Here is a 45,618-nt window from a genome sequence, read left to right as displayed (position 1 = left end):
ACGGCACCGCAAATGCCCTCGCCTTCGACCGGCTTCACCCGAAGCTGACCACCCGCTCCGCGTGGATCGACCACACCGCCGAGCTCCCCGTCATCGAGGGCACGGTGATCCGCCTCCAAGTCGACCACCTGCCCGGCGGCGCCGACCCGCTGCCGCTATGGCTGTGGTCCTCCCGCACCGGGATGACCAGCCAGGACGTCGATCTGCGCTGGCAGGCGTTCCTGCGCAGATTCGACCTGGAGCACACCTTCCGCTTCGCGAAACAGACCCTCGGCTGGACCCGCCCCAAGCTCCGTACCCCCGAGGCGGCGGACCGGTGGACCTGGATCGTGATCGCCGCCCACACTCAGCTCCGCCTCACCCGCGCGGCGGCCGCCGACCTCCGCCGCCCCTGGGAGAAGCCGGCCGAACCCTCCCGACTCACTCCGGCCCGCGTCCGCCGCGGGTTCAGGAACATCCGCCCGCACCTGCACAATCCGGCCCGTGCTCCGAAACCCACAACACCCGGACCAGGCAGGCCGCTTGGATCGAAGAACCAGCGGCCCGCCACCCGCTACGACGTCGGCAAGACCACCAGACGCCCGGAGAGCGTTACTGAACGCAATCGCCGCAAAGCTCGCAAAGGTTAAATTTCAAGCTCAGAGGGTGTCTCACACCGCGTGAGACACCCTCTGAGTCGAGGACCGGGTGAATGGGGACGCCCGAGTCCCGGCGGGAGTTGGGTGCGCCGAAGCGCCGGACCGGCCGCCTCGGAGGGAGGGGGCCGGTCCGGCGCTTCGGCGCGTCACCGCTCAGTGCGTCTGCCAGCTGTGCGGGGGGTGGAAAGGGCGGGGCCGCCAGGAGGTGGTGCCGGGGGTGGACGCCTGCGCGTCGACGTCGGCCCGGGTGGCACGGCTGAGCAGCAGGGCCGCGAGGGCGGCCAGTTCCTCGTCCGTGGCTTGGCCCTTCTCGATGCGGATGGGGGGCGGGGGAGTGAGCATGGGACCTCCGTCACTGTGGGGCGGCCGTGCCGTCACTGAGGGGGGTTGCCGTGCTTGCGGGCGGGGCGGTCGGCGTGCTTGGTGCGCAGCATCGCCAGTGAGCGGATGAGGACCTCGCGGGTGTCGGCGGGGTCGATGACGTCGTCGACGAGGCCGCGCTCGGCCGCGTAGTAGGGATGCATCAGTTCCGCCTTGTACTCCTTGACCAGCTCGGCCCGCATGGCTTCGGGGTCCTCGGCCTCGGCGATCCGGCGGCGGAAGATGACGTTGGCCGCGCCCTCGGCGCCCATGACGGCGATCTCGTTGGTGGGCCAGGCGTAGGTGAGGTCGGCGCCGATGGACTGGCTGTCCATGACGATGTAGGCGCCGCCGTAGGCCTTGCGCAGGATCAGGGAGATCCGTGGCACCGTGGCGTTGCAGTACGCGTACAGCAGTTTGGCGCCGTGGCGGATGATGCCGCCGTGCTCCTGGTCGACACCGGGCAGGAACCCGGGGACGTCCAGGAGGGTGACGATCGGGATGCTGAAGGCGTCGCACATCTGCACGAAGCGGGCGGTCTTCTCGCTGGCCTCGATGTCCAGGACACCGGCGAGCACTCTGGGCTGGTTGGCGACGACGCCCACCACCTGTCCGCCGAGACGGGCCAGGGCGCAGATGATGTTGCGCGCCCAGCGCTCGTGGACCTCCAGGTACTCGCCGTCGTCGACGATCTCCTCGATGACCTCCGCCATGTCGTAGGGCCGGTTGCCGTCCGCCGGGACCAGGTCGGCGAGGGTGTCGCAGCGACGCTCGTGCGGGTCGTCGCACGGCACCGCGGGCGGGTTCTCCCGGTTGTTCTGCGGGAGCAGGGACAGGAGGTAGCGGACCTCCTGGATGCAGGTCTCCTCGTCGTCGTGGGCGAAGTGGCAGACGCCGCTGGTCTCGGCGTGCACGTCGGCGCCGCCGAGGCCGTTCTGGGTGATCTCCTCGCCGGTGACGGCCTTGACGACGTCCGGTCCGGTGATGAACATCTGCGACGTGTCGCGGACCATGAACACGAAGTCGGTGAGGGCGGGGGAGTAGGCGGCACCTCCGGCGCACGGGCCGAGCATCACCGAGATCTGCGGGATGACGCCGGACGCCCGGGTGTTGCGCTGGAAGATGCCGCCGTAGCCGGCGAGCGCGGTGACGCCCTCCTGGATGCGGGCGCCGGCGCCGTCGTTGAGGGAGACCAGCGGAGCACCGGCCGCGATGGCCATGTCCATGATCTTGTGGATCTTGGTGGCGTGGGCCTCGCCCAGCGCGCCGCCGAAGATCCGGAAGTCGTGGGCGTAGACGAAGACCGTGCGGCCCTCCACCGTGCCCCAGCCGGTGATCACACCGTCCGTGTACGGCTTCCTGGCCTCCAGGCCGAATCCGGTCGCCCGGTGCCGGCGCAGCTGCTCGACCTCGCGGAACGAGCCCTCGTCCAACAGCAGGCCGATGCGCTCGCGCGCGGTCAGCTTGCCCTTGGCGTGCTGCGCCCGCGTCGCCTTCTCACTAGGGCCGGCCAGCACCTGGCGACGTATCCCGGCCAGCTCCGCGACGTGGGACCTCATGTCTCCCCCTGATGGGACGGGATGTCAGTTGCCGAGCCGACGCAGACCGTTCATCTGGAGCACGGCGAAGGCCGCGACGACGGCCGCTTGGAGCGGGGTCCACACCGTGCCGACGGTGTTCGGGTCCAGCCAGCCGAAGACCACGGCGGCCACGCTCGCGACCGCCCACAGCAGGTTCGCCTCGATGACCACCTTGGTGGCCGCGGTGGACGGCACCGGACGGCTGGCCAGCACGGCGACCAGTGCGCCGTAGACGGTGAGGAACACGCCGATGCCGCGGAGGAAGCTGGTGTCGAGGCCGAGGAGGTCTCCCACCGGGCCGGCGGCGAACAGGTAGATGAGGCCGTTGCCGCCGGTCACGACGGCGTCGAGGCCGAGGAAGAGACGTAACGGACGCGCGGCCTCCGCGCGCCCCTGGGTCGTCACGGCGCGGGCTGGCGACTGGCTCGTGGTCATGCGGTTCTCCAAAGGTCGGGGGGCGGTTTCCACTTCCGATCCGGATCGTTACAGGCAGTGCTGACCAGCGGCTGACGTGCCGCTTACGTGCGGCGTCGGGACCGGTGGCGTCAGGCGAGCTGGAGCAGGGGAGCGCGCGCGTCACCGGACAGGGCCGGGTGGTGGGACAGGATGGCGCTCTCGACCTGCCGCAGCGCGGGGGAGGGCTCGATGCCGAGTTCGTCGGCGAGGTGGCGGCGCATACGGCGGAACACATCCAGGGCGTCGGCCTGGCGGCCCGCGCAGTACAGGGCGATCATCAGCTGCTCGCAGAAGCGTTCCCTGAGCGGGTGGCTCGTGTGGGTCTCGGCGAGTTCGGCCAGGACCGCGGCGTGCCGGCCGAGCCGCAGCTCGGCGTCGAAGCGGAGCTCCATGGCCCGCATGCGGTACTCCTCGTAGCGGGCGCCGGCGAGTTGGCACAGGGTCCCGCCGGTGAAGCCGCCGAAGACCGGCCCACGCCACATGGCCAGGGCCTGTCTCAGTAACCGGGCCGCCTCCTCCGGTGAGCCCGAGCCGAGGGTCTCGGCCTGGCGGACCGTCCTGACGAACTCGGCGGCGTCCAGCTCCCCCTCGTTGACGGTCAGGCGGTAGCCCGAGGGGTGGATGGTGACGCGCGAGGTGGTGCGGTCGGGCTCCAGGCCGCGCAGCTTACGGCGCAGCCGGCTGACATGGGCCTGCAGGGCGTTGGCCTGGTTGTCCGGGGCACCCTCGCCCCACATCTCCTCGACCAGCGCCTCGCCGGAGACCGACTGGCCCTCGCTGACCAGCAGCGTCTGGACCAGGGTCCGTTGCAGATCGCCGGAGATCTCGGCCGGCCCCGACGCAGTACGGATCTGCAGTGCCCCGAGGATCGAGAACCTCAGCATGTTTCCCCCTTGGCGATCAGTGCGGCAAAGAGTGGTCGGGGGGCCGGTCGCGGCGGTCCGTCTCTGCGACCGAGGCCGCGTGGCGGTCTCACGACCGGTGTCCGTCCCGGGGATTCCTCCCGACTCCATCCTGGCACAGAATAATTCCTTTGAGAAGGTATTTTTCTCTTGTGCGAGTCCGAGTTATGCCGGCAAGGGTGCTGACCTGTGCGGTTGCCGGACAGCGGAGGTCAAACGGGAGGGGGTGGTGGTGCATGCGGACGCGTCTGCGCCCCGGCGCACCGCCCAGTGGCGGGCGGTGCGCCGGGGCGCGTGTGTCCGTCGGCGCGGGGGTCGCCGACGGTGCGTGCGGCACCGGGGTCGCGCGGCCGGTGGGGCGGGGTCGCGCCGGAAGCCGGGTGCCGGGGCGTATACGACGAGCGGAGAGGGCAGGATTCGAACCTGCGTGGGCTTTGTGGGCCCGACCGTGAGATTGCTCTCTGGTCCCCGTTGAGCCGCTCCGGGCACCTCTCCTTGTGTGGCCGTTGGTGCGTGGCCGTTGTCGCGGAGAGGGCAGGATTCGAACCTGCGTGGGCTTTGTGGGCCCGACCGTGAGATTGCTCTCTGGTCCCCGTTGAGCCGCTCCGGGCACCTCTCCTTGTTCCCGGCTTCCGGTCTCCCGTGCCGTTCACGAGAACAACATTGGCAGGGGGATCTGACAAAGCGCTGACGTTTCTCTGACTCGACCTGGGAATTCCCGTCCGGCCTTTTCCCGCACCTGCCCTCGATGCTCTACTCGGGACGACGGAATACGCTCCCGAAAGGGGAAAACAATGACCGTGACCGCCATGGACAACCCGGTTCTCGAGGCGATACGCACCCATACGTCCAGCGAGAACCCCAGCGCGTTCCTGGCCCTCAACAGCGGAAACGACGTCTTCACACTGGCCGGTGCCGACGGCGTCGTCGTGTACCGCCGCACGGGTCGGTTCGCCGTCCAGTTCGGCGGCCCTTTCGCCGCCCCCGACGACTACGACCCTCTTCTGGAGGCCTTCCGCCGGCACGTCCGCGACGAGGGCCGCACCCTGGTCGCCATCCAGCTCCAGAGCGCCGACGCCGAGCACTATGCCCGCCGCGGCTTCACCGTCAACCAGGTCGGCGCCTCCTGGGCCGTCGGCCTGCCGGACTTCACACTGCGCGGCACCCGCTTCATGCAGCTGCGCAACAAGATCTCCCGGGCCCGCCGCAACGGCCTGGTCGTCCAGGAGGTCTCCGCCGACGACTGTCAGGACGCGATCGCCGCCATCGACCGGGCCTGGCTCGGCTCCAAGGGCGGCGCCCAGCAACTGGAGTTCCTGGTCGGCCAGATCGGCGGACCGGCCCAGGCCCACCGCCGGCTGTTCACCGGCACCATCGACGGCAGCCCCGTGGCGTACATCTCCTACTCGCCGGTGTACGGCGGCCGGGCCGGCTGGATGCACGACCTGAGCCGGCGCGTCCCGGACAGCTCCCCGGGACTGATGGAGGCCATCAACGCGACCGCCGCCGAGGTGTTCCGTTCGGAGGGTGTCGAGTGGCTGCACTTCGGCTTCACCCCGTTCACCGGCCTCGACGCCGGCCACGAGATCGACGGCCACAGCCCGGCGTTCCAGTGGCTGATGCACGCCCTGTGGGCCGAGGGGGCCGCGCTGTACCCGGCGCAGACCCAGCTGTCGTACAAGCAGAAGTGGGCTCCGGACGTGGTCATCCCGGAGTACGTCGCCTTCGACGGCCCGCACGCCTCGCTGGCGTCCTTCGCCCACGTCTTCCGCGCCTGCAAGGCGTTCTGAGGCCCCATCACCTGCCACGCCAGCAGCGGGCACTCCGGACCGACCGTGCCCGCAGCGAGGCGCGGCGTCGCGGCGCGCCGCGGGTCACCCTCCCCGCACCGCCCTCACGCACCACCCGTCTTCCAGAACAGGAGAACCAGCGATGAGCGACAACGGACCCGACACCAGCACCGAAGTCCTCCAGCACACCGTGGTCGAGCGGCTGATGGCCGTCATCGGCGCGCCCGACGACGAGGAAGTGGCGCGCGACGCGGACGCCGCCGTCCTGGTGCTCGACGAACGGCTGCGCGCCGAGTCCGCCGCCTGACGGCCGCCGCCGATCAGACCGGCATCAGTGGCACATCAGCGCGGCGCAGCACGCTGGACACGTGTTCGTCCGGCGGTCCCCCGGCGGAGTACCGCACTGTGCTCCGGCGTCCCCGGACCGCCGGGCGGGCACGCCCGCGCGTGCCCAACCGCCCGCGGGAGCACTGTCGACTCGCGGCGCCCGCAGGTCCGCGGGGCAGCGTCGCCGCCGCCCGAACCGGGCACTTCTCCCAAGGAGAGCAACGCATGCAGCGTCCGCACACACAAGAAGCCGGGGCACCAGCCGCCTCAGAAGCCGGGGCAGCAGCCGCCTCCGCGGCCGGCCCGCGCACCGGCGCCTCGGCGACGTTCGCCGAGCTCCTCAAACGCGTCAAGGCGGAAGGTCTCCTCGACCTCGACCCGCGCTACTACGTGGGCCGTCTCGCGCTCAACACCACCCTGCTGCTGATCGGATTCGCCGCGTTCTTCGCCCTGGGCGACTCCTGGTGGCAGCTGCTGACGGCCCTGTGGATGGGGCTGTGCGGCGGCCAGTCGGCGTTCATGTGGCACGACGCCGGACACAAGGCCATGTTCCGCAGCAAGAAGGCAGCCTCCGCCGTCGGCTACATCCACGCCAACCTCGTCAACGGGGTCAGCTACGGCTGGTGGGTCAACCACCACAACCGGCACCACAGCAACCCCAACCACCTGGACAAGGACCCGGACATCGGCCGGCGCACCGTCATCTTCGACGTCAAGCAGTACCCCAGCCGGCGGGGCACGCAGAAGTTCGTCGTGCGCCACCAGAGCGTGCTCTTCTTCGTGCTGCTCGTCCTGGAGGGCTTCAAGATGCTCCGGACGGCCGTGGTGTCCATCGCGCAGGGCAAGACCAGGCGGCCCGTGCTGGAGTCGTTCCTGGTCGTGCTGCGCGCCGCGGTCTACTGCGCCCTGGTCTTCACGGTTCTCTCGCCGGTCCTGGCCGTCGCGTTCATCCTCGTGCAGCACGCCGCCCTGGGCGTCTACTTCGGCATGATCTTCGCCCCGAACCACAAGGGCATGGACGTCCGCGACGGCGAGGAGGAGACCCTGGACTGGCTGGAGCGCCAGGTCCTCACCTCCCGCAACATCCGCCCGAACCCGGTGGTCGACTTCCTCTACGGCGGCCTCAACTACCAGGTCGAGCACCATCTGTTCCCGGCCATGCCGCAGAAGCACCTGCCGCGCGCCCGGGAACTGACCCGCGCCTACTGCGCCGAGCGCGGGGTGCCGTACCACGAGGTCGGCTTCTGGACGTCCTACCGGGAGGTCGCCTCCTACCTGCACGAGGTCAGTGAGCCGGTGCGGGCCGGGACCGTGGAGGAGGAGATCAGGCGCCGCGCGGCCCAGGCGGCCTGACCCGGCCCGCGCCCTCGGTCGCCGCCGGTCCGGGAGTCCCCACGCTCCGGTCCCGCACGGCCCCGCACCCCCACGCGTCCACAGCCCCGGCCCCTGGGCCGCACGCCCGGGCCAGCCGTCGGCCCGGGCGGTTCCCTCACCGGAGTCCCTGAGAATCAGGAGTCCAAGGAGAGCCTCCCCATGTCCCAGACCACCACGGTGGCGGTCGGTGTCACCGCTCCCGCCGCGATCGGGGTCCGCCTGGACCGCATGCCGATCACCCCGATGCACCGAAGACTCACCATGGTCATCGGCATCGGGCTGCTCTTCGACACCTTCGAGAACAACCTCTCGGGCACCATCGCCAAGGTGCTCCAGAGCGACTTCGCCTTCGGGTCGACCGAGCTCAAACTCGTCCTGGCATCGGTGTTCATCGGCCAGTTCATCGGCTCGCTGGTGCTCGGCCGGATCGCCGACCGGTTCGGCCGGCGCCGGGCCTTCCTGATCAACCTCGCCATCTACTCGGGCTTCTCCCTGCTGGGTGCCTTCTCGCCGAACGCCGCCTGGCTGATCGTCACCCGGTTCATGGCCGGCGTCGGCATCGGTGCCGAACAGGTGCTGTCCGACTGCTACCTGGCCGACGTGCTGCCCGCCAAGCGGCGCGGCCGGTACATCGCCTGGGCCTACACCTTGGCCTTCTGCGGGGTGCCCGCCGTCGGCTTCGCCGCACTGTGGCTGGTGCCCCTGTCCCCGCTGGGCATCGACGGCTGGCGCTGGCTGTTCGTGATCGGGTCGCTGGGCTCCGCCGTGGTGTGGGTGCTGCGCCGCCGGCTGATCGAGTCGCCGAGGTGGCTGGCCGCCCAGGGCCGCACCGAGGAGGCCGAGCTGCTGGTGGCCGAGATGGAGAAGCAGGCCTACCCGGACCGTCCCGCGACGGTTCGCCCGGTGGCCGCGGACACCGCCGGACCGGTGGAACCGGCCGCGGTGCGCCACCGGGTGCGCGACGTGTTCGGCCGCGGCATGCGGCGCCGCACGGTGGTGCTGTGGATCTTCTGCGTGCTGTCCGTGGTCGGCTACTACGGTTTCGGCACGCTGGCCCCCCAGATCGTCGCGGCCAAGGGCTATGGCATCGTCGCGGGCATCGGCTTCACCGCGCTGTCCTTCCTGGGCTACCCGGTCGGTTCCGCGCTGGCCCTGCCGATCGTCGACCGGTTCGAGCGCCGGACGCTGGTGGCGGCCTCCGCGGCGGCGATGATGGTGGCCGGCCTCGGCTTCGCCCATGCCGGATCCCCCGTGCTCATCGTGGCGCTCGGCTTCGTCTACACCCTGTGCAGCAACGTCTTCTCCAGCGTCTCGCACGTGTACCTCTCCGAGCAGTATCCGACCGCGATCCGCGCCACCGCGTCCGGAGCCGCCTACTCGCTGTCCAAACTCAGCGCTGCCGCACTGCCGTTCGTCCTGCTGCCGGTCCTGGACTCGCACGGCCCCGGTGCCCTGTTCGGGGTCATCGCCGCGGCGATGGCGGCCCTGGCGGCGACCGTCCTGCTGCTGGGCGAGCGCACCACCGGGACTCCGGTCGACGGCGTCCCCGGCCCCCCGACCACCCCCGCGACGAAGAGGAGCTGACGATGGCCTACGTCATCGCGCTGCCCTGCGTCGACGTCAAGGACCGCTCCTGCGTCGACGAGTGCCCCGTGGACTGCATCTACGAGGGCCGCCGGGCCCTGTACATCCACCCCGACGAGTGCGTCGACTGCGGCGCCTGCGAACCCGTCTGCCCCGTCGAGGCGATCCGCTTCGAGGACGACGTGCCCCCCGAGTGGGGCGACCACACCGCCTCCAACGCCGACTTCTTCGCCGCCGTGGGCGCGCCCGGCGGCGCCGCCGCACTCGGCGCCCTCGGCCACGACTCCCCGCTGGTGCGGGCCCTGCCCGAGGCGGTGACCCGGACATGAGCGGACTCCTCGCCGGCAAGCGGATCCTGGTGACCGGGGTCGTCACGGACGCGTCCATCGCCTTCCACACGGCCCGCATCGCCCAGGAGGAGGGTGCCGAGGTCGTCCTCACCGGCTTCGGGCGCCTCTCCCTGATCGAGCGCGTCGCCGGACGGCTGCCGAAGCCGGCCCCGGTGCTCGAACTCGACGTCACCGACCAGCGGCAACTGGACGGCCTCGGCGACCGGATCCGCGAGCACACCGACACCCTGGACGGACTGGTGCACTCCATCGCCTACGGGCCGCGGGGCGCCTTCTCCTTCCTGGACGGCGACTGGAACGACGTGTCGACCGCCGTGCACGTGTCGGCGTACTCCCTGAAGTCGCTGACCACGGCCTGCCTGCCGCTGATGGAGCGGCGCGGCGGCTCGGTGGTCGGGCTGACCTTCGACGCCGCGGTCGCCTGGCCGCGCTACGACTGGATGGGCGTCGCCAAGGCCGCCCTGGAGTCGACCAGCCGCTACCTCGCCCGGGACCTGGGCGGTCGCGGCGTCCGCTGCAACCTCGTCGCGGCGGGACCGCTGCGCTCCATGGCGGCCAAGTCCATCCCCGGGTTCGCCGACCTCGCCGGGGTCTGGGAGCACCGGGCCCCGGCGGGCTGGGACCCCACCGACCCGGACCCGGCGGCCCGCGGGGTCGTCGCCCTGCTGTCGGACTTCTTCCCGCGCACCACGGGAGAGATCGTGCACGTCGACGGAGGAGTGCACATGATGGGCGCCTGAGCCTCGGGCCGGGCGCGGCGAAAGGGGCGGGAGCGGGTCGCGGACCCGGCTCCCGCCCCTTTCGAGGTGGCGCCCGACGGCGCCTACGCGGTGTCCCCGCCCGGCAGGATCCGCCGGAAGCCGGTGTACGGGACGAGGACCTCGGGCAGCACCACCGAGCCGTCCTCCCGCGCGCCCTGCTCCAGCAGCGCGGCGACCGTGCGGCCGATCGGCAGCGCCGAGCCGTTCAGCGTGACCGCCGGCGTCCTGCTCCCGTCGGGCCGCTTGATGCGGATGTCCGCGCGACGCGCCTGGAAGGTGCCGCAGTCGGAGACCGAGGAGATCTCCCGGTAGGAGCCACTGCCCGGCAGCCACACCTCGACGTCGTAGGTCATCCGGGCGGAGAACCCGAGGTCGCCGGCCGGCAGCAGCACCACGCGGTGCGCCAGTTCCAGGCGCTTCAGGCACTCCTCGGCGTGGTTCACCATGAGCTCGAGCTGTGCCGGGGCGTCCTCGGGGGCGCAGACGCGCACCAGCTCCACCTTCTCGAACTGGTGCAGCCGCAGGATGCCGCGGGTGTCCCGGCCGTAGGCCCCGGCCTCCGCCCGGAAGCACGGCGTGCAGGCGGTGAAGGCCAGCGGCAGCGAGCGGGAGTCGAGGAGCCGGCCGGCCACCAGGTTGGTCAGCGGGACCTCGGCGGTGGGAATCAGGAACAGTTCCCGCTCACCGACCTGGGTGCGGAACAGGTCGTCCTCGAACTTGGGCAGCTGTCCGGTCCCGGTCATGGTGTCGCGGTCGACCAGGAACGGCACCGACTGCTCGGTGTAGCCGTGCTCGCGGGTGTGCAGGTCGAGGAGGAAGTCGCGCAGGGCCCGCTCCAGTCGTGCCCCGGCCCCGCGGGCGACGGAGAAACGGGCACCGGACAGCCGGGCCGCGGCCGGGCCGTCGAGGATGCCGAGGGACTCCCCGATGTCGGCGTGGTGGCGGGCACCGTCCGCCGGACGCGGAGCGGGACCGCCCCGGCGTATCTCCACGGTCTCCTTCTCCGAGTCGCCGTCCGGGACTGCGTCCAGGGGGATGTTGGGGACGGAGAGCAGCAGCTCGGTCAGGTGTGCCGCGGCCGTGCGGGCGGCGGCCTCGGCCCCCTGTACCTCGGTCCGCAGCGCCCGGGCGGACGCCTTCTCCTCCTCGGTCGGCGGGCCGGAGCGGCGGGCCCTGGCCGTGCGGTTCACCTCGGTCCGCAGCCGGGTCACCTCCGCCTGCGCGCCGTTGCGCTCGCGCAGGGCGTCGGCCAGCGCGGCCAGGTCGAGGTCGTGGCGGCGGCGGGCCAGCCGCCGTACGGCCTGCGGCCCGTCCTTCAGCAGTTCTTGGGGATCGTGCACGGTGGACTCCTGACGTGTGGCGGGATGGGGTGGCCCGCGGACCGGCGGGGCGGGTGCCGTGCGGCCGGGTGCCGCACGGGAACAGCCGCCCGGCGGAGGTGCTCCGCGGGCGGCTGCCGGTACGTGTCCGGGCCGTTCAGGCCGGGGCGATGGCCAGGGCCGTGTTCTGGCCGCCGAAGCCCAGGGAGTTGCTCAGGGCGAGGTCGATGGGCATGTAGGTGGCGGCCTGGGCGAGTTTGATGTCGATCCTGGAGTCGGGCATGACGAGGTTGGCGGTGGGGGGCACGAGTTCGTGCTCGACGCTCAGCACGGTGAAGGCGGCCTCGACTGCCCCGGCCGCGCCGAGCAGGTGTCCGGTGACTCCCTTCGTGGACGTTACCAGCGGGTCCCCGCGCAGCGTCCGGCCGATCATGCGGGCTTCCGCCAGGTCGTTCAGCGGTGTCGACGTGCCGTGGGCGTTGACGTGCTGGACGTCGTCCGGGTCCGCGCCCGCGTCGGCGAGCGCGGCGCGGACGGCGGCCTCGATGCCCGCGCCGTCGGGGTGCGGCGACGTCATGTGGTGGGCGTCGGCGGTGGCGCCGTAGCCGATGATCCGGCCGTGCACATGGGCGCCGCGGGCGCGGGCGTCCGCCACCCGTTCCATGACGAGGATGCCGGCGCCCTCACCGGCGACGAAGCCGTCCCGGTCGGCGTCGAACGGCCGGGACGCGGAGGCCGGGTCGTCGTGCCGCTTCGACAGCGCCCCCATCTGGGCGAAGCCGGCCATGACCAGTGGGGTGACCATGGCCTCGCTGCCGCCCGCGAGGACGATGTCGCAGCGGCCGAGGGCGAGCAGGTCCCGGGCCGTGCCGATGGCGGTCGCGCCCGAGGCGCAGGCGGTGGCCACCACCAGGTTGGGCCCGGTCGCCCCGAATTCGATGGCCGTCTGCCCGGCCAGCATGTTCGGCAGCTGCATGGGCAGCAGCAGCGGCGAGACCCGGTCGGCGCCCTGCTCGCGCAGCACGTGGTGCTGTTCCTCGACGGTGCCGGGGCCGCCGTCTGCGCAGCCCAGCACCACACCCACCCGCGCCCCGTCCCACGTCTGCGGATCGAGGCCCGCGTCGGCCACCGCCTCGTGCGCGGCGACCAGCGCGAACTGGACGAACCGGTCCAGGCGGTGGGCCCGCCGCGCGCTCAGCAGGCGCTCGGGGTCGAAGCCGGGCACCCGGCAGGAGATACGTACGGGGTTGTCCGTCAGCAGCGGATCGAGGGCGGCGGCCGGCCTGCCGTCGCAGACCGCCGCCCAGCTCGGCCCGACCCCGATACCACCCGGGGTGACCAGGCCGAGCCCGGTGACGGCGATGTCCATGCCGGCCATCAGACCTTCGCACTCCGCTCCTCCATCAGCCGGACCATGTCGGCCACGGTTTCCGCCTCCAGCAGGTCGTCGTCGCTGACGTCCAGGCCGAGCTCGGACTTCAGCAGCAGTGACAGCTCCACCACGGCCAGCGAGTCCAGCTCGATGTCCTCCCGGGTGGCCTCCGGGGTGATGGCCTCCGGCGACACCTTGAGCTTGTTGGACAGGATCTCCTTGAGCTGCTCCAGCATGTCGGTTCCTTTCGACAGTTCTCTCGAAGGCGCAAGCGCCCGTTCTCCGCTGTGTCGGACAACGCTTGTTGGCGGGGCCTGCCCGGGCCCCGCCCGTGACGGGACGTCAGATGGTCTGCACCTCGGGCCAGACCAGCGTGGTCGCGCCCCAGGACAGCCCGCCGCCGAACGCGGTCAGCAGCAGCCGGTGCCCGGCGGTGAGCCTTCCCTCCGCCGCGCTCTCGGCCAGCAGCAGCGGCAGTGAGGCGGCGCCGGTGTTGCCGACCCGTGCGATGTTGCTCAGCCGCCGTTCGCCGGAGATGCCGAGCCGCTCCGAGACCGCGTCCAGGATGCGGGCGTTGGCCTGGTGCGCGGCGAACCGGTCGACGTCGCACGGCCGCCAGTCGGCCCGCTCTGCCGCCTCGGTGGAGGCGACGGTCATCCGCTCCACCGCGTGCCGGTAGGTGTCGCGGCCCACCATCCGGAAGAAACGGTCCTCCGGCGCGGGCTCCCGGCCGGACGACCGCTGCCGCGACCCTCCGGCCGGCACCTCGATCAGATGGCTCAGCCCGCCGTCGCTGCCCAGCACGAGCGGGCCCACCGCGCCCGGCTCCCTGGGGGAGCCGGCCCGCAGCAGTACCGCGCCCGCGCCGTCCGCGAAGATCACCGCCGTGGTGCGGTCCTCGGGGTTGATGATCGTCGTGAACGCGTCCGCGGCAATCAGCAGCACCCGGTCCGTCACCCCGGCGGCGATCAGGCCCGCCGAACTGGCCAGGCCGTACAGGAAGCCGGAGCAGACGGCGGCCACGTCGAAGGCGGGCACCTCGCCGAGTCCGAGCCGCGCCGCGACCTGCGGCGCGGTGGCCGGGCACGGCTGGTCCGGGGTGGTGGTGGCCAGCACCACCGCGCCCGCCCGCCCGTCTCCCGCCGACTTCAGCGCCCGCAGGCCCGCCTCGACCGCCAGGTCGCTGGTCGCCGTGCCCGGGGCGACCACACAGCGCCGGGCGATCCCGGTGCGCGAGCGGATCCAGTCGTCCGAGGTGTCCAGGCTCCGGGCCAGATCCTCGTTGGTGACCACGTCGGGCGGGACGTACGACCCGATCCCGCAGACCACGGCGGCCCGTCGGGTGCTCACGCGCCCGGCCCCGGACTGCTGAGGACCTCCAGGGGCAGGCCCATGTAGGCCATCCGGGCCTCGGCCATCTCGTCGGTCCACCGCTCGGCCATGTCGTAGCGCTGCTCGGGAGTGGTGTCGAGCATCCGCACGCCGGGCCAGATCTCGTAGTCGCCGATCCGGTCGGCGTGCCGGAGCATGCCCTCCTGGAACAGCTCCTCGCGGTGGATCACGAACTCCCGGTCGGGGATCTCGTCCCACAGACGCACGCCGGCCCGCAGGATCTCCAGCAGGCGCGGACGGTACTCGGGGTGCGCGGCCGCGTGGTCGCGCAGGATGGTGCTGGCCACCGTCAGATGGCGGATCTCGTCGATCGCGGTGCCGCGGGAGATCTCGCCGGTGGCCGGGGACAGGGGAGTCCACTTGCGTTCGCTCAGCTCGGCGGCAGGCGCCAGCACGCCCTCGATGACGATGGCGAACACGGCGACACCGCCGGGGAAGTCGGCCTGGTCCCGGACGATGTCGAGGGTGAAGTCGACCACCGGGTCCAGCACCCGGGCGCGGTAGTCCCGGGCCATCTCGTCGATGCTCTTCAGGAGCGTGTCGGCCGGGATGCCCAGCTCCACCAGGTGGTTGCGGAACACCCGGGCGTGCCGTGCCTCGTCGAGCAACTGAGTGGCGTAGAACTCCATCTCGGGGATGCCGGGCGCGATCGACACGTAGTGGCCGAGCAGCCGGGTGGCCAGCTCCTCGGACAGCCCGCGCAGACCGAACTCCAGCACCAGCGCCTCGCGCAGCGGGCCCGGCTCCTTCAGGAAGTCCGGGACGATCGCGTCGTCGTGGTGGCCGGTCACGCCGCGGTCGCGCAGCGTGCCCTGGGCCACCGAGGTGATCCAGTAGGCGAGGTCGCACTCCTCGGGACCGAGGGTGAGTTCCTTCGCCCCGTCCAGCAGACCGGGCGCCTTGTCCCAGTCGGCCTCGGGGGCCACGAGTACCTTGGACTGCGTCATGACGCCGCGGCCTCCTTCGCCGGGTGCAGGGTGCCGGCGTGCAGGCGGCCGGCGTAACTCAGCAGGGGGTGCCCTTCGTCCGCCCTGGCGCGCACGACGTGGCCGAGCAGCAGCTCGCCGTCGCCCGCGGCGTGGGCGGAGTGGAAGCGGCAGGTGTAGTGGGCGAGCGCACCCGCGATGAGCGGGGCCTGCGCGTACGGGTCCGCCGTCCAGGCCAGGCCCGCGAACTGGGCGCTGCCGTCGGGACGCCCGCTGTCGGCGAACCGGCGGGCCACCTCCGCCTGCTCGCCGTCCAGCACGTTGATCGCGAACCGGCCCGTGGCGGCGGCCCGCCGCGCGAAGGACGACCCGGCCCGCAGCACGACGCCGACGAGCAGCGGCTCGCGCGAGACCAGGGTGACCGTGCTCGCGGTGGTGCCGTGCATCCGGCTCTGCGGGCCGGTGGTCAGCACCGACACCGGGGACGCCAGGTGGTAGAGCGCCCGGCGCCGTTCGGCCGGGTCCTGGCGGACGGGCCGGCGCGTGCGCGGGCCGGTCGCGGTGGCGGTGCTCATCGCAGCGCCTCCGCTTGCCTGGCCGCGGACTCTCCGGCCACGGCGGCCGGCGCCGGGGTCTCCTGCGCCGCGGCGGTGTCCTCCCGCGGCGCCGGCACCGGCTCGCGGACCGGGACGTGCCCGACTGGCACCGGGTCCGTCACATGCCCGACCGGATTGGGGTGCGGCAGGCCCAGGTCGTCCAGGAGCCGCAGGTAGCCGGGCTGGCGGACCGGCTCGAAGGGCAGCGCGAAGGACTTCATGAAGTTGCCGAACAGCCCGCGGTCGCCGAAGAGGTGGAAGGGCAGCACCAGCAGCGCCCACTCCGGCTTCACCAGCCAGCACCACAGCGCGGCCACGGCGGCCTGGGTGATGAGGCTGTGCATCACGTTGTACAGGACGTAGTACGCCTTGTGGATCGGCCGCCCGCCACTGCGCCGGAACGCGATCGCGCCCGGGATGTATCCGATCAGGTCGATGTAGAGGAAGAGGGCGATCGCCGGCAGCCAGCGGATCTCGTCGAAGTGGGCGATCATCAGGCCGGTGGTGACGGCGAAGCCCACCAAGTACTCGGCGCGGTGCAGCGAGTACGTGCGCGGTGTCTCGAACGGGTTTGCCTGGTCCATGGTCAGCAGCTCCCTGATGCGCTAGGCGCCGACTGCGGCGGACGGGGTGAGTTCGATGCCGCCGCTGATGCGCACGGCGGGGAACAGACCGGTCAGCGCCCAGGCCACGGTCTCCTTGATGACCCGCTCGGCGATCGGGTCGAGGATGCCCTCCAGACTCGGGATGCCGAAGTCGAAGTCGGCGTCGAAGCGGACCGCGACGTCGCCGCCGTCCTGCGTCACCGACCAGGTCCCCGAGAAGGAGTCGAAGTCCCCGTCGGACTGCTCGAAGCGGATCTCGCCCTGCTCCGGCAGCACGGTGTCGTCCTCGGTCCAGCGCAGCAGGCCGCTGCGGAAGTGCAGCTCCCAGCTGGAGGAGGCGGCGGGGTCGGGGTAGGCGGCGTGCACCGTGGTCGCGTTGACGTGGGGCGCCAGGTCAGGGAACCGCTCCCAGCGCCGTACGGCGTGCAGGACCGTCTCGGCCTGCTCCCCGGGTATCAGAGCATCGAGTTCGACGTGCCTCACGATCAGTTACCGCCTTCCGGCATCTTGGCCGCGCCCCGTACGAGGTCGCGGGTGGCCAGGTCGAAGGAGTTGAGGAGGAAGTCCACGTCGGTGTCGCCGAGCACGGCGGGCGGGGTGAACCGCACCACCGAGCTGCCGTTCATCGAATGGTTGGCGACCACGCCGTGGTTGAACAGTTCGATCAGCAACTCGCCGGCCAGCCCGGCCTCGACGAGCTCGACGCCGATCAGCAGGCCCCGGCCGCGCACGTCCACCACGAGGTCGGGGATGTTGCGGCGCGCGATCTCGGTGATCGCCGGCAGCAGCCGGGCGCCGAGGTCCATCGCCCTGGTGACCAGGCGCTCCTCCTTCACGGCCCGGATGGCGCCCTGGACCGCGGCCATCAGTACCGGCTGGCCGGAGAACGTGGCGGTGTGGACGTAGGGGTCCTTGTCGAAGGGACGGAAGGCCTTGCGGGTGGCGACGGCCGCCGAGACCGGCATCACCCCGCCGCCGAGCGCCTTGCCGGCGAGCAGGACGTCCGGGACGACGCCCTCGATGTCGGCGCCCCACCACTCGCCGAGCCGGCCGAAGCCGGACTGCACCTCGTCGAGGACCAGGAAGCCGTCGTACTCGCGCACCAGCTCCTCGACGCGCTTGAGGTAGCCCTTCGGCGGGATGATCACACCGCCCTCGCCCTGGACCGGTTCGAGGATGACGCACACCTCGCCCGGGTGGGCGGCGAGTTCGGCCTCCAGGGCGTCGGCGTCACCGAAGGGCAGGTGCAGGAAGTCGGGCACCAGCGGGCGGAACGGCCGCTGGTAGACCTCCTTGGCGGTGGCCGACAGCGCGCCGAGGGTCTTGCCGTGGTAGCCGCCGCGCATGGAGACCGTGCGCTTGAAACCGCCCGCGCGGGCCAGTTTCAGGCCGGTCTCCACCGCCTCCGCCCCCGACAGCGCGAAGTGCACCCGGTCCAGACCGGGCGGCAGCACCGAGACCAGCGCCTCGGCCGCGCGGGCCACGGTGGGCTCCAGCAGGATGCGGGTCGCGGTGGGGTGGGTGCGCAGCTGGCGCTCCACCTCCTCCATCACGATCGGGTGGCGGGCGCCCATCACGAACACGCCGTAGCCGCCGGCGTTGAGGAAGCGCTCACCGTCGCTGGTGGTGAGCCAGGCGCCCTCGGACGCCACCTCCATGTGGCTGCCGAACAGTTCGGCGAGCGTGGCCCGGCCCTTGCTCAGATGCGCGCGGTACAGGCCGAGAACTTCTGCCTCGGTGTCGGCGGACGAAGCCGCCGGGGCTTCTTGGATGACGGTCACGTGTGGCTCACTCCAAGGGGTCGTGGGGTCTTGCGGACAGGACCGGGACCGTGCCGCGGCCGGGGGCCTGTCCGGCCGCGGCAGCGGTGCCGTGACCGGGCTTTCACCGGCCGGCGAACCGTCCCGGCCGCGGCCCTAGGCGAGGACGAGCTCGCCACCGCCGAACCAGCGCAGCAGCGGCTCGGCGGCGGCGGCGCGCGACGGTGGGTGGAAGGCCAGGGCCCGCAGCGCGGCCGCGGCCTGTGCCGGACCGGAGCCGCGGATGAAGTCCAGGCCGCCCAGCAGTTCCAGGGCGCGGGAGGCGATGTCGGGCAGGGCGTTCTGCACGGCGTACCGGGCCACCAGTACGCGGGCCACCGACTCCTCGTCACCGGGCTCCGAGCCGGTCGCCCGCGCGACGCCCTCCAGCAGCGCGACCGCGGTCTCCATGTCCACGGCGAGGGAGGCCCGCTCCGCCACGCTGCCGCGCTCGCGCTCCAGCACCTGCTCCACGAGCTCCAGCGCACCGCCCGCGTACCCGGCGGAGATCAGCAGCTCGAACCAGACGAACCCGGCCGACTGGAGGTCGTCGAGGCGGTGCGGGTCGTCGGCGCCGGCCCGCACGACCATGCCGGCCGGTACGAACACGTCCTCCAGCCGCACCTCTTCGCTCTCCGCGCCCGCCAGCAGGTCGTTACCCCAGTACGGGTGCACGGTCAGGCCGGGCGCGTCGGCCGGCACCAGGGCGAGCGCCAGCTCCGGCTCGCCGTCGTCGGCGTGGATGGCGACGCTCGCCGTGAGCAGGCTCATCGAACGGGACAGGCTGCACGGCTTCTTGGCGCCGGTGAGCAGGAACCCGTCGCGCACCGGGCGGGCGGTCACGGCCGGCTTGAGGATGTTCTGCGCCGTCCGGCCCTCGGCCCAGCCGGACGCCATCACCCGCTGGTCGGGCACGATCCGGCGCAGCAGGGCCGTCTGCTCGTCGGTCAGCCGGCCCGCATTGACGGCCAGCGAGTACAGCATCGCGGTGGTGAAGTGGTGCATCGACACGGCCGCCACCAGCGACGGGGACACGGCGCCCAGGGCCAGCTGGACCCGCATCGCGTCCAGGGCGTCGGCGCCGTGGCCGCCGTACTCCTCGGGGATCAGCAGACCGACCCCGCCGTGGATGCGGAACAGGTCGATCACCGGGCTGCCGGGCCGCTCGCGATCGGTGTACGGGATCTTGTCCAGCTCCTTGAGCAGACCCGGGTGGAAGCGCTCGCAGACGGAGCGGGCGAGGTCGAGGGAACGCAACGGAAGCCTCCATCGAAAACGGCGGGGTACAGGGGCGGAGGGCGGTCAGGCGCCGAACACCGCGTCGTACGGGCTGACGCCGCGGGCGATGCTGACGCCCTGCACGTGGGAGGTCTTGAGCATCGGGTAGTTGGCCTCGCCGAAGGCGCCGCCGGTGCGGCCGGTGCCGCCGTGGCTGGGCAGGTAGGGCAGGAAGCCGATGTGGGAGTCGTTGACCTTCAGCAGGCCGCCGTTGACGACCCGCCGCACGAAGGTCTCGATGACGTGGTCGGAACGCGACCACAGGGAGTTGCGCAGCCCGTAGTCGTTGCTGTTGACGAAGCGCAGGAACGCCTCCAGGAGGGCGTCGTCGTCCTCCCGCTCGGCAACCACGATCGGCACCAGCGGGAAGAACGTCTCCTCGCGCACCACGTCGTAGGTGCGCGCCCGGTCCAGGCCGTCCACGCGCACCACCGTCGGCTGGAGGAAGACCCCCGTCTCCGAGGGCGTGCCGTCCAGTTCGGTGCGGTGGCCGCCGGTGACCAGCTCGGCGCCGTTGTCCAGCGCCTGCCGCAGCAGCCGGAAGAACCGCTCGCTGCGCCGCACCGGCGACAGCAGCACGTCCTCCTCCTCGGGCAGGCCCGGTCGGATGCCCTTGACCTGCTCCTTCACCTCGGCGATCAGGCTGTCCGCGATGTCCGGGTGCACCAGCACGTAGTTGGGCACCATGCAGATCTGGCCGGAGCCGTAGAAGGCCTCGGTGATGGCCTCGGCCGCCCACTTGACGTCCGCGTCCTTCCACACCACGATGCCGTCGTTGCCCGCCAGTTCGAGGATCGGCTTCTTGCCGTGCGCCACGCACTGCTGCTCGAAGCGCAGGCCCTCCTGGCTGCCGCCGATGTAGAAGATGTCGTTGATCAGCGGATCCGCTATCCAGCGGTCCATGGTCTGCTTGGGGTTGCTGCACACCGCGTTGAGCACCCCGGCCGGCGCGTCCATCTCCTCCAGCAGCGGCGCCACCACGTCCCGCAGCAGCCACATGGTGCTCAGCGCGATGCTGCGCGGCGCCCGCACCACCACCGCGTTGCCGGCCATCAGCGCCAGCACGCACAGGGCGGCGCTCGGCAGGGGTGCGTTCTGCGGCGGGTTGAAGGCCACCACACCGTCGGGCTGGCGGTGCAGCACCAGCGTGCGGCCGGCGTACTCCTTCTCCACCCGCATCTGCTTGGTGTACCAGCGCAGGGAGCCCGGGGAGTAGATCTGCAGCAGGCAGCTCAGCTCCCAGCGGGCCAGCTTGACCGGGTGGGATTCGGCGACCAGCATGCGCAGGAACTCGTCCTGGTGCTTGATGAGTTCCTCGCGGAACCGGGTGCCCAGCCGCATCCGCCGCTCCAGCGGCACGGCCGCCCAGTCGGGTGCGGCGGCGGCCGCGGCCTGCGTGGCCAGGTCGATGGACGCGTCGTCCGCGACCGCGCAGCGCCCGACGACGTACGGGTGCCTGGCCGCCTCCGACTCCGGGTCCTGCTCCAGGGCGCGCTTCAGGCTCACGCTGGTGAACACGTCTTCCAGCAGGGACCGGCCGCTGACGGTGTACACCCACCCGTCACCCGCGACGTCCTTGCCCGCGATGTAGAGGTCATAGCTCTTGATATCGGAAGGTGCCTCGGCACTCTCCTCCTGCGCGGCTTCGCGAAGCATCTTCAGCCTTTCACCTTTGGCGAGCGGATTTTTCGGAGCAGTGCGAGCGTGGCAGCGGAATCTGACCCGGCGCTGACAGGGGGCTGATTCAGCCAAGCCGGCCCCGCCGTCCGTCAGTGGGGCGTCAGCCTGCGCTGCTTGCATGACCGCATGCCACCCGTCGACAGCACTGTCCAGCGCCTGCGTGATTTGCCGCGCGCCGAACTCGCCGAAGAAATCGAATCGATCGTCCTGAAGAAATTCAGGTCGGTTCTCCTCATGGACGAATCCGAGGACCTCCCGCTCGACATCAGCTATTTCGATCTGGGCCTCACCTCACTGCGGCTGACCGAGATACGGCAGAGCCTGGAGCGGCTCCTTGATCTCTCCATCAACGTCAACGTGCTCTTCAACGAGCCGACGGTCGCCCATCTGGTGGACCACCTGACCCAGGCCGTCCAGGACAGTTCCTCTCAGGGAAGCTAAGGAGTCTCTCCATGCCGCGTGCGGAGTCCCAGCAGCCGCCCGAGCCGGTCGCGATCGTCGGAATCGGTCTGCGATTCCCCGGCGGCAGCACCTCGCCCGACGAGTTCGACACCTTCCTGCGGGAGGGACGCAGCGGGATCGGCCCGATCCCGCAGGACCGGTGGGACGTGGCCGCGTTCACCCCCGAGACCCCCGAGGACAAGGGGAAGATCCACACCACCGCGGGGGGCTTCCTCGACCGGGTGGACCTCTTCGACGCCGCCTTCTTCAACATCTCCCCGAAGGAGGCCCGGTACATGGACCCCCAGCAGCGCCTGCTGCTGGAGACCGCCTGGCAGGCCCTGGAGCACGCCAACATCGACCCGGCACCGCTGCGCCGCGGCAACGGCGGCGTCTACGTCGGCGCCAGCTCCATCGACTACGCGCTCGAGCTGGAGTCCCTGCCGTACGAGGAGATGGACGGCCACCTGGCCTCCGGCATCACGATGTTCCCGCTGTCGGGCCGGCTGTCATACTTCCTGGGGTGGCGCGGGCCCAGCATGAGCGTCGACACCGCCTGCTCGTCCTCCCTGGTCGCACTGCACCTGGCGGTGCAGGCCCTGCGCTCCGGCGAGACCGACATCGCGCTGTGCGGCGGCGTCAACGCCCTGCACCACCCGCGCATCCCGGTGATGTTCTCCAACGCACGGATGCTCGCCCCGGACGGGCAGTGCAAGACCTTCGACGAGTCGGCCGACGGCTACGCGCGCGCCGAGGGCTGCGGCGTCCTGGTCCTCAAGCTGCTCTCGGACGCCGAGCGTGACGGCGACCGGGTGCTTGCCCTGGTGCGCGGCACCGCCGTCGGCCAGGACGGCGACAGCGCCGGACTGACCGTGCCCAACGGCCCCGCTCAGGAGAAGGTGATCCGCGCCGCGCTGGCCACGGCCCGCCTCGACCCCGAGGACATCCAGTACGTGGAGGCGCACGGCACCGGCACCCCGCTCGGCGACCCGATCGAGTTCGGCGCCATCGGAGACGTGTTCGCCGAGTCGCACACCGCCGACAACCCCGTGCTCGCCGCGTCGGTGAAGACCAACCTGGGCCACATGGAGCCGGCCTCCGGCATCGTCGGCGTCATCAAGACGGTGCTGCAGCTGCGCTCCGGCACCATCTACCCGCACCTTAACCTCACCACCCCGTCCGGGCGCATCCCCTGGGACCTCTACCCGCTGCGCGTGCCGACCGCATGCGAGCCATGGCGGGCCGAGGTGCGCCGCGCGGTCGTGAACAGCTTCGGCTTCGCCGGCACCATCGGCGCGGTGGTCCTGGAGCAGGCACCGGCGGCGAGCCCCGCGCCGCAGTCCTTCGGCCCGCCCGCCGCCCCGCTGTTCACCCTCTCCGCCAAGAGCTCCGCCGCCCTGCGCGAGCAGGCCGCGAACCACCGGCGGCTGCTCGACGAGCGGCCCGGCCTCCCCCTCGACGCCCTCTGCCACACCGCCAACGTCGCCCGCACCCACCATCCCTACCGCGTCGCCGCCCCGGTCGCCGACCGCGCCGCCCTGGCCCGGCTCCTGGACCGGGCGGCCGGCCAGGACCACGAGGGCCCCAGCGGCATCCGCAAGACGGCCTTCATGTTCACCGGCCAGGGCTCCCAGTACGCCGGCATGGGCGCCGCCCTCTACGAGGCCCTCCCGGAGTTCCGCTCCCACGTCGACGCGTGCGACCGGCTGTTCGCGGAGCACCTGGACCGCTCCGTGCGCGACCTGCTGCTCGGCACCGCCGACGACCCCGGGGCGATCGACCGCACCGAGTACACCCAGCCCGCCCTGTTCGCCCTCGAGTACGCCCTCGCCCGGCAGTGGATGGCCTGGGGCGTGCGCCCCAACGTGCTCGTCGGGCACAGCATCGGCGAGGTCGTCGCCGCCGCGGTCGCCGGCCTGTTCAGCCTCCCCGACGCCGTGCGGCTGGTCGCCGCGCGGGCCCGGCTGATGCAGGCGGTGCGCGCCGAGGGCGGCATGGCCGCGGTCGCCGCCCCCGCCGAGGACGTCGAGCCGCTCCTGGAGAGCCGCCCCGACCTCGCCCTGGCCGCGGTCAACGCCCCCGACCAGTGCGTCGTCTCCGGCGCCCTCCCCGCCCTGGACGAGGTCTGCGCCATCCTCAAGGAGCGCGGCGTGCGCGTCGACCGGCTCGCGGTCTCCCACGCCTTCCACTCCCCGCAGATGGCCGAGGTCTACGACGACTTCCGCACCGCTCTCGACGGCATCGAGTTCCACGAGCCGGCCATCAGCCTGATCTCCAACGTGACCGGGCGGCTCGCCCGGTTCCGCGACATCGGCACCCCCGACTACTGGGTGCGGCACATCGGCGAACGCGTGCGCTTCCTGGACGGCATCCGCGCGGTGGCCCGGCGCGGCCGGCACGCCATGATCGAGATGGGCCCGCAGGCCGCGCTGACCGCGCTCGCCCGGCGCGGCGTCGCCGCCGAGGACCACCTGTGGCTGGCCAGCCTGCGCCGCCGGGACCGGACGGCCACCACCACCCTGACCGCACTCGCCGAGTACTACGCCGCCGGACTCACCGTCTCCTGGTCCGGCTACCATGCCGGGCACGCCGTGCCGGCCAAGGCGGATCTGCCCACCTACGCCTTCCAGCGAAAGCGCTACTGGCTGCCGGCCGCCGGACCCCGCCGCGCCGCCGCGGGCGGCACCGCCCGCCACCCGCTGCTCGGCACCGAGGAGCGCTTCGCCTCGGGGGTACGGGAGTTCACCGCGGAGTTCACCGCCGAGGACCTCGGCCCGCTCGCCGACCTGGCCGACGGTGGACGCACCACCCTGCCCGCCGGGGCCTACGTCGACCTGCTGTTCGCGGTCCAGGACGCGGTCCGGGGCCACGCCCGGTCCGCCGTGCGCGACCTCCGGCTGCTCGCGCCGCTCGACGTTCCCGCCGAGACCAGGATTGCCCTGACCACCCGCTGGCGGCCGCTGCCGGGCGGGGGCGCCGAGGTGGCGGTGTTCACGGTCGTCGGCGGCGAGGAGGACGTGCACGCCACCGCGGTGATCGCCGCCGATCCCGAACCGGTGGTCCCCGTCTCCGAACTGGCCGAACTGGACGCGGGCCTCGCCCCCGCCGGAACGCAGATCGACGACGAGGACATCTACACCGACCTCGCCTCCGTCGGCCGCCCGCACGGCTCCCGGATGCGGCTGCTGCTGCGCGCCGCCCGGCACGCCGACGGTCTGGTCACCGGGGAGCTGACCGGCCGGAACGCCTCCGCCGTCGAACACGTGCCGGCGGAACTCGTGGAGGCCGCCGTCCAGGCGTGCGTCGCCCTCGACCCCGAGGGCCCAGTGTTCGTGCCCCGCGGCGTCGCCTCGGTCCGCCACTTCCGCAAGCCCCGCGGCGAGGAGCTGCGCGTTCTCGCCCGGGTGCACGGAGACCAGGACCGCCGCACCGCCGACGTGCTGCTCCTGGAGAACGGCGACCCGGTCGCCGAACTGCTCGGCGTCCGCCTGGCCCGCCCCGAGGGCAGCACCGGCCGCCGCCGGTTCCTGCACCGCCCCGAGTGGGTCCGCCGCGCCCTGCCCGCACCGCAGACCACCGCCCCCGCCCGGCACGTCGTGCTGCTCGACCCGTCGCCCGCCCGCGCCGCCGACCTCGCCGGACGGCCCGGCCTGAAGGTCACCCGGGGCGCCGGCCTCACCGAACTAAAGGCGGCCCTGGAGGACCCCACCGTCACCGACGTCTGCCGCGTATGGCGGCAGTTCCCGCAGACCATGTCCGCCGACCGGCTGCGCGCCGAGTGCGAGGAGAACTACCGCGAACTGCTCGCCCTGATCACCGCGCTGGACGCCGCGGGCACCCCCCGGCCGCCCCGCCTGTGGCTGGTGACCGAGGGAGCCCAGTGGCTGCCCGGCGACCCGGCCGGCGACGGCGGGCACCTGGCCGCCGCCACGCTCTGGGGCTTCGGCCGGGTGCTGCTCACCGAGTACCCCCAGTACCGGGCCACCCTGGTCGACGTCGCCCCCGGCAGCGGCCTGACCCCGCTGCTGGAGGAGTGGCACGCCGAACCGCCCGGCGAGTACCAGGTCGCCCACCGTCCGAACCGCCGCTACGTCCGCCGGCTCCTCTCCGGCGACGCCCCGCTCACCTGGTCCGGCGGCTTCGAGCTGCGCGCCCCCTACTCGGGCGACCTGTCCGACCTCGCGTTGGTCGCCGCCACGGACGTGCCCCCGGCGGCCGACGAGGTCCAGATCCGCGTCCGGTCGGTCGGCCTGACCGCCGACGACGCCCGCACCGCCCTGGACACCGGCCGCGCGGAGCGCGAGGAACTGCTCGGCGCGCAGGAGGAGCCCCCGCCGCTGCTCGGCACCGCGGCCACCGGCACGGTCCTCGCCGCGGCCGAGGGCACCGGGTTCGCGCCGGGCGACGACGTCCTCGTACGCCGCGACGGCACGTTCCGCTCAACGCTCACCGTCCCCGCGGCGGCCGTGGTGCACGCCTCGCTCGCCGAAGAGGACGACGGCGCCCGGCACTTCCGCCTCGACGAGACCGGCGAAGCGCTGCGGTCCGCCCTGTCGGACCCGTCGGGACAGTCCTGGGTGACCCTCCCGGACGCCCCCGAGGCGGAGCCCGCCGCCCCCGCCGAGGAGGTCCCGGCCGCCCTGCGCCCGGACCGCACCTACCTCGTCACCGGCGGTCTGGGCGGCCTCGGCCTGGTCACCGCCCGCAAGCTGATCGCCCTCGGCGCCCGCCACCTGACGCTGGTCAGCCGCAGCGGACGGCCCACCGAGGAGGCCGCCCCCGTCCTCGCCGACCTCGCCGGGCACGCCGAACTCGACCTGGTACAGGCCGACATCGGCCGTGCCGAGGACGTGCGGCGGCTGGTGCGGCACCTCGCGGCCGGCCCGCACCCGGTGGGCGGGATCGTGCACGCCGCTGGCGCCTACGACAAGAAGCTCGTCGCCGAGCTGACCTGGGAGGCCATCGACGCCCAGCTGGAGGCCAAGGCGTACGGCGGCTGGCTGCTGCACGAGGCCGCCCAGTCCTCCTTCCCGGAACTGGACTTCTTCGTCACCTACTCCTCGATCGCCTCGGTCCTCGGCGGCGCCACCCAGGGCCACTACGCCGCGGCCAGCGCCGCCCTCGACGCCCTGGCCGAGTGGCGCGTCCGGCGGGGCGTGCCCGGCCTGTCGGTGAACTGGGGCGCCTGGGCACGGGTCGGCATGTCGGCCCGCCTGGAGGAGCACCTCAGCCAGGAGATCGAACGCAGCGGGGTGCGCTTCTTCTCCCCGACCCGCGCCCTGGACACCCTGGCCAGGCTCTGGGGACGCCCCCGCACCCAGCGGGTGGTCGGCGAGTTCGACTGGGACCGCTACGTCTCGGGCAGCGTCACCGGCGACCTGTTCTACGACCGGCTCGCCCGCAACGCCTCCGACGACGGCACCGGCCCCGACCTCGCCGCGCTCGCCGCCCTCCCGCCGGCCGAGCGGACCGCCGCCGTGACCGGGGTCGTCCGCGAGAAGGTCGCCGTCGTCCTGCACCTGGAGGAGGGCGACGAACTGAACCCGAACACCGAGTTCGTCTCGTTGGGCCTGGACTCGCTGATGGCCCAGCAGGTCAAGGCCGCCCTGGAGCAGGCGTTCCGGCTGCCCCTGCCGGCCTCGCTCACCCACGACCACCCGACCGTGCGGCAGCTGGCCCAGTTCCTCTGCGGGCAGCTCGAGCCGGTGCCGGCCGCCTGACGCACACAAGGACGGATCATGACTGACATATCCAGCGGCACACCGAGGGAGCGCTGGACGCTCGCCCACTCCTCACGGGCCCACGCCGGCAGCCGGCCGGACCACCCGGCGATCATCTGCGAGGGCCGCGTCACCACCTACGACAAGCTGCACCGCGACAGCAACCGTGCCGCGCACGCCCTGCGCGCCGGCGGCGTGCGGCGCGGCGACCGGGTCGCCTACCTGGGTCGCGAGTCGGAGAACTACTACGTGGTGATGCTCGCCTGCGCCAAGGCGGGCGCGGTCCTGGTGCCGGTCAACTGGCGGCTCACCCCGACCGAGGTGGACCACATCCTGCGCGACTCCGGCGCCGCCCTGATCTTCGTCGACGACGAGTTCTGGGACAGCGTCGCCGCGGTGCGCCACCAACTGCCCGGTCTGCGGCGGGTGATCCGCGTCGACGGCACCGACGCCGACGGCGAACCCGCCCGCGGCACGGGCCTGCCCGCCTGGACCGCCGACCAGCCCGACTCCGAGCCGGTGCCGGGCACCGGCCCCGACGACGCCGTGGTGCAGATCTACACCAGCGGCACCACCGGACTGCCCAAGGGCGCCGTCCTCGCCCACCGCAGCTTCTTCACCCTGCCGCACGCGATGCGCGAGCACGGCGTCGCCTGGATCGACTGGCTGCCCGACGACGTCAGCCTCATCTCGCTGCCGGGGTTCGGCGTCGCGGGCATCGGCTGGTTCCTGCACACCTTCAACGCGGGCGGCACCAACGTGATCATGCCGCAGTTCGACCCGCAGGCAGCGGTCCGGCTGATCCGCACCCACAAGGTCACCACCACCTTCGCGGCCCCCGCCATGCTCCAGATGATGGCCGTCGAACGCGGCGCGGGACCGGAGGCGTTCACCTCCCTGCGCAAGATCGCCTACGGCGCGGCGCCCATGTCCGAGACCCTGCTCAAGCAGTGCCTGGAGACCTACGGCTGCGAGTTCGCGCAGATCTACGCCAGTACCGAGACCGGCAGTGTGGCGGTGTGCCTGCCGCCCGAGGCGCACCACCCGGGCAGCCCGGTACTGGACTCGGTCGGCAGGCCGTGCCCCGGCAACGAGGTCAAGGTGATCGGCCCCGACGGCGACCCCCTCCCGCCCGGGGCGATCGGCCAGATCTGCGTGCGCGCCCCGTCCCGGATGCTCGGCTACTGGAACCTGCCCGAGGCCACCGCGCGCACCCTGGTGGGGGAGTGGCTGCACATGGGGGACGCCGGCTACCTCGACGAGGACGGCCACCTCCACCTGTGCGACCGCATCAACGACACCATCATCGTCGCCGGGCAGAACATCTACCCGGCCGAGGTCGAGAAGGCGCTCGCCGCGCACCCGGCCGTGGCGGACGCCGCCGTCGTCGGCCTGCCCGACGAGCACTGGGGCGAGAGCGTGCACGCGGTCGTCGTCCTGCGCCCCGGCGCCGAGGCGCACCCGCGCGAGCTGCTGCTCTCCCTGCGCGGCCGGCTCGCCGACTACAAGATCCCCACCGCCTACCACTTCACCGACTCCCTGCCCCGCAACCCCTCCGGCAAGATCCTGCGCCGCGCGGTGCGGGAGCGGCTGACGGCACCGGCCCCGGACCCGCTGGCCGGCACGGTCGCATGACACCGCGACAGCCACCGCGCACAGAAAGGTCGTCGCCCATGAACGGGCCCCTGCACGTCGGCATCCTGCTGCCCACCCGGGAACAGGCCATCAACGGCACCTACGCGGCGGCCCCGCTGCTGGGCTTCGCCCGGCAGGCCGAGGCCCTGGGATTCGACTCCCTCTGGGCGGGCGACTCACTCACCGCCCGCCCCCGCCTGGACCCGCTCGTCGTCCTGGCCGCCGCTGCCGCCGCCACCGAGCGGATCACCGTCGGCACCGCCGCCCTGACCCCGGCCCTGCGCCACCCGCTGATCGGCGCCAACATGGTCGCGAGCCTCAGCCACGTGGCCGCGGGCCGGCTGGTCCTCGGGCTCGGCTCCGGCTTCCCCATGCCCGAGACGGAGGAGGAGTTCGCCTCGGTCGGCGCCGGCTTCACCGGCCGCGTCGGACGCCTCGACGAGATCACCGCCCTGTGGCGCACGGCCTGGCGCGCCGGACAGGAGGGCGAACCGGCCGACTTCCAGGGCAGGTACTGGCAGGCCGACCGCCTCGACCGGCTGCCCTCCCCGGCCACCGCCGGCGGCCCGCCGCTGTGGCTGGCCGGCAGCGACACCCCCAAGGTGCTCGCCCGCGCCGCCACCCGCTACGACGGCTGGCTGCCGTTCCTGCCCGACCCCGACGCCTACGGCCGGGCCCGCCGCCGGATCGCCGAGCTCGCCGAGGAGGCGGGCCGCCCCGCCGGCGCCGTCACCCCCGCCCTGTACGCGACGATCACGGTGAACCGCGACGAGCGGGCGGCCGAGGCCGAACTGGAGCACTACATCAGCCACTACTACGGCCGTTCCCTCGGTCAGATGCGCACCATCCAGGCTTACGCCTGGGGCAGCGCCGAGCAGTGCGCCGAATGGCTCGGCGGCTACGTCCGGGCCGGCGCCCGCCACCTGGTCCTGAGGATCGGATCGCTCGACCCGGAACCGCAGTTGAAGGAGATCGCCGAGGTGCTGCTGCCCGCGGTACGCGCCCTCGACCCGTCCACCACCGTGGGGAGTACACAGTCGTGACCAGTACCACCAACGCAACGGCCACCGACGCCACCGGCGCCGCCGGCAGCCGGATGTCCCGCGCGGGCCAGTGGTTCCACCCGGTGGAGCCCTCGCCCGACGCCTCGATCCGGTTGTTCCTGCTCCCGCACGCGGGCAGCGGCGCCATCATCTACCGGGACTGGGAGAGCCTGCTGCCGCCCGACATCGCCCCGCAGGCGGTGACCCTGCCGGGCCGTCACAACCGCCGGGAGGAGCCGACGCACGAGGCGTTCTGGCCACTGCTCGAAGCGCTGCACGAGGCCGTGCTCGACGACCTGGACGACCGGCCGTTCGCGTTCTTCGGGCACTGCCTCGGCGCCCAGCTGGCGTTCCGGCTGGCCATCCGCATGGAGGAGGAGGGCGGCCCGGCACCCGTCATGGTCGGCATGTCCGGCTGGTCGCCCGAGGGCTTTTTCCAGCCCACCGAGGAGCAGAGCCGGATGCCCGAGTCCGAACTCGTCGAGTGGATCAAGAAGCTGGGTTCCTTCCCGGCCGAGATCTACGACAACCCCGAGATGCTCGCCCTCGTGGTCCCCGCGCTCCGCGCCGACCTCAGGGTCGCCGCCCAGTACGTCGACGACGGCGCCGGGGTCGCCTGCCCGCTCGCCTCCTACGGCGGGCGCTCCGACCCCCTGCAGGAGGAGCCGGACGCCATGACCCACTGGGCCGGACGCACCCCTGCCTACCTCGGCCACAACGAGTACTCCGGCGGCCACTTCTACATCGACACCCACGCCCAAGCCGTCACCGCCCACTTCGCGCACCGCCTGCAGCGGATCGCCGCCCACCACGCGCGCTAGCGCCGCCGCGACCGGAGAGGTCGACCTGCCGGCCTTCCCGGCCACAGCACCGGCGCGGCACCGGGAAGGCGCCCCGCTCCGGCGCCTTCCCGGTCTGCACCCCCCCGGGCACCGCCCCCCCCACACGAGTGCCGCGGGTTCCACAGCCCGACCGGCACCCGTGTCAGCGCCGTGTCAGCGGACTGCGCGACAGTGGCGCACGACCGTCGGCGGCTCTGGACGGGACATCACCCATGTCCCCTCCGCCCCGACGGCGTCAGCGCGTCCGAGTCCGACCACGGAAGAGAGCCGGTGCCCGGGATCCACCTGCCTGCCCCCTCACCCCAGGAGGCCAACATGTCGCTCGCGGACCACACCGATGTCCTGGACTGGCCCTTCGCCCGCACCGAGGACGGAGAGCCGTCGCCCATTCTGGCGGAACTGCGCAACGCGCCCCCCTGCGTGGTGCGCCTCCCGGCGGGAGCCGCCGAGTCCCGCCTGGCCTGGCTGGTGACCCGGTACGCCGACGTACGGCAGGCGCTGGGCGATCCCCGCCTCAGCGCCGACGAACGGCTGCCCGGCGCACCGGTGCGCATCCAGGTCCCGCCCGGTGGTAACCCGAGTTCCTTCCTGCGCCTGGACGACCCCGAGCACGCCCGGCTCCGCTCCATGATCCAGACCGAGTTCACCGCGCGCCGGGTGAAGCGGCTGCGCGAACCGGTCCAGCGGCTGGTGGACGAGCTGCTGGACGAACTGGAGGCACTGCCCCGGCCGGCCGACCTGCACGCGGTGTTCTCCCGCGCGCTGCCGACCCTCGTCATCGCGCGGCTGCTGGGCGTTCCGGAGCAGGACTCCGCGTTCTTCATCGAGAAGACCCGCGTCACCATCTCCCAGGAGGACCCGGCGGTCTCCCTGGCCGCCTACGAGGAGATGTCCGAGTACCTGGCGAAACTGGCGCTGCGCAAGCTGGAGAGCCCTGGCGACGACCTGATCAGCCGCCTCGTCGTCAACCACCACGCGAAGGGCGCCATCACCCTGGACGAGCTGGTCGGCATCGCCCGGCTGGTCCTGGTGGCCGGACACGAGACCACCACCAACCAGATCGCCCTGAACATCCTGGCGCTGCTGCGCGACGACGACCTGCGGGCGCGGGTGGCCGCCGACGACGGCGCGCTCATACCGAACTTCATCGAGGAGTCGATGCGCTACTGGTCGATCTCGCAGGACGCGATGGTCCGGCTGGCGGTGGAGGACCTCGAACTCGGCGGTGTGGCCGTCTCCAAGGGGGACGCCGTCGTCATCTCCGTGCCCGCCGGCAACCACGACGAGTCGGTCTTCGCCTGCCCGCACCGGATCGACCCGCACCGCGACACCAGCGGTCACCTGCAGTGGGGTTTCGGCCCGCACTACTGCCAGGGGGCCCCGCTGGCGCGGCTGGAGATGGAGCTGTCGCTGCGCTCCCTGCTGCGGCGCTTCCCGAACCTGCGGCTGGCGGCCGACCCGCGCACGGTCTTCCGCCGCGGCACCGTCTTCCACGGGGTGACACACCTTCCCGTGACCTGGTGACCGGCCACAGTACCGGCACCACCCACCCGAAATGATCGAGAAACGGAGTCGTCATGACTTCTGAGACAAGCACGGAAGCCGTCGTCGAGGGGCGTGCGCCGACGCGCCCCGGCGCACCGGCCGCCGCCCCCTCGGCCGGTGCCCTCCTGGTGGTGCTCGTGGGCACCTTCATCACGGTGCTGGACTTCTTCATCGCCAACGTGGCCGTCCCCGCCATCAAGGCCGACCTGGGCGCCAGCGCCGCCCAGGCCCAGATGTTCGTCGTGGGCTACGGCGTTGCCTTCACCGCGGGACTGATCACCTGCGGCAGGCTCGGCGACCTCTTCGGCCGCCGGCGGATGTTCACGCTCGGCATGGTGCTGTTCATGCTGGCTTCGGCCGCGTGCAGCCTGGCACCCACGGCGACCGTCCTGGTCGTCGCCCGCATCGCCCAGGGCGCCGCCGCCGCGCTGATGGTGCCGCAGGTGCTCGGCATCATCGGCACGGTGTACACCGGCGCCGCCCGCGACCGCGCCTTCAACGCCTACGGCCTGGTCATCGGACTCGCCGGCGTCTTCGGCCAGTTCATCGGCGGTGCCCTGATCACGGTCGACATCGCGGGACTGAGCTGGCGGACCATCTTCCTGATCAACGTCCCGCTGTGCCTGGTCTCCCTGGCCTTCGTCGGCCGCACGATCCCCGAGTCGCGCGGCGAGGGCGGCACCCGGCTGGACCTCGTGGGCGCCCTGCTGGTCACGGCGTCCCTGGGCATCGTCGTCTTCGCGCTGCTGGAGGGCCAGGAGAGCGGCTGGCCGCTGTGGGTGTGGGAGTCGCTGGCCGGTGCGGCCGTCCTGCTGGCGGTGACCGTCTGGCACCTGCGCCGGCGGGCGGCGGCCGACCGGGGCCCGCTGATCGAACCCGCCCTGTTCAAGGGCCGGCTGTTCTCGGTGGGGCTGACCGCGACGGTGGTCTACTTCCTCGCGATGGGCTCCTTCTTCTTCGTGCTGGCCCTCTACCTGCAACTGGGCCGGGGCCTGTCGCCCCTGGAGTCCGGGTCCGTCTTCCTGGCCCTGGGCGCGGGCTACTTCGGCGCCTCGGTGGTGTCGTCGCGCAAGGCCGCCTCGGTCACCGCCCGCAGGGTGGCCGTCGGCCCGCTGACCCTCGCGATCGGCTACGCGGCGGTCGCCCTGACCGCCGACCGCCTCGACACGACGGGACACGTGCTGTGGCTGCTGCCCGCCCTCCTCGTCGCCGGACTCGGCATGGGCCTGACGACCGGCCCGCTGACCAACCTGGTGCTGGGCGCGGCCGTGCCCGAGCACGCGGCCTCCGCGTCCGGACTGCTGAACACCGCCCAGGAGGGCGGCGCGGCCGTCGGCGTGGCGATCGCCGGCGCGGTCTTCTTCCCCGCCCTGGCCGACGCCGGCGGCTCGGCGGGCGCCTACCCGCACGCGTTCGCCGTCACGCTCGTCCCGCTCATCGTCCTGGGACTCCTGGCCTCCGCCCTGGTTTTGGCGGCGCCGGGCCGCACCGCACGGAGCTGAGGGCCCCCACCACCAAGGAAGGCAGGCGTCATGCCGTACGTCACCACTCGGGACGGGACCCGGCTCCACTGCACCGACTGGGGCGAAGGACGTCCCGTGGTGCTGCTCAGCGCCGCCATGGCGGACTCGCGGATGTGGGAGTTCCAGGCGCCGTTCCTGGCCGGTCAGGGGCTGCGCTGCGTCACCTACGACCGGCGCGGCACGGGGCGCTCGGACGTCCCCTGGAGCGGTTACGACTACGACACCCTCGCTTCGGACCTCGCCGACCTGCTCGACCACCTCGACCTGCGGGGCGTCCTGCTGGTCGGCTACGCGGCGGGCGGCGGCGAGGCCGTGCGCTACCTGTCCCGGTACGGCGCCGCGCGGGTGGGGAAGCTGGCGCTGGTCGCCTCGACCACGCCGTTCCTGATGCGCGCCCCGGACAACCCGGACGGCCTGGAGATGGCGCTGTTCGAGGAGATAGAGACGGCCATCCGGACCGACCGGGCCGCCTGGCTGAGATCACTGACCCGGCCGTTCTTCGCCGGCCCCGAGGCGGATCCGGCGAGCACGCCGCTCTCGCCCCGACTGGCCGAGTGGCTGACGGACCTGGCCATGGACACCTCGCCGCGGGCCGCCACGGAGATCTACCGCACGCTGTTCACCACCGACCAGCGAGCGGAGACGGCGGCCGTCCGGGTGCCCACCCTGGTCGTCCACGGCACCGCCGACCTCGGGGCGCCGTATCCGCTGTGCGGTCCCCGCACCGCGGAGCTCGTGCCCGGCAGCACCCTGCTGACCTACGAGGGCGCCGCCCACGGCCTGTTCGCCACCCACGCCGACCGTCTGAACGCGGACCTGCTGACCTTCGCCGAGCAGTGACCGCGAGGGCGGCGCCTCCCGTGTGGCCGCCGCCCGGCCCGCGCCCTGCCCTCCCTCGCTCCCACTCCCGAGCCACGTCGCACACGTGTCTCACACGCCCACGGACCGGGGCGCTGGGGAGCGGCTCCGGGCGCGGCTCCGGGAGCCGCGCCGGGGGCGCCCGCGGCGCCCGGCCCGGCGTACCGCGGGTGTCCGCGGCGGGCCGGGTGTGCCCTCGGCCCCGTGTTCCAGTGCCCGGCGTGTCCCCGTCCTGCCTCCCCCGTGCCCGTGCGCTTCGTCGGCGTCAGCCGCACGTCAGCGCCGTGACAGCGGTCGGCGGCAGAGTCGACGCCGTGGGGCCGGAGCCGCAGGCGCGGCCCCGGCCCCGGACCCGCCGGCACCGTCCGACGAAGGAGTACGCCCGCATGGCAGATGCAGCAGCCCCGGTCCCGACCCGGGCACTGGTCCTGGCCAACCCGGCCTCCGGCAGCCACAGCCCGGAACTGGTGGAACAGGTGCGCCAGTTGTGCGACTCGTACCTGGAACGCACCGAGGTGTACCCGACCGCCGGACCGGGTGACGCCACCGTGGCGGTGCGGAGGGCCCTCGAACGGCACACCGGCGCCCCCGACCTGGTCGTCGTCATCGGCGGCGACGGCACCGTCCGGGAGGCCGTCCAGGGCCTGGTGCCCGCCTCCGGGCGCACCACGCTCGCGGTGGTGCCCGGCGGCACCGGCAACTCCGGCTACAAGATGCTGTGGGGCGACCGCCCCTGGACGGAGTCCCTCAAGGCGATCCTCACCGACTCCGGCATCGGCGGCAGCGCCCGCCCTCGCCGCCTGGACCTGGCCCGTCTCGCCGAGACCCGTCAGTACGTCTACCTGGGTGCCTGCTCCGGTGTGATCGCCGACGCGCTGATCACCGCCCGCGACCTGCCGCTGACCGGCCGCGAGCGGTACGCTCGCGCCTTCGCCGACACCGCCGCGGGCTACGCGCCGTACCCGGGCCGGGTCACCGTCGACGGGCGGGTCGTGCACGAGGGCCCGACCGTCCTCGCGAACGTCGGCGGCGGCCCCTACCGCGGCGGCCGGTTCAACGTCCTGCCCGACTCGCTGCTCGACGACGGCCTGCTCGACGTCTGCGTCATCGGCGATGGGATCGCCGCGGCCGACGTGCCGCGGCTGACTCTGACCGCCGCCCACATCGGCCACCCCGCCACGTGGTACGCGCGCGGCCGGACCATCACCGTGGAGCGCACCGACGGCCGCCGGCTACCGCTGGAGCACGACGGCGAGTACCAGCACGGCATCGGCTCCACGGCCACCTTCGAGGTCCTCCCCGGCGCCCTCCCCGTGTGGGCTCCGGCCCCGGACCGCCCCGAGACCCCCTGAGACATCCAGAACCCCCGTCGTACCGCACGCCTGGCGACGGCACGTCGGGTCAGCCGCACCAACGGAAACGAGGAGAACACACATGAGCGACCTGACCACCACCGTCGACCGCTACCTGGCCATCTGGAACGAGGCGGACGCCGACAAGCGCGCGGCGGCCATCGCCGAGCTGTTCACCGCCGACGCCCCGTACATCGACCCGCTCGCCGCCGTCGAGGGCCACGAGGGCTTCGGCGCGGTGGTGGCGGGCGCCCGCGAGCAGTTCAAGGGCCTGACCTTCGAACTGCACGGCACGGTCGACGCCCACCACAACCAGGCCCGGTTCCAGTGGGGCCTGGTCACCGAGCCCGGCGCCGAGCCCATCGCGATCGGTTTCGACGTCCTGGTCGCCGACGAGGCGGGCCGCGTCAAGGCCGTCTACGGCTTCCTGGACAAGGTGCCGGCCGCCTGAGCCCCTCCCCGCGGCGGCGGGAGCACCGTCGGCCGGTGCTCCCGCCGCCGCTCCCACCCGCCCGGAGTGACCAGCCGCCGACCACGGCCGCCCCGGCCGGCGTACGGCGAGAGAGGTGCCTCGCGCCATGACGGCAGTACTCGGTGAGAGCGTGGCCAGGGCGCTGTGCGACGACTGGGGGAGCACGGCGCCCAGGCGCCCTCGCCGACCCACCGACACCCCGCTGCGTGAACTGTCCCAGTGGGCGGCGACGCTGCGCCCCGAGCACATCCCGTGCCGGGTGCTGAAGCTCGCCGCCGGTCAGGTGCTCTCGCAGGCCGCATCCATCAGGGCCGGGCTCCAGCACCCGCTGGGACGGCGGCTGGTGGCGGCCTTCGGCCACCCGATGCAGCGCGACCCGCGCACCGCCGCGGGCGTCTTCGCCGCCCTCGGGTCCTGGCTCAACCTCGACGACACCGCCTACGCCGGACACCTGTCGAACTCCACCGTCGCGGTACCGCTCGCCTTCGCCTACACCCGCCGGCTCGACGGGCTCTCCCTGCTGACCGCCGTCGTCGCGGCCAACGAGTGCGCTGCCCGCATCACCGCCTCGGCCACCCTCGGCCCGCTGCGCGGCCAGAGCGCCGTGCACACGCACCTGGCGGGCGCGGTGGCCGGCCGGCTGCACTGCGACCGGGCCCCGGCCGCGCTCTTCGAGAACGCCTTCGGACTGGCCTTCGCCATGCCCAACTGGCCCCTGATGCGCGCCTTCCTGGCCAGCGACGCCCGTCTGTTCAACACCTTCACCCCGGTGCGCACCGCCATGGACGCCTGCGACGCGGCGTACGCGGGGCTGCGCGGCGCTCCCGACATCGTCGAGCACGAGGACGGCTTCCTCGCCCGGTTCGCCACCGTGCCGCTGCCGCAGGCGGTGGCCAAGGGACTGGGCCGGCGCTGGCACACCGACACGCTTTCCTTCAAAATGCACCCAGGCGGGCCGGGCATCGACGCGGCTGTGGACTGCGCCGCCGAGATCCACCGGGAACTGGGCGGCCTGCGGCCCGAGGACGTGGCCGAGGTGGTCGTCGAGGCGTCCCTGTACACCCTCTTCGCCGGTGAGCGCGCAGCCCGCTACGTCAACGGTCCGGGATCCCCGCTCGGCGCCCTGGTCCTCGACGTGCCCTACCCCGTCGCGACCACCCTGCTCACCGGCGAGTTCACCGTGGACGACTTCTCCTCCCCGCACCTGGACGACCCGGCCCGCTGGGCGCTGGCCCGGCGGGTGCGCCTGGAGCACGACACCGAGATGACGCGCGAACTGTTCCTGTCCGACGCTCCGTTCGGCGAGGCGGTACGGGAGGCGGGGGAGCGTGCCGTGCCGTGGCTGCGCGGCTTCGGCGGGGACGAGCTGGTCGACCTGCTGGGCCCGCTGAGCGCCGACGACCGGGACTTCTCCCGCGCCGCGAAGGCCACCGGTGCCCGGGTCACCGTCCGGCTGACCGACGGCCGTACGGTGTCGCGGACCCGGCTGATTCCGGTCGGTGCGGCCGGCCCGGAGACCCGCGTCCGGCACGCGGACCTGGTGCGGGAGAAGTTCCTGTCGGTCGGCGGTCCGCACGAGGTGTCCGACAGCGTGGACCGGCTGCACCGCATGCGTCCGGGCGCCCTGCGTCGCTGGATAGAGGCCGCCTTCCTGGACTGAACCGTCCGGCCCGCCGCCGGACGGCGTGACGTTGTGGCGACCGGAGCGGTTCACCGGTTCGGGCCACACCTTCCCGGCCCACGGTCCTACCGCACCGGCACCGACAGCAGGGCGAAGGCGTCGAGGATCTCCTCGACCCGCTCTACGATGTCGGCCCGGTCGTTCTGCACCCAGGAGATGTGCTGGGCGCCGAACAGGGCGGAGACCAGGACCCTGGCCAGGGCCTCGGGCACCGCGCTGTCCGGCAGCCGGCCCGCGGCCCGGCACTCCTGGAGGAGTTCGACGATCAGTGACGTGAAACCGACGTACGGGACCGGCATCTCCGCCTTGATGTAGGGACGTTCGATCTGCAGGCGTGCCCCCGCCTTGACGTAGACGTCGTCGCGGAACCCGCCCGCGGTGCGCAGCAGCACGTCCACCACCGTCGAGGGCGAGGAGTGGTCGCCATCGAGCGCGGGTGAGACGATTTCGTTGAGCCTGCGGTAGAACTCCTCCGTCACGGCGACCGCGAGGGCCTCCTTGTTGGAGAAGTGGAAGTACACCGCGCCCTTGGTCATCTCCGCGCGGTCGGCGATGTCCTTGATGGTGACGTTCGGGTAGCCGTGCCGGGCGAAGACCTCCGCGGCCGCGTCGAGGATGGTGCGCCGGGTGCGGATGGCGCGCTCCTGCTTGAGGTGCGAGGTGTCGTCGACCGAGGTGCCGCCGGAGATGTGCGAGGTCTGTGCCGCGTCGCTGTGTTCGTTCATGACGTCCATTCGTGCCGTGCCGGGTGCTGCTTTCGGTGGCTGGTTCGTGGGGGGACTGGGCCGGGGCGTGTGCGGACGCTTCGCGGGTTTCGCCCCTCTGACCAGCAGGGATGACCGAGCATCCGCCGTGCTCCGCCTGAGGCTTGCAAAATACCTTCCCAAAGGTATATTAATTGCGTGCCGAAGGGCGCCGCACGTCTGTTCGTTCGCATGGTCCTGGTTCTCCAGTACGGGGGAGGCGAATCCCAGATGTCAGTCATGCCCGATCATCCCAGCATCCCTCAGGCGTCAGCAATGGCCCACGCCTGTGATTCGTTGAGCTTTGCACGTCCCGTGACGCGTGAGCTGGTGCACCGCAGCTCCGTCGCGGAGGTGTTCGTCACCGACGGCGCCCGTGTCGGTGACCGCGAGTTCGTCGTCGCCGCCCAGTGGCCGCGCGACCACGCGCTCTACCACCCGGACGAGAACGGTCTGAGCGATCCCCTGCTGTTCGCGGAGACCCTGCGTCAGGGGATGGTCTACGTCGCCCACCGGCACTGCGGTGTGCCGCTCGGCCGGCGCTTCGTCGGCCGTGACATCGACTTCGAGATCACCGATCCCGTCACCCTGCGGGTCGAGGGCGTACCGCTCTCGGTGTTCCTGGTGGGTGAGTGGACCTGGGACGGCGACGACGCGCGGGGCAGGAGCGGGGCCCGGATGGACTTCCGGCTCGTCGTCGGCGGCCGTGCGTGCGGCCGGGGCACCATCAGCATGCTGATGGTGGACGAACGGCGCTACCGCCTGCTGCGCCGGCTCGGCGGCGGTGCCGCGGACGCGTCGGCCACCGTACCGGCGCGGACGGCCGCTTCCGGGGCGCCGCGAACGCCCCCGCACCGGGTGGGGCGGCTGCGCTGGCGGGACTGCGTGCTGGAAGAGTCCGCGAGGCCCGACGAGTGGCGGTTGCGCGTGGACCGCCACCACGCGGTGCTCTTCGACCACCCCACCGACCACATCCCGATGATGGTGATGCTGGAAGGCTTCCGCCAGCTCGGCCACCTCAAGGTGCACGACGCGTGCGACGGCCCGTTCGCCGACCTCTCCTTCGCGCTGGCCCGGACCGCGGTGCAGTGCCTGGCCTTCGGCGAGTTCGACCGGCCCACCCGGCTGGTGGTCGAGGAGTGCGCGTCGGGCGCCCGTCCGCAGGAAACGTTTCAGCTGTCCGTCTCGGCGGTCCAGGGTGACACCGTACTGGCCCGCGCACGGACCGTCTGGGCCTGCGTGGGCACCCGCCCGGCGGCGGCCGTCCCTGCCTCCTGGTAGCGGCGACCCACCGGCCCGGGGCCGCACGGTCGGCGGAGCTCAGGCGGGTGCGCGTGTCCCCATGACGCGCGTCAGCACGCCCCACATCGCGGCGACGCTGGGCCCGGGCCGGTCCGGGCCCGCGCAGGCGCCGGTCCACAGCGCGGTGCAGAAGGCCGCGATGATGATATCGGCCAGGGCGTCGGCCGGCGGGGCCTCGTCACCGTGCCGTCCCCGCTGCACCTCGCCCACGAGTTCGAGCGCGATGCCATGGGTGTCGCTCAGGAGAGGAGCCACCATGCCGGCCGCCCGAGCCGCCTCCACCTCCAGCCGCAGGGCCGCCTGCGCCCTGTGGTCGGTCTCGAAGAGCTGGCCGAGCCCGAGCACCAGGGCCTCCAGCCGGCTCGTGGCCGGCTCGGGTGAGGTCCTGGCCCCGTCCAGCAGCGTCCGCACGCTCCGGGACAGATGTTCCGTCAGCGCGGCGGCCAGCTTCTCCTTGCTGGAGAAGTGCCCGTACAGGGCGCCCTTGGTCAACCCGATCCGGTCGGCGATGCGCTGCAGGTTCGCGTTCACGTAGCCGTAGCGTGCGAACTCGTGCGCAGCGGCGTCGAGGACGCGATCGTGCGTCCGAAGGGCACGCGCCTGCTTGACCACGCTGATCACCTCCTTCACCCCGGCCCGGTGGTGAAGGGCCGGCCAATAAAAATTCGTTCCCGAACGAATTCTAGTCACGGAGTAAAGGAGAGCGATAGGTGAACCAGCGCCAAATCTGCACAGGCCAGGGGGCACAGGGTGGCGCGCCGCGGGCGCGCGTACAGCTGGCGGGCGCCGTGGCCTCCGCCGCTGCACACGCGTCGGCGGTGGACGCCACCGGCCGGCTGTCCGCGGAGACCGTCGCGCTGCTGACCCGCGCCGGCTTTGCCCGTCACTTCGTGCCCGGGGTCTGGCACGGTACCGAGGGAACCTTCAGCGACCTCCTCGCCGAGGTGGCGGCCGTCGGCGAGGGGTGCGCGTCCGCCGCGTGGTGCGCCGCCCTGTGGGCGACCCACGGCAGATACGCCGCCCACCTGCCCCTCGAAGGGCAGTTCGACCTGTGGGGCCGATCGCCCGATGTGCGGATCGCCGCCGGACTGCGGCCCTCCGGCTCGGCCGCCCGCTGCTCCGGAGGCTGGCTGCTCAGTGGCGCCTGGGAGTGCGTCAGCGGGATCGCGGACGCAGACTGGCTGCTGCTGGCGGCCCCGGAACCGGACGAACCGCGGTTACCCGGTGCCCGGTGCCGGCTCTTCGCCGTCCACGCCGCCGAGATCCACGTACGGGAGACGTGGCGCAGCACCGGAATGCGCGGCACCGGCAGCCACACCGCGGTCCTCGACGGCCCGGTGATGGTCCCCGACCACCGCACCTGCTCGCTGTCGGACGTGCTGGCGGGCTCTTCCGGGCCCGGACGGTCCTGCTGCCACACGGCCCCGGCGCACCTGGGGACGGGACTGCTGCTGTGCGCGCCCGCCCTCGGGGCGGCCCGCCACGCCCTACGGGAGTGGACCGCGTGGGCCGCGCGCAGGGGAGCCGGCCGGCCCTCGGAGCGCGCCACGCTCCAGCTGACGCTGGCGCAGTCGGCCGACGACATCGAGGCCGCCGAACTGCTGCTCGGGGACGCGGCGCTGCGGGCCGATTCGGGCACCCGCGCAGAGCGGGACGTGGCCCGCAACCGCCGGGTCGCGGCGGCCGCCGCACAGCACCTGGTCACCGCCGTCGAGCGGCTGTTCCGCGCGGCCGGAACCCACGCATGCGGCGGCCCCGGGCCGCTGGAGCGCACCTGGCGCGACGTCCACGTACTGGCCGCGCACCAGGCCGTGCGCCGGGAGACCGCGGCGGCCCTGTACGCCGACTCGGTGTTCGCCGACTTCGAAGGCCGTCCCGAGCAGGCGGCCGGGCCGACGGCCGCGCCCCGGTTCGTGGCGCACTCCGCGCCGGCGGAGGTGGGCGCCGGTGTCCACTGACATCCGCAGCGGGCGCAACCGGTCCCCGCGACCCGCGACGACGCCTCCCCGTCCCGCACCCTCCCGGCCCGCCGCGCGGGCACGCCCCGAGGGCCCCCGCCGGCTGGTGTTCTTCGACGTGGACGAGACGCTGATCGGCCGCAAGAGCGGCCCGGACTTCCTCCGCGACCACTTCGCGCGGATGCATGGCGCGGACGGAGCGCGCCGGGCCGGCGAACTGCTCGGTGCACTGGCCGGTCTGCCCCGCGCGGAGGCCAACCGCCGTTTCCACCGGGCCTTCCGGGGCTGCCCGGCCGCCGAGGCCGAGGCCGCGGCCCGCCGGTGGTACCGGGAGCACAGCCGGGCCGACGGCTTCTATCTCCCCACCACACTGGCCGCGCTGCGCCGGCACCGGGCCGAGGGCGCGTCCGTCGCCCTGGTCTCCGGCACCTTCCCGCCGCTGCTGGCCGTCATCGCCGAGGCGGTCGGGGCGCGGTACGCCCTCGGCGCGAGACTCGAACGCTGCGGGCCGCTGCTCACCGGCGAACTGATCGGCCCCCCGGCCATCGGCGCGGGCAAGCGCACCCTGGTGCGCCAGCTCCTCGCCCGCCACCCCGACATCGACCCGGCCGACTGCTGGGCCTACGGGGACCATCCCTCCGACCTGCCCATGCTGCACAGCGTGGGGCACGCGGTGATGGTCGCCCCGGACGGGACCCACACCACCGTGCCGCCGCACGCCGCCGGGACCGACGGAGGCGGGTGACCGCGGCGGACCGCCGGCTCCGGCCGGGACCGGTGCGGTTGTCGACGCGGATCACCGTGACGTGCCCGCACGACGGTCACACGGATGACTGCGCGGTCGGCGTGCACCGTCAGCACGCCGATCACGCCCACGTGCAGGGCGAGGGCTGCGGGCACGTGACGGTGCCCCACGATGACCACATGGACTACGTGCACGACAGCCACCGTCATGCGGCTGCTCACGAAGGCCACCGGGGCGGTCACTGACTACTTGGAGCACGCTCCCGGAGACTCGAGACGCACTCCGGCGTCCGGGGTGCGCCGGTCCATCCCGCGCGGCTCCTCCCGCGCGATGCGTTCGCACTGCGGGCGCCGAAGTTATGTGCCCGCAGACCGAGCCCTCGGTGGTCGCCGTGGCCTGGGGCGCGCTGAGCAGGCGGACCGCCTGTCGGTGACGCTCGTTTGACGCTATGGCTGTCCGTGCACGGGGAAAGGAGCCGAAGGGGGGCTCTGGCCGGGAGGTTTACGCTGCTTGTTCAGACCGACATCTTTCCGATGACGTCGCATGTGGAGTGCGTGGCGATTTTGGAGGCTGCTGCAAAGGGGCTCTGACCTGCGACTTTCTTGGGTTTTCCAGATGTGGTCGGTGGCGCTCGACCTGTTTCCCTCCGCACAACACATTGGGCGGGGAACCATCCCCTTCGGGCCTCTGACCTGCGGTTGCAGGAACGGACGGTGTGCCGCCGTGTCCTGCTCCCGACGCTGTATTCGAAACGATCGACGCTCAGGTGACGCTCGTGCTGAGACTTCGTCGTGGCCTGTAGCTTCGGTGAGCGGTGCTGATTCCCAGCGGCCGGTCTGAACTACGGGTCGTCTTGTGCACGTGCACAATCGGGAGTGGCCCGCCGAGCGCGCCTCCCCCGCCTGATGGATTAGCGGTGTGTGAAGGCACACCGGACGGTCGGGGGAGGTCCCTACGTATCCGCCGAATGTCGGGGATGCCAAGACGTCACAGACCTCGCGCGACGATCTCGTCCGCCTGGTTCCAGTTGCTCGTCTCCGCCTGCGTGTAGCGGACGGAGTGGCTTGTCCACTCGATGAGCCCGGTACTGAAGTCGTTCAAGGCGGAAGCGAAGGCCCGCACTCCAGGGTTATGGCCACTCGGTGGAACAAGTAGGGCGAACGCCTGCTCGTAGGTGTCCGTCAGGTCCTCGTATAGGGCCGTCGCCTCTTTGAGAGCACGGGGTGCGGGGCACCGCAGGGCAGCGGACAGGACGGCGACGATGTTCTCGCTTACGCCGCCGGCCAGTTCGCGGGGTGCCGAGAGGATGTCCTGGATGAGTACAGCTCGATACCCAGGCTCGCCTCGGCGAGCAGGTGGTCGACCCGTTGTGCGACGGTGACGCGGCGAGTGCTGAAGTAGGCGGCCAGCTCGGAGCAGCGGGTGGACAAGGTGCGCCAGAGTTCGCTGAAGCCGGGGGTCGACACCGGTGACGCCGCCGAGGTCGTACCGGGCGCTCACCTCGCTGCGGAATGTGTGCGCCATGGGTATGGCTTGTTCGGGCGGAGCGGTGTCGATCTCATGGTCACGGGCCATCAGAGCGGCTGCAAGGCGGGCGAGGTCGTACAGGGTGTCCGAGTCGCAGGACGGCCAGCACACGGCGGCCAGATAAGTATGGTCGGTGCGCCGGAAGACGGTTCGCTGCCTTTCGTCGTGGAGCAGACCCCAATACAGGAACCACTCGTCCACACGGTCGGCGAGCTCCCGGCTGTAGTGGCCGCTGCGCCGCAGAGGGTAACGGGACTGCAGGCGGGGCGTGAGAGCAGCGACGGAGTAGGCCATTCTTGGTCCACCTCCTTGGGCGGTCACCTGGTTCCGGCTCACCGGCGAGGGACTGGTCACCAGCTCGCGCACGTCCTCGGGACGTGCGAACCGGAAGCAGAAGCCGTCGAACTCCAGCGACGTACGGAGACTTGCGTTCCACCTGGGCATCCCTCTCTGGACCATCAAGATCTATTAGCCTCGATCTTTCGTGACGGGCCGCCGACGGAGTCGGTGGCCCGTTTTCGTGCCGTGAGCTGTGGATGGGCAGGGTGGTGGCCCGAGTGTCGTCTCGGGTGGGCGCCGGGTTCCACTGCTCCGGGCGGTGAGGGGCTGTCGTAGGGACGGGTGGATCTGCTGGTCAGCCGGGGTTCGGTAGGAGTGCGAGCCGTTCGAGGGCATCGGTGATCACGCCGGTCCAGGGCCAGTGCCCGGCCAGGCGGAGGATTCGCCGGCGGCCGGTGGTCACGAGCTGTCCGGCCGTGGAGAACAAGCGGAGCCGCAGGCGGCGGGGCTCCCAGAGGCGGGCGGTGCCGGTCAGCGCGAGCATGGGCATCCAGGCCAGCAGGTCGAGAGCGATCTGCACGATCTCCAGCCAGACCTCGTTCTGGGCGGTGCGGTGCAGGGGCAGGTTGCGCAGTCCGGTGGCCCGGGCGGCTCGGATGCGGTCCTCCGCGCGGGCCCGCAGCCGGTGACGGAGCTCGAGCTCGGCGATCGGCAGGCCGGTCGTGTTGGTGGCGAAACACGTCAGCCGCATGCCGTCGGCGTCGGTGATCCTCAACTGTGCCCCGGGATGCGGCCGTTCCTTGCGGACGATCAGCCGCATGCCCTTCGGCCAACCATCGAGGACGTCGCCGGTGAGTTCGGCG

General features: G+C 72.5%; 39 protein-coding genes and 3 pseudogenes. 21 read left to right on the top strand and 21 right to left on the bottom strand.

Annotation, left to right across the window (positions count from 1 at the left end; genetic code table 11):
- A pseudogene (locus TU30_RS29930) lies at window positions 1-629 on the top strand (transposase); the annotation flags it as partial.
- A gap of 162 nt (window positions 630-791) precedes the next feature.
- Here TU30_RS29930 and TU30_RS29925 read toward each other — a convergent pair.
- The 6 genes and pseudogenes from TU30_RS29925 to TU30_RS36275 form a co-directional block, all read right to left on the bottom strand.
- Window positions 792-980 carry an acyl-CoA carboxylase epsilon subunit gene (locus tag TU30_RS29925; protein WP_042176052.1) on the bottom strand — a complete coding sequence of 63 codons (189 nt, stop codon included), beginning with the start codon at window positions 978-980 and terminating at the stop codon, window positions 792-794.
- Between the two features lie 32 nt (window positions 981-1,012).
- Window positions 1,013-2,557 carry an acyl-CoA carboxylase subunit beta gene (locus TU30_RS29920; RefSeq protein ID WP_042176051.1) on the bottom strand — a complete coding sequence of 515 codons (1,545 nt, stop codon included), beginning with the start codon at window positions 2,555-2,557 and terminating at the stop codon, window positions 1,013-1,015.
- 24 nt (window positions 2,558-2,581) lie between these two features.
- Window positions 2,582-3,013 carry a hypothetical protein gene (locus TU30_RS29915; protein WP_078878630.1) on the bottom strand — a complete coding sequence of 144 codons (432 nt, stop codon included), beginning with the start codon at window positions 3,011-3,013 and terminating at the stop codon, window positions 2,582-2,584.
- A gap of 110 nt (window positions 3,014-3,123) precedes the next feature.
- On the bottom strand, window positions 3,124-3,918 hold the full coding sequence (locus TU30_RS29910; RefSeq protein ID WP_042176048.1) for an AfsR/SARP family transcriptional regulator: 795 nt from the start codon (window positions 3,916-3,918) through the stop codon (window positions 3,124-3,126).
- Window positions 3,919-4,338: 420 nt separating this feature from the next.
- Window positions 4,339-4,431: pseudogene (locus TU30_RS36280) on the bottom strand.
- A gap of 31 nt (window positions 4,432-4,462) precedes the next feature.
- Window positions 4,463-4,555, bottom strand: a pseudogene (locus tag TU30_RS36275).
- A 175-nt stretch (window positions 4,556-4,730) separates the two neighbouring features.
- Here TU30_RS36275 and TU30_RS29905 point away from each other — a divergent pair.
- From TU30_RS29905 to fabI, 6 genes are all read left to right on the top strand, one after another.
- Window positions 4,731-5,726, top strand: a complete 996-nt coding sequence (locus TU30_RS29905; RefSeq protein WP_042176046.1) for a DUF2156 domain-containing protein — start codon at window positions 4,731-4,733, stop codon at window positions 5,724-5,726.
- A gap of 142 nt (window positions 5,727-5,868) precedes the next feature.
- The gene (locus tag TU30_RS36645; protein ID WP_176726170.1) at window positions 5,869-6,033 is read left to right on the top strand and encodes a hypothetical protein; all 165 of its coding nucleotides are present in this window, start codon (window positions 5,869-5,871) and stop codon (window positions 6,031-6,033) included.
- Window positions 6,034-6,278: 245 nt separating this feature from the next.
- On the top strand, window positions 6,279-7,406 hold the full coding sequence (locus TU30_RS29900; protein WP_042176043.1) for an acyl-CoA desaturase: 1,128 nt from the start codon (window positions 6,279-6,281) through the stop codon (window positions 7,404-7,406).
- A 180-nt stretch (window positions 7,407-7,586) separates the two neighbouring features.
- Window positions 7,587-9,011 carry an MFS transporter gene (locus tag TU30_RS29895; RefSeq protein WP_078878628.1) on the top strand — a complete coding sequence of 475 codons (1,425 nt, stop codon included), beginning with the start codon at window positions 7,587-7,589 and terminating at the stop codon, window positions 9,009-9,011.
- A 2-nt stretch (window positions 9,012-9,013) separates the two neighbouring features.
- Complete coding sequence (gene fdxA / locus TU30_RS29890) at window positions 9,014-9,340, top strand: ferredoxin (RefSeq protein WP_042176040.1); 327 nt, start codon at window positions 9,014-9,016, stop codon at window positions 9,338-9,340.
- On the top strand, window positions 9,337-10,101 hold the full coding sequence (gene fabI / locus TU30_RS29885; protein WP_030234948.1) for an enoyl-ACP reductase FabI: 765 nt from the start codon (window positions 9,337-9,339) through the stop codon (window positions 10,099-10,101). The genes fdxA and fabI overlap by 4 nt, the downstream gene beginning before the upstream one ends.
- 83 nt (window positions 10,102-10,184) lie before the next feature.
- Here the strand turns inward: fabI and serS are convergent, their stop codons facing one another.
- From serS to TU30_RS29830, 11 genes are all read right to left on the bottom strand, one after another.
- Window positions 10,185-11,462, bottom strand: coding sequence for a serine--tRNA ligase (serS, locus tag TU30_RS29880; RefSeq protein ID WP_042176037.1), 1,278 nt, complete (start codon window positions 11,460-11,462; stop codon window positions 10,185-10,187).
- A gap of 136 nt (window positions 11,463-11,598) precedes the next feature.
- A complete protein-coding gene (locus TU30_RS29875; protein ID WP_018888443.1) occupies window positions 11,599-12,819 on the bottom strand; it encodes a beta-ketoacyl synthase in 1,221 nt (406 codons plus the stop codon).
- The gene (locus tag TU30_RS29870; RefSeq protein ID WP_018888444.1) at window positions 12,819-13,049 is read right to left on the bottom strand and encodes an acyl carrier protein; all 231 of its coding nucleotides are present in this window, start codon (window positions 13,047-13,049) and stop codon (window positions 12,819-12,821) included. Before TU30_RS29870 ends, TU30_RS29875 begins: the two co-directional genes overlap by 1 nt.
- 106 nt (window positions 13,050-13,155) lie before the next feature.
- Window positions 13,156-14,163: a beta-ketoacyl-ACP synthase III gene (locus tag TU30_RS29865; RefSeq protein WP_042176032.1), complete on the bottom strand. Its 1,008-nt coding sequence runs from the start codon at window positions 14,161-14,163 to the stop codon at window positions 13,156-13,158.
- The gene (locus TU30_RS29860) at window positions 14,160-15,152 is read right to left on the bottom strand and encodes a VlmB-like protein (protein ID WP_042176029.1); all 993 of its coding nucleotides are present in this window, start codon (window positions 15,150-15,152) and stop codon (window positions 14,160-14,162) included. The genes TU30_RS29865 and TU30_RS29860 overlap by 4 nt, the downstream gene beginning before the upstream one ends.
- Window positions 15,149-15,706, bottom strand: a complete 558-nt coding sequence (locus TU30_RS29855; RefSeq protein ID WP_042176027.1) for a flavin reductase family protein — start codon at window positions 15,704-15,706, stop codon at window positions 15,149-15,151. The genes TU30_RS29860 and TU30_RS29855 overlap by 4 nt, the downstream gene beginning before the upstream one ends.
- Window positions 15,703-16,311, bottom strand: coding sequence for a hypothetical protein (locus TU30_RS29850; RefSeq protein ID WP_042176025.1), 609 nt, complete (start codon window positions 16,309-16,311; stop codon window positions 15,703-15,705). Before TU30_RS29850 ends, TU30_RS29855 begins: the two co-directional genes overlap by 4 nt.
- Before the next feature lie 21 nt (window positions 16,312-16,332).
- Window positions 16,333-16,815: a type II toxin-antitoxin system RatA family toxin gene (locus TU30_RS29845; RefSeq protein WP_042176023.1), complete on the bottom strand. Its 483-nt coding sequence runs from the start codon at window positions 16,813-16,815 to the stop codon at window positions 16,333-16,335.
- Between the two features lie 2 nt (window positions 16,816-16,817).
- Window positions 16,818-18,113, bottom strand: a complete 1,296-nt coding sequence (locus TU30_RS29840) for an aspartate aminotransferase family protein (protein WP_042176021.1) — start codon at window positions 18,111-18,113, stop codon at window positions 16,818-16,820.
- A gap of 135 nt (window positions 18,114-18,248) precedes the next feature.
- Window positions 18,249-19,388: an acyl-CoA dehydrogenase family protein gene (locus tag TU30_RS29835; RefSeq protein WP_042176019.1), complete on the bottom strand. Its 1,140-nt coding sequence runs from the start codon at window positions 19,386-19,388 to the stop codon at window positions 18,249-18,251.
- 45 nt (window positions 19,389-19,433) lie between these two features.
- Window positions 19,434-21,065 carry an aldehyde dehydrogenase gene (locus TU30_RS29830; RefSeq protein ID WP_042176018.1) on the bottom strand — a complete coding sequence of 544 codons (1,632 nt, stop codon included), beginning with the start codon at window positions 21,063-21,065 and terminating at the stop codon, window positions 19,434-19,436.
- Window positions 21,066-21,323: 258 nt separating this feature from the next.
- On the opposite strand from TU30_RS29830, the gene TU30_RS29825 reads away from it, so the two are divergent.
- The 11 genes from TU30_RS29825 (at window position 21,324) to TU30_RS29775 (ending at window position 38,180) form a co-directional block, all read left to right on the top strand.
- Window positions 21,324-21,530 carry an acyl carrier protein gene (locus TU30_RS29825; RefSeq protein WP_234308033.1) on the top strand — a complete coding sequence of 69 codons (207 nt, stop codon included), beginning with the start codon at window positions 21,324-21,326 and terminating at the stop codon, window positions 21,528-21,530.
- Window positions 21,531-21,541: 11 nt separating this feature from the next.
- A complete protein-coding gene (locus TU30_RS29820) occupies window positions 21,542-27,250 on the top strand; it encodes a type I polyketide synthase (protein WP_042176012.1) in 5,709 nt (1,902 codons plus the stop codon).
- Window positions 27,251-27,268: 18 nt separating this feature from the next.
- Window positions 27,269-28,885 carry a fatty acid--CoA ligase gene (locus tag TU30_RS29815; protein WP_042176009.1) on the top strand — a complete coding sequence of 539 codons (1,617 nt, stop codon included), beginning with the start codon at window positions 27,269-27,271 and terminating at the stop codon, window positions 28,883-28,885.
- A gap of 38 nt (window positions 28,886-28,923) precedes the next feature.
- Entirely contained in the window at window positions 28,924-29,928 is a 1,005-nt protein-coding gene (locus TU30_RS29810) for an LLM class flavin-dependent oxidoreductase (RefSeq protein ID WP_042176007.1), read from the top strand.
- Between the two features lie 53 nt (window positions 29,929-29,981).
- The gene (locus TU30_RS29805; RefSeq protein ID WP_026281427.1) at window positions 29,982-30,749 is read left to right on the top strand and encodes a thioesterase II family protein; all 768 of its coding nucleotides are present in this window, start codon (window positions 29,982-29,984) and stop codon (window positions 30,747-30,749) included.
- 336 nt (window positions 30,750-31,085) lie between these two features.
- Window positions 31,086-32,294 carry a cytochrome P450 gene (locus TU30_RS29800; RefSeq protein ID WP_042176005.1) on the top strand — a complete coding sequence of 403 codons (1,209 nt, stop codon included), beginning with the start codon at window positions 31,086-31,088 and terminating at the stop codon, window positions 32,292-32,294.
- Window positions 32,295-32,347: 53 nt separating this feature from the next.
- Window positions 32,348-33,817, top strand: a complete 1,470-nt coding sequence (locus TU30_RS29795; protein WP_042176003.1) for an MFS transporter — start codon at window positions 32,348-32,350, stop codon at window positions 33,815-33,817.
- A 30-nt stretch (window positions 33,818-33,847) separates the two neighbouring features.
- Window positions 33,848-34,678 (top strand): alpha/beta fold hydrolase, encoded by an 831-nt coding sequence (locus TU30_RS29790; RefSeq protein WP_042176001.1) that lies wholly within the window; start codon window positions 33,848-33,850, stop codon window positions 34,676-34,678.
- 404 nt (window positions 34,679-35,082) lie between these two features.
- Window positions 35,083-36,048, top strand: a complete 966-nt coding sequence (locus TU30_RS38090) for a diacylglycerol kinase family protein (RefSeq protein WP_042175998.1) — start codon at window positions 35,083-35,085, stop codon at window positions 36,046-36,048.
- Between the two features lie 82 nt (window positions 36,049-36,130).
- Window positions 36,131-36,499, top strand: coding sequence for a nuclear transport factor 2 family protein (locus TU30_RS29780; protein ID WP_042175996.1), 369 nt, complete (start codon window positions 36,131-36,133; stop codon window positions 36,497-36,499).
- A gap of 127 nt (window positions 36,500-36,626) precedes the next feature.
- Window positions 36,627-38,180, top strand: a complete 1,554-nt coding sequence (locus TU30_RS29775) for an MmgE/PrpD family protein (RefSeq protein ID WP_199816918.1) — start codon at window positions 36,627-36,629, stop codon at window positions 38,178-38,180.
- Window positions 38,181-38,266: 86 nt separating this feature from the next.
- On the opposite strand, the gene TU30_RS29770 is transcribed toward TU30_RS29775, so the two are convergent.
- On the bottom strand, window positions 38,267-38,926 hold the full coding sequence (locus TU30_RS29770; RefSeq protein ID WP_234308032.1) for a ScbR family autoregulator-binding transcription factor: 660 nt from the start codon (window positions 38,924-38,926) through the stop codon (window positions 38,267-38,269).
- 333 nt (window positions 38,927-39,259) lie between these two features.
- On the opposite strand from TU30_RS29770, the gene TU30_RS29765 reads away from it, so the two are divergent.
- Window positions 39,260-40,225 carry a ScbA/BarX family gamma-butyrolactone biosynthesis protein gene (locus TU30_RS29765; RefSeq protein WP_052479966.1) on the top strand — a complete coding sequence of 322 codons (966 nt, stop codon included), beginning with the start codon at window positions 39,260-39,262 and terminating at the stop codon, window positions 40,223-40,225.
- A 39-nt stretch (window positions 40,226-40,264) separates the two neighbouring features.
- On the opposite strand, the gene TU30_RS33125 is transcribed toward TU30_RS29765, so the two are convergent.
- On the bottom strand, window positions 40,265-40,858 hold the full coding sequence (locus TU30_RS33125; RefSeq protein ID WP_234308031.1) for a TetR/AcrR family transcriptional regulator: 594 nt from the start codon (window positions 40,856-40,858) through the stop codon (window positions 40,265-40,267).
- A 98-nt stretch (window positions 40,859-40,956) separates the two neighbouring features.
- Between TU30_RS33125 and TU30_RS29755 the strand changes: the two genes are divergently transcribed.
- Together TU30_RS29755 and TU30_RS29750 are read left to right on the top strand one after the other, a co-directional pair.
- Entirely contained in the window at window positions 40,957-42,204 is a 1,248-nt protein-coding gene (locus TU30_RS29755) for an acyl-CoA dehydrogenase family protein (protein WP_234308030.1), read from the top strand.
- Window positions 42,194-42,949, top strand: a complete 756-nt coding sequence (locus tag TU30_RS29750; RefSeq protein ID WP_234308029.1) for an HAD family phosphatase — start codon at window positions 42,194-42,196, stop codon at window positions 42,947-42,949. The genes TU30_RS29755 and TU30_RS29750 overlap by 11 nt, the downstream gene beginning before the upstream one ends.
- A gap of 987 nt (window positions 42,950-43,936) precedes the next feature.
- Here TU30_RS29750 and TU30_RS29740 read toward each other — a convergent pair.
- Complete coding sequence (locus TU30_RS29740) at window positions 43,937-44,920, bottom strand: hypothetical protein (protein WP_158719392.1); 984 nt, start codon at window positions 44,918-44,920, stop codon at window positions 43,937-43,939.
- A gap of 190 nt (window positions 44,921-45,110) precedes the next feature.
- On the bottom strand, window positions 45,111-45,618 hold a 508-nt coding region (locus TU30_RS29735), incomplete at its 5' end, for an IS1380 family transposase (protein ID WP_042175990.1).

The organism is Streptomyces sp. NBRC 110035, assembly GCF_000829695.1.
Lineage (GTDB): Bacteria > Actinomycetota > Actinomycetes > Streptomycetales > Streptomycetaceae > Streptomyces.
The sequence above is the reverse complement of the archived record's forward strand: the minus strand, read 5'-3'. Positions and strand labels throughout refer to the sequence as shown.

Bases quoted from the DNA above. Each gene is read 5' to 3' on its own strand.
- TU30_RS29925 (WP_042176052.1), bottom strand. From the start codon at position 980: ATGCTCACTCCCCCGCCCCCCATCCGCATCGAGAAGGGCCAAGCCACG.
- TU30_RS29920 (WP_042176051.1), bottom strand. From the start codon at position 2,557: ATGAGGTCCCACGTCGCGGAGCTGGCCGGGATACGTCGCCAGGTGCTG.
- TU30_RS29915 (WP_078878630.1), bottom strand. From the start codon at position 3,013: ATGACCACGAGCCAGTCGCCAGCCCGCGCCGTGACGACCCAGGGGCGC.
- TU30_RS29910 (WP_042176048.1), bottom strand. From the start codon at position 3,918: ATGCTGAGGTTCTCGATCCTCGGGGCACTGCAGATCCGTACTGCGTCG.
- TU30_RS29905 (WP_042176046.1), top strand. From the start codon at position 4,731: ATGACCGTGACCGCCATGGACAACCCGGTTCTCGAGGCGATACGCACC.
- TU30_RS36645 (WP_176726170.1), top strand. From the start codon at position 5,869: ATGAGCGACAACGGACCCGACACCAGCACCGAAGTCCTCCAGCACACC.
- TU30_RS29900 (WP_042176043.1), top strand. From the start codon at position 6,279: ATGCAGCGTCCGCACACACAAGAAGCCGGGGCACCAGCCGCCTCAGAA.
- TU30_RS29895 (WP_078878628.1), top strand. From the start codon at position 7,587: ATGTCCCAGACCACCACGGTGGCGGTCGGTGTCACCGCTCCCGCCGCG.
- fdxA (WP_042176040.1), top strand. From the start codon at position 9,014: ATGGCCTACGTCATCGCGCTGCCCTGCGTCGACGTCAAGGACCGCTCC.
- fabI (WP_030234948.1), top strand. From the start codon at position 9,337: ATGAGCGGACTCCTCGCCGGCAAGCGGATCCTGGTGACCGGGGTCGTC.
- TU30_RS29875 (WP_018888443.1), bottom strand. From the start codon at position 12,819: ATGGCCGGCATGGACATCGCCGTCACCGGGCTCGGCCTGGTCACCCCG.
- TU30_RS29870 (WP_018888444.1), bottom strand. From the start codon at position 13,049: ATGCTGGAGCAGCTCAAGGAGATCCTGTCCAACAAGCTCAAGGTGTCG.
- TU30_RS29860 (WP_042176029.1), bottom strand. From the start codon at position 15,152: ATGACGCAGTCCAAGGTACTCGTGGCCCCCGAGGCCGACTGGGACAAG.
- TU30_RS29855 (WP_042176027.1), bottom strand. From the start codon at position 15,706: ATGAGCACCGCCACCGCGACCGGCCCGCGCACGCGCCGGCCCGTCCGC.
- TU30_RS29850 (WP_042176025.1), bottom strand. From the start codon at position 16,311: ATGGACCAGGCAAACCCGTTCGAGACACCGCGCACGTACTCGCTGCAC.
- TU30_RS29830 (WP_042176018.1), bottom strand. From the start codon at position 21,065: ATGCTTCGCGAAGCCGCGCAGGAGGAGAGTGCCGAGGCACCTTCCGAT.
- TU30_RS29825 (WP_234308033.1), top strand. From the start codon at position 21,324: ATGGACGAATCCGAGGACCTCCCGCTCGACATCAGCTATTTCGATCTG.
- TU30_RS29820 (WP_042176012.1), top strand. From the start codon at position 21,542: ATGCCGCGTGCGGAGTCCCAGCAGCCGCCCGAGCCGGTCGCGATCGTC.
- TU30_RS29815 (WP_042176009.1), top strand. From the start codon at position 27,269: ATGACTGACATATCCAGCGGCACACCGAGGGAGCGCTGGACGCTCGCC.
- TU30_RS29810 (WP_042176007.1), top strand. From the start codon at position 28,924: ATGAACGGGCCCCTGCACGTCGGCATCCTGCTGCCCACCCGGGAACAG.
- TU30_RS29805 (WP_026281427.1), top strand. From the start codon at position 29,982: ATGTCCCGCGCGGGCCAGTGGTTCCACCCGGTGGAGCCCTCGCCCGAC.
- TU30_RS29800 (WP_042176005.1), top strand. From the start codon at position 31,086: ATGTCGCTCGCGGACCACACCGATGTCCTGGACTGGCCCTTCGCCCGC.
- TU30_RS29795 (WP_042176003.1), top strand. From the start codon at position 32,348: ATGACTTCTGAGACAAGCACGGAAGCCGTCGTCGAGGGGCGTGCGCCG.
- TU30_RS29790 (WP_042176001.1), top strand. From the start codon at position 33,848: ATGCCGTACGTCACCACTCGGGACGGGACCCGGCTCCACTGCACCGAC.
- TU30_RS38090 (WP_042175998.1), top strand. From the start codon at position 35,083: ATGGCAGATGCAGCAGCCCCGGTCCCGACCCGGGCACTGGTCCTGGCC.
- TU30_RS29780 (WP_042175996.1), top strand. From the start codon at position 36,131: ATGAGCGACCTGACCACCACCGTCGACCGCTACCTGGCCATCTGGAAC.
- TU30_RS29775 (WP_199816918.1), top strand. From the start codon at position 36,627: ATGACGGCAGTACTCGGTGAGAGCGTGGCCAGGGCGCTGTGCGACGAC.
- TU30_RS29770 (WP_234308032.1), bottom strand. From the start codon at position 38,926: ATGAACGAACACAGCGACGCGGCACAGACCTCGCACATCTCCGGCGGC.
- TU30_RS29740 (WP_158719392.1), bottom strand. From the start codon at position 44,920: ATGCCCAGGTGGAACGCAAGTCTCCGTACGTCGCTGGAGTTCGACGGC.